At 63.7% G+C, this 55,686-nt stretch carries 58 protein-coding genes and 6 pseudogenes; 31 read left to right on the plus strand and 33 right to left on the minus strand.

Features of this window, described 5'->3' with window-relative positions; genetic code table 11:
- The 3 genes and pseudogenes from J7E82_RS13730 to J7E82_RS13740 form a co-directional block, all read right to left on the minus strand.
- Window positions 1-237 (minus strand): annotated as a pseudogene (locus J7E82_RS13730) (IS1380 family transposase); the annotation flags it as partial.
- 102 nt (window positions 238-339) lie between these two features.
- Complete coding sequence (locus tag J7E82_RS13735; RefSeq protein ID WP_214863577.1) at window positions 340-624, minus strand: hypothetical protein; 285 nt, start codon at window positions 622-624, stop codon at window positions 340-342.
- Window positions 625-644: 20 nt separating this feature from the next.
- A complete protein-coding gene (locus J7E82_RS13740) occupies window positions 645-1,052 on the minus strand; it encodes an MFS transporter (protein ID WP_214863579.1) in 408 nt (135 codons plus the stop codon).
- A gap of 314 nt (window positions 1,053-1,366) precedes the next feature.
- On the opposite strand from J7E82_RS13740, the gene J7E82_RS13745 reads away from it, so the two are divergent.
- Entirely contained in the window at window positions 1,367-2,188 is an 822-nt protein-coding gene (locus tag J7E82_RS13745; protein ID WP_214863581.1) for an alpha/beta fold hydrolase, read from the plus strand.
- 883 nt (window positions 2,189-3,071) lie between these two features.
- Here the strand turns inward: J7E82_RS13745 and J7E82_RS13750 are convergent.
- The 4 genes from J7E82_RS13750 to J7E82_RS21220 all read right to left on the minus strand — a co-directional run bounded on the left by J7E82_RS13750 (window position 3,072) and on the right by J7E82_RS21220 (window position 7,185).
- Window positions 3,072-3,704: a hypothetical protein gene (locus tag J7E82_RS13750; protein ID WP_214863583.1), complete on the minus strand. Its 633-nt coding sequence runs from the start codon at window positions 3,702-3,704 to the stop codon at window positions 3,072-3,074.
- A gap of 553 nt (window positions 3,705-4,257) precedes the next feature.
- Window positions 4,258-4,806 (minus strand): hypothetical protein, encoded by a 549-nt coding sequence (locus tag J7E82_RS13755; RefSeq protein ID WP_214863585.1) that lies wholly within the window; start codon window positions 4,804-4,806, stop codon window positions 4,258-4,260.
- A gap of 327 nt (window positions 4,807-5,133) precedes the next feature.
- A complete protein-coding gene (gene fdhA, locus J7E82_RS13760; RefSeq protein WP_214863587.1) occupies window positions 5,134-6,345 on the minus strand; it encodes a formaldehyde dehydrogenase, glutathione-independent in 1,212 nt (403 codons plus the stop codon).
- A 195-nt stretch (window positions 6,346-6,540) separates the two neighbouring features.
- The gene (locus J7E82_RS21220; protein WP_214863588.1) at window positions 6,541-7,185 is read right to left on the minus strand and encodes a hypothetical protein; all 645 of its coding nucleotides are present in this window, start codon (window positions 7,183-7,185) and stop codon (window positions 6,541-6,543) included.
- 631 nt (window positions 7,186-7,816) lie between these two features.
- On the opposite strand from J7E82_RS21220, the gene J7E82_RS13770 reads away from it, so the two are divergent.
- On the plus strand, window positions 7,817-8,101 hold the full coding sequence (locus J7E82_RS13770) for a hypothetical protein (protein WP_214863590.1): 285 nt from the start codon (window positions 7,817-7,819) through the stop codon (window positions 8,099-8,101).
- Between the two features lie 943 nt (window positions 8,102-9,044).
- Window positions 9,045-9,230, plus strand: a complete 186-nt coding sequence (locus tag J7E82_RS13775) for an SDR family oxidoreductase (protein ID WP_308113827.1) — start codon at window positions 9,045-9,047, stop codon at window positions 9,228-9,230.
- Between the two features lie 72 nt (window positions 9,231-9,302).
- Here the strand turns inward: J7E82_RS13775 and J7E82_RS21315 are convergent, their stop codons facing one another.
- The 5 genes and pseudogenes from J7E82_RS21315 to J7E82_RS20730 all read right to left on the minus strand — a co-directional run.
- Window positions 9,303-9,683, minus strand: coding sequence for a CHAD domain-containing protein (locus tag J7E82_RS21315; RefSeq protein ID WP_214863700.1), 381 nt, complete (start codon window positions 9,681-9,683; stop codon window positions 9,303-9,305).
- Between the two features lie 152 nt (window positions 9,684-9,835).
- Window positions 9,836-10,198, minus strand: a complete 363-nt coding sequence (locus tag J7E82_RS13785) for a hypothetical protein (protein ID WP_214863592.1) — start codon at window positions 10,196-10,198, stop codon at window positions 9,836-9,838.
- Between the two features lie 43 nt (window positions 10,199-10,241).
- On the minus strand, window positions 10,242-10,403 hold the full coding sequence (locus J7E82_RS13790; protein WP_214863594.1) for a hypothetical protein: 162 nt from the start codon (window positions 10,401-10,403) through the stop codon (window positions 10,242-10,244).
- A 132-nt stretch (window positions 10,404-10,535) separates the two neighbouring features.
- Entirely contained in the window at window positions 10,536-10,982 is a 447-nt protein-coding gene (locus tag J7E82_RS21225) for a Clp protease N-terminal domain-containing protein (protein WP_374223619.1), read from the minus strand.
- Between the two features lie 175 nt (window positions 10,983-11,157).
- Window positions 11,158-11,349: pseudogene (locus J7E82_RS20730) on the minus strand (IS1380 family transposase); the annotation flags it as partial.
- Window positions 11,350-11,609: 260 nt separating this feature from the next.
- On the opposite strand from J7E82_RS20730, the gene J7E82_RS13800 reads away from it, so the two are divergent.
- The 4 genes from J7E82_RS13800 to J7E82_RS13815 all read left to right on the plus strand — a co-directional run bounded on the left by J7E82_RS13800 (window position 11,610) and on the right by J7E82_RS13815 (window position 16,407).
- Window positions 11,610-14,345 (plus strand): LuxR C-terminal-related transcriptional regulator, encoded by a 2,736-nt coding sequence (locus J7E82_RS13800; protein ID WP_214863598.1) that lies wholly within the window; start codon window positions 11,610-11,612, stop codon window positions 14,343-14,345.
- Between the two features lie 179 nt (window positions 14,346-14,524).
- Window positions 14,525-14,833 carry a hypothetical protein gene (locus J7E82_RS13805; RefSeq protein ID WP_214863600.1) on the plus strand — a complete coding sequence of 103 codons (309 nt, stop codon included), beginning with the start codon at window positions 14,525-14,527 and terminating at the stop codon, window positions 14,831-14,833.
- The gene (locus J7E82_RS13810) at window positions 14,830-15,582 is read left to right on the plus strand and encodes a DUF4386 domain-containing protein (protein ID WP_214863602.1); all 753 of its coding nucleotides are present in this window, start codon (window positions 14,830-14,832) and stop codon (window positions 15,580-15,582) included. Before J7E82_RS13805 ends, J7E82_RS13810 begins: the two co-directional genes overlap by 4 nt.
- Window positions 15,583-15,951: 369 nt before the next feature.
- Entirely contained in the window at window positions 15,952-16,407 is a 456-nt protein-coding gene (locus tag J7E82_RS13815; protein WP_214863604.1) for a hypothetical protein, read from the plus strand.
- Window positions 16,408-16,772: 365 nt separating this feature from the next.
- On the opposite strand, the gene J7E82_RS13820 is transcribed toward J7E82_RS13815, so the two are convergent.
- Window positions 16,773-16,982 carry a hypothetical protein gene (locus tag J7E82_RS13820; RefSeq protein ID WP_214863606.1) on the minus strand — a complete coding sequence of 70 codons (210 nt, stop codon included), beginning with the start codon at window positions 16,980-16,982 and terminating at the stop codon, window positions 16,773-16,775.
- A gap of 100 nt (window positions 16,983-17,082) precedes the next feature.
- Here J7E82_RS13820 and J7E82_RS13825 point away from each other — a divergent pair, with 100 nt between their 5' ends.
- Genes J7E82_RS13825 through J7E82_RS13840 form a run of 4 tightly spaced genes read left to right on the plus strand, consistent with a single transcriptional unit; the run spans window position 17,083 to window position 18,980 of the window.
- Window positions 17,083-17,409 (plus strand): helix-turn-helix transcriptional regulator, encoded by a 327-nt coding sequence (locus J7E82_RS13825; RefSeq protein ID WP_214863608.1) that lies wholly within the window; start codon window positions 17,083-17,085, stop codon window positions 17,407-17,409.
- Entirely contained in the window at window positions 17,406-18,314 is a 909-nt protein-coding gene (locus tag J7E82_RS13830) for a cation diffusion facilitator family transporter (protein ID WP_251041882.1), read from the plus strand. Before J7E82_RS13825 ends, J7E82_RS13830 begins: the two co-directional genes overlap by 4 nt.
- Complete coding sequence (locus tag J7E82_RS13835) at window positions 18,311-18,631, plus strand: hypothetical protein (RefSeq protein ID WP_214863610.1); 321 nt, start codon at window positions 18,311-18,313, stop codon at window positions 18,629-18,631. The genes J7E82_RS13830 and J7E82_RS13835 overlap by 4 nt, the downstream gene beginning before the upstream one ends.
- A gap of 7 nt (window positions 18,632-18,638) precedes the next feature.
- A complete protein-coding gene (locus J7E82_RS13840; protein ID WP_214863612.1) occupies window positions 18,639-18,980 on the plus strand; it encodes a YnfA family protein in 342 nt (113 codons plus the stop codon).
- Between the two features lie 130 nt (window positions 18,981-19,110).
- On the opposite strand, the gene J7E82_RS13845 is transcribed toward J7E82_RS13840, so the two are convergent.
- The 7 genes and pseudogenes from J7E82_RS13845 to J7E82_RS13870 all read right to left on the minus strand — a co-directional run bounded on the left by J7E82_RS13845 (window position 19,111) and on the right by J7E82_RS13870 (window position 22,566).
- Window positions 19,111-19,494, minus strand: coding sequence for an ester cyclase (locus tag J7E82_RS13845; protein ID WP_214863614.1), 384 nt, complete (start codon window positions 19,492-19,494; stop codon window positions 19,111-19,113).
- A 22-nt stretch (window positions 19,495-19,516) separates the two neighbouring features.
- Window positions 19,517-19,825 carry a hypothetical protein gene (locus J7E82_RS20735; protein ID WP_251041883.1) on the minus strand — a complete coding sequence of 103 codons (309 nt, stop codon included), beginning with the start codon at window positions 19,823-19,825 and terminating at the stop codon, window positions 19,517-19,519.
- Window positions 19,825-20,238, minus strand: a complete 414-nt coding sequence (locus J7E82_RS20740; protein WP_251041884.1) for an MFS transporter — start codon at window positions 20,236-20,238, stop codon at window positions 19,825-19,827. Before J7E82_RS20740 ends, J7E82_RS20735 begins: the two co-directional genes overlap by 1 nt.
- A 225-nt stretch (window positions 20,239-20,463) precedes the next feature.
- Window positions 20,464-20,954 (minus strand): annotated as a pseudogene (locus tag J7E82_RS13855) (N-acetyltransferase family protein).
- A gap of 56 nt (window positions 20,955-21,010) precedes the next feature.
- Entirely contained in the window at window positions 21,011-21,358 is a 348-nt protein-coding gene (locus J7E82_RS13860) for a metalloregulator ArsR/SmtB family transcription factor (protein WP_214863616.1), read from the minus strand.
- A 63-nt stretch (window positions 21,359-21,421) separates the two neighbouring features.
- Entirely contained in the window at window positions 21,422-21,814 is a 393-nt protein-coding gene (locus J7E82_RS13865; RefSeq protein WP_308113828.1) for a low molecular weight phosphatase family protein, read from the minus strand.
- Between the two features lie 11 nt (window positions 21,815-21,825).
- A complete protein-coding gene (locus J7E82_RS13870; protein WP_214863619.1) occupies window positions 21,826-22,566 on the minus strand; it encodes an MIP/aquaporin family protein in 741 nt (246 codons plus the stop codon).
- A 45-nt stretch (window positions 22,567-22,611) separates the two neighbouring features.
- Here J7E82_RS13870 and J7E82_RS13875 point away from each other — a divergent pair, with 45 nt between their 5' ends.
- From J7E82_RS13875 to J7E82_RS13900, 6 genes are all read left to right on the plus strand, one after another.
- Complete coding sequence (locus J7E82_RS13875) at window positions 22,612-23,283, plus strand: ArsR family transcriptional regulator (protein ID WP_214863621.1); 672 nt, start codon at window positions 22,612-22,614, stop codon at window positions 23,281-23,283.
- Window positions 23,284-23,459: 176 nt separating this feature from the next.
- Entirely contained in the window at window positions 23,460-23,882 is a 423-nt protein-coding gene (locus J7E82_RS13880; protein ID WP_214863622.1) for an arsenate reductase ArsC, read from the plus strand.
- A 65-nt stretch (window positions 23,883-23,947) separates the two neighbouring features.
- The gene (trxB, locus tag J7E82_RS13885; RefSeq protein WP_214863702.1) at window positions 23,948-24,925 is read left to right on the plus strand and encodes a thioredoxin-disulfide reductase; all 978 of its coding nucleotides are present in this window, start codon (window positions 23,948-23,950) and stop codon (window positions 24,923-24,925) included.
- A gap of 185 nt (window positions 24,926-25,110) precedes the next feature.
- Entirely contained in the window at window positions 25,111-26,292 is a 1,182-nt protein-coding gene (locus tag J7E82_RS13890; protein WP_214863624.1) for an FAD-dependent oxidoreductase, read from the plus strand.
- A 36-nt stretch (window positions 26,293-26,328) separates the two neighbouring features.
- Window positions 26,329-27,003 carry an arsenate reductase ArsC gene (locus J7E82_RS13895; protein ID WP_214863626.1) on the plus strand — a complete coding sequence of 225 codons (675 nt, stop codon included), beginning with the start codon at window positions 26,329-26,331 and terminating at the stop codon, window positions 27,001-27,003.
- Window positions 27,000-27,452 (plus strand): low molecular weight phosphatase family protein, encoded by a 453-nt coding sequence (locus J7E82_RS13900; protein WP_214863628.1) that lies wholly within the window; start codon window positions 27,000-27,002, stop codon window positions 27,450-27,452. Before J7E82_RS13895 ends, J7E82_RS13900 begins: the two co-directional genes overlap by 4 nt.
- Before the next feature lie 129 nt (window positions 27,453-27,581).
- Here J7E82_RS13900 and J7E82_RS13905 read toward each other — a convergent pair.
- Window positions 27,582-27,861: pseudogene (locus J7E82_RS13905) on the minus strand (STAS domain-containing protein); the annotation flags it as partial.
- Between the two features lie 123 nt (window positions 27,862-27,984).
- Here J7E82_RS13905 and J7E82_RS13910 point away from each other — a divergent pair.
- Window positions 27,985-28,269: a MerR family transcriptional regulator gene (locus J7E82_RS13910; protein WP_308113829.1), complete on the plus strand. Its 285-nt coding sequence runs from the start codon at window positions 27,985-27,987 to the stop codon at window positions 28,267-28,269.
- A 322-nt stretch (window positions 28,270-28,591) separates the two neighbouring features.
- Window positions 28,592-28,708 (plus strand): annotated as a pseudogene (locus tag J7E82_RS20745) (formylglycine-generating enzyme family protein); the annotation flags it as partial.
- 271 nt (window positions 28,709-28,979) lie between these two features.
- On the opposite strand, the gene J7E82_RS13915 reads toward J7E82_RS20745, so the two are convergent.
- The 10 genes from J7E82_RS13915 to J7E82_RS13960 all read right to left on the minus strand — a co-directional run bounded on the left by J7E82_RS13915 (window position 28,980) and on the right by J7E82_RS13960 (window position 38,938).
- On the minus strand, window positions 28,980-29,171 hold the full coding sequence (locus J7E82_RS13915; RefSeq protein ID WP_214863630.1) for a hypothetical protein: 192 nt from the start codon (window positions 29,169-29,171) through the stop codon (window positions 28,980-28,982).
- 80 nt (window positions 29,172-29,251) lie between these two features.
- On the minus strand, window positions 29,252-29,995 hold the full coding sequence (locus J7E82_RS13920) for a sulfite exporter TauE/SafE family protein (protein ID WP_214863632.1): 744 nt from the start codon (window positions 29,993-29,995) through the stop codon (window positions 29,252-29,254).
- Window positions 29,996-31,435: an NAD-dependent succinate-semialdehyde dehydrogenase gene (locus J7E82_RS13925; RefSeq protein WP_214863634.1), complete on the minus strand. Its 1,440-nt coding sequence runs from the start codon at window positions 31,433-31,435 to the stop codon at window positions 29,996-29,998.
- Window positions 31,436-31,455: 20 nt separating this feature from the next.
- Entirely contained in the window at window positions 31,456-32,601 is a 1,146-nt protein-coding gene (locus J7E82_RS13930; protein ID WP_214863636.1) for a Xaa-Pro peptidase family protein, read from the minus strand.
- Window positions 32,598-33,413, minus strand: coding sequence for a carbohydrate ABC transporter permease (locus J7E82_RS13935; RefSeq protein ID WP_214863638.1), 816 nt, complete (start codon window positions 33,411-33,413; stop codon window positions 32,598-32,600). The genes J7E82_RS13930 and J7E82_RS13935 overlap by 4 nt, the downstream gene beginning before the upstream one ends.
- Window positions 33,414-33,417: 4 nt before the next feature.
- Window positions 33,418-34,380 (minus strand): carbohydrate ABC transporter permease, encoded by a 963-nt coding sequence (locus J7E82_RS13940; RefSeq protein WP_214863640.1) that lies wholly within the window; start codon window positions 34,378-34,380, stop codon window positions 33,418-33,420.
- Window positions 34,377-35,663, minus strand: a complete 1,287-nt coding sequence (locus tag J7E82_RS13945) for an extracellular solute-binding protein (RefSeq protein ID WP_214863642.1) — start codon at window positions 35,661-35,663, stop codon at window positions 34,377-34,379. Before J7E82_RS13945 ends, J7E82_RS13940 begins: the two co-directional genes overlap by 4 nt.
- A gap of 53 nt (window positions 35,664-35,716) precedes the next feature.
- Entirely contained in the window at window positions 35,717-37,141 is a 1,425-nt protein-coding gene (locus J7E82_RS13950) for a hypothetical protein (RefSeq protein WP_214863644.1), read from the minus strand.
- Window positions 37,138-38,022, minus strand: a complete 885-nt coding sequence (locus J7E82_RS13955; protein WP_214863646.1) for an aldolase — start codon at window positions 38,020-38,022, stop codon at window positions 37,138-37,140. The genes J7E82_RS13950 and J7E82_RS13955 overlap by 4 nt, the downstream gene beginning before the upstream one ends.
- A 16-nt stretch (window positions 38,023-38,038) precedes the next feature.
- Window positions 38,039-38,938 carry a PfkB family carbohydrate kinase gene (locus J7E82_RS13960; RefSeq protein WP_214863648.1) on the minus strand — a complete coding sequence of 300 codons (900 nt, stop codon included), beginning with the start codon at window positions 38,936-38,938 and terminating at the stop codon, window positions 38,039-38,041.
- Window positions 38,939-39,077: 139 nt separating this feature from the next.
- On the opposite strand from J7E82_RS13960, the gene J7E82_RS13965 reads away from it, so the two are divergent.
- The 3 genes from J7E82_RS13965 (at window position 39,078) to J7E82_RS13975 (ending at window position 42,007) form a co-directional block, all read left to right on the plus strand.
- The gene (locus J7E82_RS13965; protein ID WP_214863649.1) at window positions 39,078-40,220 is read left to right on the plus strand and encodes a Gfo/Idh/MocA family protein; all 1,143 of its coding nucleotides are present in this window, start codon (window positions 39,078-39,080) and stop codon (window positions 40,218-40,220) included.
- A 72-nt stretch (window positions 40,221-40,292) separates the two neighbouring features.
- On the plus strand, window positions 40,293-41,075 hold the full coding sequence (locus J7E82_RS13970) for a DeoR/GlpR family DNA-binding transcription regulator (protein WP_214863651.1): 783 nt from the start codon (window positions 40,293-40,295) through the stop codon (window positions 41,073-41,075).
- Window positions 41,072-42,007: a 2-hydroxyacid dehydrogenase gene (locus tag J7E82_RS13975; protein WP_214863653.1), complete on the plus strand. Its 936-nt coding sequence runs from the start codon at window positions 41,072-41,074 to the stop codon at window positions 42,005-42,007. The genes J7E82_RS13970 and J7E82_RS13975 overlap by 4 nt, the downstream gene beginning before the upstream one ends.
- An 89-nt stretch (window positions 42,008-42,096) precedes the next feature.
- Here J7E82_RS13975 and J7E82_RS13980 read toward each other — a convergent pair whose 3' ends face one another.
- Complete coding sequence (locus J7E82_RS13980; RefSeq protein WP_214863655.1) at window positions 42,097-43,491, minus strand: phosphomannomutase/phosphoglucomutase; 1,395 nt, start codon at window positions 43,489-43,491, stop codon at window positions 42,097-42,099.
- An 833-nt stretch (window positions 43,492-44,324) separates the two neighbouring features.
- Between J7E82_RS13980 and J7E82_RS13985 the strand changes: the two genes are divergently transcribed.
- From J7E82_RS13985 to J7E82_RS13995, 3 genes are all read left to right on the plus strand, one after another.
- Window positions 44,325-45,941 carry a sialidase family protein gene (locus tag J7E82_RS13985; RefSeq protein WP_214863656.1) on the plus strand — a complete coding sequence of 539 codons (1,617 nt, stop codon included), beginning with the start codon at window positions 44,325-44,327 and terminating at the stop codon, window positions 45,939-45,941.
- A 102-nt stretch (window positions 45,942-46,043) separates the two neighbouring features.
- On the plus strand, window positions 46,044-46,937 hold the full coding sequence (locus J7E82_RS13990; protein WP_251041885.1) for a PxKF domain-containing protein: 894 nt from the start codon (window positions 46,044-46,046) through the stop codon (window positions 46,935-46,937).
- Window positions 46,938-47,040: 103 nt separating this feature from the next.
- Window positions 47,041-47,643, plus strand: coding sequence for a DUF1349 domain-containing protein (locus J7E82_RS13995; protein ID WP_214863658.1), 603 nt, complete (start codon window positions 47,041-47,043; stop codon window positions 47,641-47,643).
- A 41-nt stretch (window positions 47,644-47,684) separates the two neighbouring features.
- On the opposite strand, the gene J7E82_RS14000 is transcribed toward J7E82_RS13995, so the two are convergent.
- Window positions 47,685-48,827, minus strand: a complete 1,143-nt coding sequence (locus J7E82_RS14000; protein ID WP_214863660.1) for a LacI family DNA-binding transcriptional regulator — start codon at window positions 48,825-48,827, stop codon at window positions 47,685-47,687.
- A gap of 112 nt (window positions 48,828-48,939) precedes the next feature.
- On the opposite strand from J7E82_RS14000, the gene J7E82_RS14005 reads away from it, so the two are divergent.
- From J7E82_RS14005 to J7E82_RS14025, 6 genes and pseudogenes are all read left to right on the plus strand, one after another.
- The gene (locus J7E82_RS14005) at window positions 48,940-51,045 is read left to right on the plus strand and encodes a beta-galactosidase (RefSeq protein WP_214863662.1); all 2,106 of its coding nucleotides are present in this window, start codon (window positions 48,940-48,942) and stop codon (window positions 51,043-51,045) included.
- 56 nt (window positions 51,046-51,101) lie between these two features.
- A complete protein-coding gene (locus tag J7E82_RS14010) occupies window positions 51,102-52,457 on the plus strand; it encodes an ABC transporter substrate-binding protein (protein ID WP_251041886.1) in 1,356 nt (451 codons plus the stop codon).
- 73 nt (window positions 52,458-52,530) lie between these two features.
- Window positions 52,531-53,484, plus strand: coding sequence for a carbohydrate ABC transporter permease (locus J7E82_RS14015; protein ID WP_214863664.1), 954 nt, complete (start codon window positions 52,531-52,533; stop codon window positions 53,482-53,484).
- Window positions 53,481-54,407 (plus strand): carbohydrate ABC transporter permease, encoded by a 927-nt coding sequence (locus tag J7E82_RS14020; protein ID WP_214863666.1) that lies wholly within the window; start codon window positions 53,481-53,483, stop codon window positions 54,405-54,407. The genes J7E82_RS14015 and J7E82_RS14020 overlap by 4 nt, the downstream gene beginning before the upstream one ends.
- A gap of 491 nt (window positions 54,408-54,898) precedes the next feature.
- Window positions 54,899-55,030: pseudogene (locus J7E82_RS21320) on the plus strand (nucleotidyltransferase domain-containing protein); the annotation flags it as partial.
- Entirely contained in the window at window positions 55,031-55,240 is a 210-nt protein-coding gene (locus J7E82_RS14025; protein WP_214863668.1) for a hypothetical protein, read from the plus strand.
- Window positions 55,241-55,686: the final 446 nt, after the last annotated feature.

Consider the following 55,686-nt stretch of genomic DNA (forward strand, 5'->3'; position numbering starts at 1 on the left):
CAGCACGGCCATATCGTCGATCGAATCGGCGCCGGCGATCATCCCGGCCACCAGCGACGCGACTTTTAGCCCCGCGTTTGCGCCCTTGTCCGTCGGGACCGAGAGCCAGTCATCGGCCAGTTCCTGCAGGCCGGCGTCACGGGCCAGCGTCATCACCGGGAGCAGCCCGGCAGCCGACACGAGGTTCGGCTCATCAAAGGAAACTGACACAGCGGACCGCTTATGCGAAACTTGCACCTACGAGATGCCTCTCTTTTCGGTTGTCAATGGGTTCTAGACAAACTCCATTTTCCTTGAAAAGACGGGCATTCTCGGTTTAACCCGCCGTCGGCGCCCCGATCAGCATCGGTGGATCAAGGCTAAGGAATGAACCTTTCGCGGCACGACGGCGCCAACGACCGCAAAGATCGCAGACATGTAGAAGTTCATTTGCCAGCCGAAAGCCAGGCTGGCTACCGCGCCGCCAATGATCGGGCCGCAGATCGCGCCGATCCTGCCGACGCCCAACGACCAGCTCAAAGCTGTTGCACTGGGTGACTGTGGTTGGGTTGCGCAGTAACCGCCCACCAGGATCTGGGTCCCCACCGAACCGAGGCCGGCGAAAGCAACGATGACCAGCAGCATGGCCAGAGGCAGCTGCAGGGTCAACATCGGATGGCTACGAATGCGAGGAGGAATGAGGCCGTGACCACCTTTTTGATGCCTATCCGGTCCGCAATCATCGAGGCGCTGATGGAACCTAAAATTGCGCCTGCATTGAGCACAAGAAGGAATGTCGGTGAGTCGCCCAGATTAAATCCCGCCTGTCGCATGATTTGCGGCAGCCACGTGTTCAGGCCGTACACGAGCAGCAAGCCGCAGAAGTTCGCCAAGGCGAAAAGGATGGTGGAAAGCAGGAATTTCCGCGTGAAGATGGTTCTAAGGCTGGAGTATCCGGCGGCGGGCGTCGCGCCCGTGTCCTCCGTGGAAACGATGTCCGAATAGATCAGGCCAAAACGTTCAGCCGTGGCCTCGGCTTCTGCAGGGCGTCCGGTACGGGCGAGATATGCCATAGGGAGGCTCCCACGCCGCCAACCGAGTATCCGCTGAAGATGAGGGCGCTAGCTATCTGACGCCTTTCCTTGCGGGCGTACTCGACGGTCAGGGCAATGCAGGTGGGGACCGGGTGCAGTTTAAATGGGCATAATGCTGCCGAGTGTTAGCGCCCATGAAAAACTGCCCATAGGCGGCCACGAAAATGCCCAGCAATACTTTCAGGGCATTGAGGCATTGAGGCATTGAGGCATTGAGGCATTGAGACATTGAGACCTTAACACCGCTAAGGTTAGGGTGGTCCTCTCCACCTTAGCGCTGATAAGGAGTGCCCGTGTTCACGGTCATATCGGCAGATGGCACCGAGGTTCAAGCGCAAGCGTGCGGAGCAGGGCCGACGATTCTGATTTTGCCGCCTGGCATGGATGACGGTGCTGGCTATCGAAAGGTTGCGGGTGCTCTCGCTGAGAGGCACAGAGTCATTGTTTTACACCGCCGCCAATATCGGTTGGATTTACCTGCCGGCTGCTCCTTCGCGGACGAAGTCGCGGATGTTAAGGCGGTCGTCGACTTGCTCGGTGAGAAAGTGCTGATCTTCGGGCACTCCTCCGGCGGGTACCTGGCTTCGGAGTGCTTAGCCGCCATGCCTTGGGCATTTCACGCGGGCGCAATTTATGAACCACCAGTACCATTGCACAGGCTCGTAGGCGGAGAGTTCCTTCCATCAGCGCAGCGCGCGGTGGCGGCTGGAAGGCCGGGCAGGGCCATGCAAATATTCACTCGCGACATGGTGGAGCTACCAGCGTGGCACGCCCGGCTGATCGGAGTGTTCGTGAGTCTCGTGCCCAAGATGAGGAAGATGGCTGCACGGCAGATAGCTGACGTTGCCGCCATGGACGCTCTTGGCTTTCGCCTGAGCAACTTCGACCGCGTGTCGGCGCCGGTTCTGCTGATCGGCGGAGATCGCAGCCCTGGACACCTGAATGCCCGATTGGACGCGCTCAGAAACGTTCTGCAGAAATCAGAGCAAGTCGTGCTGCGTGGCCAAGGCCACTCCGCGCAGATGAGGGCACCGCAGGAACTTGCGGCGCTGATCACCGAGTTCTACGCCCGCATCACTGCCGGCGTACCCCAGCAACGGAAGTTCCATGACTGACATCCCTCTCCCGAAGGCGACCCGGTATGCGTCTCGAATATGACCAATTCTGCTGCAAGAGAAGTGTCTTAACGCTCATCGACTCCAAGCTTGTGACACGCCCCTTCCGCCCTCCCTCGATGGCGGCCGTCATCGGCCACGCTGCAGCCCAGACTGCAGTGCCTGGTGATCTTGAGTGGAACGACAGTGTGCACAGTAATGATGCTATTGGCCTCGGACTGGGCCGTACGTCCGTCGGACTGGCCCGGATTAGGTATGTTTTCTGGAGTTCCCAGTATTCGCAAGGGCGGAGATCTGGTTCGAGTCCCACCTCGGGCACGCGTTTTCCCTTAGGCTGGGGGCCTTTTAAGGGCCTCTAGCCCTGTGTACACTGTACACACCCTGCTTGGAGATGCTGTGTCGGCCGATACCTCCACAACAACTGGTTCCACCAGAGTCAGGGTCACCGGGGATGCGTCTGTTTTGAAGCGGTCGAGAGTGGTTCCTTTGACCGTTGTCGGCCATGGGTGTCCTGACTCTGCGGGACGTAGCTGGGCAAGCCGGCCACAATGTCCCTGGGCCGGTCGATCGGGCCGATGACGGCCGCGCCCACGATGTCCACGGCCGATCTTCGTTTCAACTTGAGCCAGGCTCTTTTGCCCGATTCCTACGGTTGTTCTGAGCCTTTAGTCTTCCCTGTCAAGTTCAGCGTGTTGAACCACCTAATACTACAGTCGCATTTAATTCCGGTCCCGGGAGCTGAATTACAACGGCAGAGCCATCGACTCAATGTAGCGGCGAGTTTCTGGCGGAAACACCCCTGGGGAGGGCGGTTTCCTTTCACAGCGTCGCAACGTCTCACGCATTGCGTGAGGGTTCCGGGCCTTCGACCCACGCACGGTCGTCAAGCGCGAGCGTTTTCCAGCCCACATACGACAGTCCCAGGGCATAGGGCAGTGTGCCGATGACGCTGAATGCCAGCGTGGACGGCAGGATTATGGACGCGATGATGAATGCAGCTACGGCCACTGCCGGCACACCATGGGATAAAGCCGTTCCGCCAGAGCGCCAGCAGGAACAGTGGAAGTCCGAAGTAGACGCCGATGAGCCCCTGAATCTGCCATGCGGCCATATTTACCGGCGTCGCCGACCCCTCGAGGATCCCGACGGCTTCGTCAATGGGCAGCCCGGATTGGCCCAGGGCAAGGGCGAACCAGTCGACCAGGAGCATCCCGCTCAGGTTGACCAGGCCGACAAATGCTAGCAGCCCCGCGGCTCGGCCCCAGATGACTGCCCGGTGGCGAACCATCGTCAGCAGTCCCAGCACTGAGATCGACAGGAAGACCCAGCCGTAATGAAGGAACAGCGGCGCCACCTCGCCCTGAAGGGAATTGGCGCTGATCGTTTGGATGAAACTTGCAGATGTGTCTTCAGGCTCCCATGGTGTGAGAGCCATTCCGGCGAGCATACCCAAGGCGCCGACGAAGAGTCCTGCTGCCGTCGTTATGCGGCTGAACCGTGCTGTCTGAAGGATCATCGTGACCACTCGCCTCGGAGGACCATGGTATGTCCGGCCATTGTCCTCCTGCAGCCTGCGGCGGACAAGCAGAATGGGCTTGACAGCCGGACGCCATCAGCGTGTCTGTCCTGTCTCAGTGAATCTGAAGCATGAAGTGCTGAGTTTACGGGCGCTCCGGCGCTGGAAGCCGGCACCGGGGTCTGGAATCCCCGAGCCGCGAAGACCCGGTCGACGGGTTCCGCTGGTAACCCGGTGTTGGACCGGACACACGGAGGAGATCACGAGCGAGACTCCTGAATCAGCTGGACTGTTGGGCAGACTTTCCCGGCAACGAACCTAGTACTACAGCCCCGTTTAGGGGGTGTGTCCGCGGGTTTTGTAATGACAATATTGAGCGGCGGGTGTTGGTGTCTTCGCCAGATTGAGTGTTCCAAGACTTGTACCGGGCCGGTGGTAAGGTGCTTCATGGTGTGGGCCCGGTGGGAGTCACATGACCGGCGCTGCTTAGGCCACAGCTCGACGTAGCGATCTACGTCCTGTCGGAATGGGCTGATTCCAGCGCAGCCGCCAATCAGGCTGCAACATCGTGATGGTCAATCGTCATCTCTCTATCATCCCGGTCCGCCTTCGTAGGAATCCACGGGAGCCCGGAACTGATCGTTTCCGCGCCAGTGCCGGCGGAGGGCGTCGAGTTCGACGACACTGCTTCATTCAGACTCTGGCACTGAGCCCACAGCTTTTTTTGCAGAAGAATGGTCTGGTCGATGTGAGCCAGGCCGGCGTCGTACTTCCTGAGGGTGTCGTAGGTCTTCCTCACCTCGCTGCGATCCTTGATCAGACCCCGCTCGACTGTGCTGCTAAGAATCCACGCCGTGTCGATGACCTTGATCCCGAATTTACTGGCGAACTTCTGGCCCCTGTGCTCGTCGATGACGACGTATACGTCCTCGCCCCGGTCTTTGCGCACCATGGCATGGGCGATGACCATGACTTCACCGAGATCTCGGCTCTGTATGAGCCGTTCGGCAAGAGGAGTACCGGTGAGCTTTTTCACTGCAGCAGACAGCGCTTCAGCGTCTTCTGACGAAACCGACGAGTCGAAAAACTCCGATGCAGTCATGATCGCTCAGCCATTGCCAGTTGGGGGACCATCGTCGGCGGAAAATCCCGGCGGTTCGACCCGCGCTTTCCAACCTGATCGTCAACGACATCCGAACATGGAGTTGATTGGATCCCGCTGACTTCGATCAGCAGGCTCTGTTCAACCTCTGAGGCGAGGCTCTTATTTCCAAGGCCGGCCCTCGAGTGGAGCAAAAGTCGCGCTGGGAACAGCCCGGGGACAGCGCACGAAACCACGGTGAAGGCCGTGACACTTGCGGACAAGCCCAAGGTTCACGGTCTTCACTGTCACCTCCTGCTGTGCGGAGGCATTACGTCAGGCAGGGACTCAGCTGAGGTAACCGTTCGGGTCAAGAACGTATTTGGTGGCGGCACCGGCGTCAAACTCCGCATAGCCTTTGGGCGCCTCCTCCAAGGGGATGGCCTTGGCATTGACGTTCTTGGCAATGCTCACCTTGTCATGCAGGATGGCCATCATCAGCGGCCGGTTGTACCTCATCACCGGGCACTGCCCCGTGGTGAAGCTCAGGGACTTGGCCCAGCCCGTGCCCAGACTCAGGCTCAGGGACCCCTTCTTCGCGGCCTCATCCACGCCGCCGGGGTCGCCTGTGACATACAAGCCCGGAATGCCCAGCGCGCCGCCTGCCGCCGTGATGTCCATTAGCGAGTTCAGCACCGTCGCCGGCGCTTCCTTGGCATCAGGCCCGTGGCTGCGCGCTTCGAAGCCCACCGCATCAACACCGCAGTCCACCTCCGGTACGCCCAGGATCTGTTCAATCTGCTCCGCCGGCCCGCCTTGGGTGAGGTCCACCGTCTCGCACCCGAAGCTGCGTGCCTTCTCCAGCCGCTCCTTGTTGAGGTCGCCCACAATCACGACGGCGGCACCCAGCAGCTGGGCGCTGGTAGCCGCTGCCAGGCCAACAGGTCCGGCACCGGCAATGTATACAGTGGACCCCACGCCCACGCCTGCACTCACAGCGCCGTGAAAACCAGTGGGGAAGATGTCCGAGAGCATGGCCAGGTCCAGGATCTTTTCCATCGCCTGGTCCTTGTCCGGAAACTTCAGCAGGTTCCAGTCCGCGTACGGGACAAGCACATAGTTGGCCTGGCCTCCCACCCAGCCGCCCATGTCCACATAGCCATAGGCGCTGCCGGGGCGGTCCGGATTGACATTCTGGCAAATGCCCGTCTTGCGTTCCTTACAGTTCCGGCAACGGCCGCACGAAATGTTGAAGGGGACCGAGCACAGGTCTCCCACCTTGATGAATTCGACGCCGGGACCCACCTCCACAACTTCGCCGGTAATTTCGTGCCCCAGCACCAGGTTGGTTGGGGCCGTTGTGCGTCCGCGGACCATGTGCTGGTCCGAACCGCAGATGTTGGTAGCCACAGTTTTGAGGATGACCCCGTGGGGTACCTGACGCCCCACATTCGCCGGGTTGACGCCCGGTCCGTCCTTGAGTTCGAAGGTAGGGTAGTCGACGTCGATCACCTCGACCTTGCCTGGTTCTTTGTAAGCGACGGCTTTGTTCCCGGTCATTTCAATCTCCCTCTTGTCCTCATGGTCGTGCAGTGTGCCGCCATGATTTTCGAAATATCCGATGGACCTCAACTGGTGGGCATTTCCGGCGCAATCACTCGCCGGCGGCTTTCAGGAGTTGGGGGTTAAACCAGTTTAAGCAAGCCGGTTCCGTGCGGTCTACGGCCAGCGGTACGTGCTTTTGGCGAAAGCGTTTCACCCGCGAAAGCGTCCACTGGCCAGGCGGGGACTTACTCCGGAAAGCCTTGTAGTGTCGTGGGCACCGGGCGAGGTGGCCGCCACGCCCCGCTTCAGTGGATGCCGCCAACGAGGAATCATGGCTATGGACGATGACGAAGCACAGGTCTGGGGCAGTGCAGCAACCGGCTTGCGCAGGCTCTGCAGCTCCTGGACCTCGAAGTGGACCAGGAGCTGCTCCTCGATCTGGCCAGGAAATCCGCAGGCTCGGGGATCCACGCGGCCCCACCGGTCACCAGCCGAAGGGCAGCAACTTGGTTCCTCGAAGGGGCGCCTGCCTTCCCGGACACGATGACTTCCCTGGACCCGGAGGCGCCGTGCTGGAACCTTGGACCGCCCCCGCTTTAGGCTGGTTTCTGGCTTCGTCGCCAGGTACATGAACATGCCATCCACCTCGTTGACGCTCGTCAGGCATCTGGCCTGGCGGACCCAGTGTTCCCCGAGGATTTCCTGCTCGACGGCATTGACGAGGCCCTGGCATGTTCGCCCCGCGACAGCTTCGGCTGAAGAGAGAATGGCCGATCGAGGAAAGGCCGTTACCTTCCGCCTGCCCAACAGCTCCACCTGGGCTGTCGGCAGCGGGTGTGTTGCGGCATCGGGCACGGCACCGCCGCACGAAATGTACCTGGGCTTCTGGGGTCGTTTGCAGCCTTTCAGCCGCCGCAGCGCTTGACGGCGACGTCTACCTCGCATTGCGCGTCCTTCGTGGTCCGCTCACGCCGTGAAGTCCGCTGAAGTGCACGAGCTCCCTCTTAACGATGAGACCCGGCCGGGCAAACTTAAGAGGCATCCGCCACATGCCGGTGGACACGTTGGTCCGGCTACACGTCTTCGTATCGGGTAGTCGGACCATGCCGACTCGCTTGGCCGCGCTACCACACCCATCACCGAACGGCCTGAACGGCCGAATGAAAAAGGCTTCCCTTCTTCCAGCAGTGCACTGTCCAGTGCACCACTCCGAAGGGCAACCTCGTTGGCCACCCTCCAAGGTCAGCCGTCCAAAACGGGCCGGGCTACGGCCTGCGCGCTGGCATAGACTTCCGGGAGATCTTCAACCCTGATCCGTAAAGGATGGCCCAAGCCCGCTCTCGATCCCGAATACCTGACTCTCCGGTAGAGCTGCGAATATCGGGGGTTCCCCGGACCGGAGCACGACCCGTCCGACTTTCCGATGAAACTGGACCGTCTCGGTCAACGGGAGCGAGTGGGACGAGGAGGAAGGCGACGACGGCGAATGATGGAAGCAGGCATGGGTCTCGGCGGCGACCTGCTTGTCCTGTCCTCGATGACGGTTGAGCCCAAGCTCCGGGGCAACCACACCGGCCATGCCACCCTCAAAGCCATCCTGGGGACCGTGGCGCGCAACACTGCGCTGGTCATCCTGGAGGCGGCGCCGTTGCTGACCGACAATGCACCGGAAGAAAGGAGCACAGGAACATGCAGCCGCAAGGGAAGCGCTGCGCCGGCACTGGATGGCCTTTGGCTTCCGGGAGGCGGCTTGCGACTACCTCTTTCTTAGAGCCTGATTGGACGACTCAGCGGACCTGCCCCCATGCCGTCGCCGGCCGCCACTAGACTGCACGTCTACACCACTGTCTTCGCCGCACTCACGCCAGACTCAAATAACTCTCTCGATGCGGACGAAGACGATGTCGACCTGCCTAACGGCAATGAACCCGAACTCTTCCACCACGACCTGCTTCAATCGGAGCAGGAAGCCCTTCAGCCGCCGGCTAAAAGATCCCTCAAACCGTGCCCTCAAGCAGGCCTGCCCCCAACCCGCAATTCAAGCCAACGGGCTCGATCGCCAAGCTGCCACCGGGACAGCCTGCGCCGCTGGAGGGGTATAGCTTGTCCCATCGCGGAGCATGGACCAGAGGACATTGAAGCGGCGCCTGGCAAGGGAGAGCAGCGCCCGGATGTGAGTTTTCCCTTCCACGCGTTTTCGGTCGGACCCATATCGCTTGTCGTCACCATGCCGAACCGGACATCTGTCCCTCATGAGGTGCATGGGCGCTCAGGCCACTCCCCCACCCCGCCACAGCGGCCAGTTCCAGCGCCTCGAACGATCCTGTCCTCACATGCGTCCAGATGGCAGTCGTTCGTCGTTACAGGTGGCAGTGGAGGCATTGGGCGGATAATCGCAGAGCATCTAGCCACGATCGGACACGTGGTCACCCTCGACCCCACTCTCGCCGGTAGCAGCACGCCTCGCATCACCCCTTCCAGGGTGATGCCGGCGACGCAACTGCCGCGATCGCAGCCGCGCATCTCGCAGAGGAACACGGCCCGTTGACCGGCTGGGTGAACAATGCAGCAGTCTTCCGAGACGCGAGTCTCGCGACGGCAGCCGCCGATGAGATCACAGCACTGATAAACCTAAATCTCAACCTCGCCTAGTCGGCTGCCACACAGCCGTCCGGCACTTTCTCGACCACGATCGAGCTGGCTCGATCGTCAATGTGTCTTCGCATCAAGCTCAGCGCCCCGTCCGCGGAGCGCTGCCCTACGCAACCGCCAAGGCAGCCATCGAGGGCCTCACCCGTGCCGCCGCCGTCGACCACGGCCCGCACGGCATCCGTGTCAACGCTCTCACACTAGGCGGCACGTGCGGCTGTAGCCTTCGGCAGGTTGGAGTCCGCGGATAGGTTAGCGAGAAACTGACCGGCAATGACGCTGTCTTGATGGCCGCCCGGAATTACCTGAACCCGATGAGGTGACTAGTCCATCCGGCGGGCGAGCTTCCCGTGGATGGCGGTGACTGATTCGGCTGCGTGCGGGAGCCGTTTTGCGTCCGTGCGTACTTGGTGAAGGGTCGCGTCGTAGCTGGGGCGCTGTTTACTGCGGGCTGCGTCCTTCTGGGAACGCAGAAAGCGTTTGGCTGTTCTGTTGACCAGCTTGCGCGTTGGTTTACGGGCGGGGCGGGATGCCCGGGATTTGACGGGCGGGTGATCCCGGAATCCTTCGAGCTCATCCAGGAGCTGGTAGTAGCGGGCGCTGCCGAGCGTGTGAAGGACCTTCTGGTAGCCGGCGTTGTAGGCAGTGTTCAGTTCATGTTCGATCGGGCTAGGGACCGGGGCGGTGGAGTGCTCCCGTGCCAGCTACCACCAAACTTTCAGACCGGCACCGCAGCTGTTTCGGGATTTTCCACAACGGGCCCACGGCTATCGCCGGCCCACACACCGCACCACTTGACGGCGGCTCGGGTCGATGTTCGTTGGGACTATCGCCTTGTGGAGATACGGCAGAGGCTTCAGTCGATGGCAGCCAGAATGGTATTCAAGGCGTCATCCTTGGTGGATCCCGGGACGTCCGACAGCGAAGCGCTGAAGTAGTGATCGTCCGTGCAGAGTATTGCCTGCTGGGAAGTGTCGATTGTCGTAGTCCATCCGGACCAGCCGCGGGACTGCGCCCAGTCAGCATCGATTCTGGTGGCGGCCGGCCCGAGCTGGCTGTCGTCATCGCACGTTCGTTTGATGTTGGCGAGCTCGTCGCTGGCGCCGGACAAGTTCAGGGAGCTGAGAGTGGCAACGGGGACAGTAATGTCGCCGATGACTGCCGTGTAAGCACAGATGCTCGCCCCCCGCCCTTCGGGTGATCCCGCCGGGGGCTGCACCCGAGGCAGGCCAGCGAACTTTGCGAGGTACGTCTCGCCGGCGTCACAGAACTGAGCCGACGGCAGCCCTGTTGTCGGTATCCGCTGTCGCGGTGGGAGTGAGGGGCTTGCTGTAGCCGAGGCCGATGGGGAAGTTCCTGCCGAGGGTTGGTGATCTGCTGATGGGGCGCTGGATGTCTCCGCCTTCGGTTGTTGAGCCCCGCACCCTGTCAAGGCAAGTGTTGCGAGGGCCGCGGTGAGAACCTTGACCAAGGATTGCTGCATGATGTCCCCCCATAGATCAGCGATGGTTCACAGTACCAGCATGGCTGTCTGCGGTTCGGACCGGCTTGAGACTTCAGTCGGCGGTAAATCCCATTGGTTCAAGTGATGGCCGATTATCGATGATGGCGCCGACGATCACTTCTCGGAGCGCGGTCTTGCTGTGGGTGCTCAGCACGTTGGCAGTGACGCCCTCGTCCTGGCGCGCAAGAGCCAGCAGGAAGTGTTCGGCGCTGATCTGGAGATCCCGTCCCGGGACCACCGGGCTGTACATCGCGATCCAGGCGGTGCTATTTTGCCGGTGCTGCGTATGTTCCGATCGACGCCGAAGATCCAGAAGAGCGGGCACGGCTGGGCTTGGGGAAGCCAGCGCTGCCGGAGTGCTGACCGCAGGGCGTATTGCGGTATCCCGGGAGCGGTCCGTGCCTCTGCCGGCATGGACGGGGATGAGCCGCTTGGTTCCGGCGACAGGGTGCTGGCCGAGGCGACCGAGGTGAGTGCGGCACGGATGTACGGATCGCATCTTTTTGAGGGACGGGCTTCCGGCCGCTTTGGTCCCGATGCTCACGGTAGTCGATGTGCTTCCGGTGAAGACCAGCGGCAAGGTTGACCGGGCTGCGTTGCCGTGGCCCTTTCGGCCCGGCCCTCGGACCAACAGCCTGCGGCAGTTTTGGTTGAGGAAAAAGCCTCGATCGCGGAGCAGTCAGCGACGCCACCTTAAGTCCGGCGTTGGCGCCCTTGTCGGTCGGCACGCTCAGCCACTCGTCGGCCAGGTCACCGAGTCCGGCCGCGAGGGCCAGTCCCATGACCGGGACCAGGCCGGCGGCCGACACAAGGTTGGGCTCGTCGAAGGAAACTGACAAGGACGCGCCGGTATGGGAAAGTTGCATCTACGAGATGCCTCTCTTTTCAGTGAAAAGGTGTTCTAGACAAACCCCATTTTCCGCGAAAAGACAGGCATTCTCGGTTTAAACCGCCGACGGCACCCAGATCAGCATCGGTGGATCAAGGCTTAGGCCACAAACCCTGCTTGCGCCACAGGCCAGTAATTCGGTGGCACGGCGCGTTGGGTCCGGCGTTGACCAACCACCACGGGGTGCTGCAGATCTCAGTCGCGGCAGCCGTACACTGTCTGTGAGGGGAGATGGTTATGGCCGGTACACTTCTCGAGACCAAGCTCCGCGTCCCCAGGCTGCGACGCGGTTTGACAGCGCGTCCGAGGTTGAGCGAGCGCCTGAACCGTGGAGCGGAGTCGACATTGACGCTCGTGTCGGCTCCGGCCGGGTTCGGTAAGACGACGCTGATGACTGAGTGGCTGGCATCCGTTTGCGGTGATGGAAGGTCGGCGGCGTGGCTCTCGCTGGATAAGCGTGACAACGATCCTGCGCTGTTCTGGACATACTTCGTCACGGCGCTGAAAAGGGTGTCCGGCGGGGTTGGTGCCGCTGCGCTCTCGCTCCTGCAGTCGGCTCAGCCGCCCATCGATGCAGTACTGGCTACTTTGCTCAATGACCTCCACACCGTCTCGAATGATGTCGTTCTGGTTCTCGATGACTTCCACGTCATCGATGCACGTGAAATACAGGAGGGGATTGTCTTTCTGCTGGAGCATCTGCCACCGCAGGTTCATCTGGTGATTGCTTGCCGGGCTGACCCAATGTTGCCGCTGGCACGGTTGAGGGCACGGGGCGAGCTCGTCGAGATCCGCGCCGCCGATCTGCGATTCACTGCGGACGAGGCAGCGGATTACCTCAACGGCGTCATGGGAATGGCGTTGACGGCCGGGGATGTGGCAATCCTGGAGGGTCGCACCGAGGGATGGATCGCGGCGCTCCAGCTCGCGGCGCTTTCGATGCAGGGTCGGGAAGACGTCGCTGGGTTCATCGCGGGCTTTGCCGGACACGACCGATACATCGTTGACTATTTGGTCGAGGAGGTCCTGCAGCGCCAACCGGAGAATGTCCAACAGTTCTTGCTCCAAACTTCCGTCCTGGACCGGCTTACCGGCCCACTGTGCGATGCCGTCACGGGACAGGACAGCGGCAAGGTCAGTCTGGTGGCATTGGAGCGAGGGAACCTGTTTCTAGTCCCACTTGATGAACGCCGTCAGTGGTATCGCTATCACCAGCTCTTTGTCGACGTTCTGCAGGCGCGCCTGTTGGACGAGCACGGCGAAGAGGTCCAGGGTCTGCACCGGCGGGCAAGCGCGTGGTACGAACAGAATGGCGAGGGGCACGACGCAATTCGCCATGCCTTGGCTGCGAAGGATTTCGGGAGGGCGGCGGACCTCGTGGAGCTGGCGATTCCCGCGATTCGGAGGAACCGGCAGGAGGCTGTGCTGCGCTCCTGGTTGACGTTGCTCCCCGACGACGTCGTCCGTGTCAGGCCCGTCCTCGGGGTGGGGCTCGTTGGCGCGTTGGTTGTGAGCGGAGATGTCGAGGGAGTCGAGAGCCGGCTGCGGGAAGCCGAACGATGGCTGAAGTCGTCGACGGATGTGAGTGACATCCAGGCCGGATCAACGGAGATGGTCGTAGTTGACGACGAGGAATTTCGCCGTCTTCCCGAGACGATCGAAGTTTACCGGGCCGCGCTGGCGCTTGGCCGGGGCGACGGTCCCGGGACGGTTAGCCATGCCCGGCGTGCGCTTGATCTTGCACCTGAGGAGGACCACCTCAGCCGTGCCGCCGCATCCGGTTTGCTGGGGCTCGCCTACTGGGGTCGTGGGGAGCTCCAGGCAGCCCATCGGGCGTATGCCGAGTGTATGGCAGGTCTGCAACGGGCCGGGCATCTCGCGGACACTTTCGGATGCGCGATCGCATTAGGGGACATACGGATTGCGCAGGGGCATCTCAACGATGCCATGCGCACCTACGAACGTGCCCTGGGGCTGGTGCCCGGACAGCGCGGATCGGTTCTGCGGGGGACAGCGGACATGCATGTGGGGATGAGCGGGGTCTGCCGGGAGCGCGGCGACCTGCAGGGAGCTACCCGACTCCTGCTGCGCAGCCAGGAGTTGGGTCCCCTTAGCGAGCTGCCGCAAAACCTGTATCGCTGGCGGGTCGCCATGGCACGGATCCTTGAGGCGGAAGGTGACTTGGCCGGCGCACTCGATCTCCTGGCTGAGGCGGAGCGACTTTATGTGGGCGATTACTTCCCGAATATCCGTCCGGTGCCGGCTTTTAGGGCACGGATCCAGGTCGCGCAAGGGCGGTTGGGTGAAGCGCTCGGCTGGGTGCGGGAACGAGGCCTGTCGGCCGAAGATGACCTCAGCTACCTTCGGGAGTTCGAGCACATCACTCTTGCCAGGGTGCTTCTGGCCCGGTACACGAAAGAGCGCTCAGCGCCCTCCCTACAGGAGGCAATCCGGCTGCTGGGTCGACTGCTGCGAGCGGCGGAGGATGGAGGGAGAACGGGGAGTGCCATCGAGATCCTCGTGCTTCAGGCGCTTGCCGACCAGATGCGAGGGGACATCCCCGCGGCGCTTGTATCACTGCATCGAGCAGTAGCGATGTCGGAGCCGGAGGGCTACGTTCGCATTTTCGCTGAAGAGGGCGAACCGATGGTTTCCCTGCTGAAAGCGGCTGTAAAACAACGGGTAGCCCCAAGCTACCTCCGCCGGCTCATCGCGGACATGAACAACGCCGAAGACAGCGCACCCGTTAATCGGGGCATGATCGAGCCACTGAGTGAACGTGAACTGGACGTTCTCCGGCTGCTCGGAACGGACCTCGACGGCCCGGACATAGCTCGCGTGCTCATGGTGTCCCTGAACACGGTGCGCACTCACACCAGTCACATCTACGCGAAGCTCGGCGTGAACAACCGTCGGGCAGCGGTCCGTCAGGCCCAGGAACTCGATCTGTTCTCCCGTGCCAGCGACGGGTAGCCCGGCCGATGCCGCGGACAGCCGGGAAACGCTGCCAAGGCCGGTGAATGAATCACCACGCTAATCACCACATGTGATGAGGCGCGATCATTAGGTCTCCTTCTACTGTTCCATCAGGACAACGAACAGCGCAACGCCGGCTGAGGTTCATCCAGTCGGACAAAGTGAAGGACAGGCCAGTGAGCGAAATACCGATCGGCCATCACCACACCTCCGGATGGTACGAGATCCGCCTCGAAGGCCACCTGGATTCCCGGTGGGCTTCCTGGTTCAACGCACTGGGCCTGACGAACGAGAGCGACGGCACCACAGTCATCCAGAGTCAGGCGGCCGACCAGGCCGCTCTGCATGGTCTGCTCCAGAAAGTGCGCGATATCGGCCTGCCCCTGATATCTGTAACTCAGGTTGAACCCGATAAGCCCGAGTCCACCACAGAGCCCCGAAGCTCATCATCCACCAGCATCCCACGAAGGAGAACGACATCGTGACCAGCATCCGACCCGGAGCAGCAACGAAACGCATCCCGATGGACTCGCTAAGAAAGACCGCGCTGGCCGCGGGCGTGCTCTACCTGATCACCTTTATCTCAATCCCGACACTCGCTCTTTACGGTCCGGTGCGAACGGACCCCAACTACATCGCCGGCCCCGGCCCGGACACCGGCACGCTCTGGGGCGGCGCCCTGGAGATGATCGTAGCCCTTGCCTGCATCGGGACCGCGGTCGCACTGTACCCGGTAGTCAAGAGGCAGAACGAAGCGGTCGCGCTCGGTTTCGTCGGTTCACGCGTCCTGGAAGCGGCCGCAATTGTCACCGGCGTAGTTTGCCTGCTATCGGTCGTGACCCTGCGGCAGGCCGGAGCCGGAGCAAATGCGTTGCCCACCGGCCAGGCGCTGGTTGCCATGTACGACTGGACATTCCTCCTTGGACAGACCCTCATGCCGGCCGTGAACGCCCTGCTTTTGGGCTCCCTGCTGTACAGATCCCGTCTCGTGCCGCGAATTCTTCCGCTGCTGGGGCTCATCGGTGCCCCGCTGCTCCTCGCTTCCACCACCGCAACCTACTTCGGCATCAACGACAGGCTTTCTGTGTGGTCGGTGATCGCGACGGCCCCGATCGCGCTCTGGGAGTTTTCGCTGGGCATTTGGCTGGTCTCAAAAGGCTTCAGCCCCAGTCCCATCACAAAAGGAATGGCGGCCACGGTCATAGCGCCTGCCCGCAGTGACGTCCCCGCCTAGCGATCGAAACACCCGCATCCTCAACTGATCAGATCCAAAATATGTACTTGTGCATCCAATAAGGGACCTGACCTGCCCTGATAACGGATGCTCCGGGCCGTTCCGCCAGCCCTGATTCACACCAACCCGCTACACCTCACGAAAGCAGAAAGCCATGCCAACCACAGCCAACCCATCCCTGGAAAGACGCACCCTTATCCTATTTACGGTCCGTCTAGCCGCGGTTGCGGGCCTGGTCGCGGCCGTCGTCTTGTTCGTAAATGCTGCCAAGCGTGCCGGACTGATTCCCCTCAGCCCGGCAACGCAGCCGCCGCACCACTGGCACAGACACTCGCGATCATTCTGGTCATCGGCCTAGCCGCCGTTGCGATGCGCCAATCATCAAGATTCTCCTCCATTGCCCTCGCGCTGAACATTCTCGGGCTCGCCGCCGTGACTGGCGTGGAATGGGTGATCAACCTGGTTTTTGTCCGACTGGACCCCTCACAGATCGCTGACCTACGGACCGGTCCGCTCGGAACAGCCTTTGTGGCAGCCTCGATGATCTTCCTACTCGGATCTATCCTGTATTGCCTGGCACTGCTGCGGGACGGTAACGCACCCAGGACCCCGACAATCGCTTACGCCATCGCAACCATTCCAATCGCGCTGCGCAACTTCATCCCTGAACTGGCACTCGATCTGGCCCTTGCACTGCTAGGTGCCTCGGTCATATGGCTAGGCAAGTGGATGCTGCGAAGCCGTCCAGTTGCGGCACCTGACACGGCGCTGCCAAACGGTTCTCAGCCGCAGGCTATGTCGCCAGCAGGGAGGGAGTCCAATTAGATGTAACAGCTGCTCAAAGCAGGGACCGGTTCTGCCCGGATCCCTGCTTCGTTCGGTGTGGGCGGACTTCCTGGAAACCAGCCACCTGCGGGATCAGTCGGCCAGGGCTGACGATCCTGCATGTACAGCGACCTTCCCATGGCAAAGCTCCTCAATCGGGGAACGTTGCACTGACCATATGATTCCGCCAGTGTCTGTCCCAAAGGGGGATGATGCACTGCCGAAACCAACCACCTGGCGGAGACGGGCTTCAATGGCTTCCTCGCTTCGGGCGGGGTAGCCATACGCGGTGGGGAAACGCCGGTGCTTGAGATCCCTTGAGGGGATCCCAAGCGCCGGCGTCGATTGTGCCCCTGTGGAGGGGTTTACTGGATCTTGGCCAGGTCGCGGGTGCGGCCTTCTTTGGTGAGCAGGATCGCTGCTGCGGCGGCTACGAAGGCTAGGATCCACACAGAGCCGAGCAGGGTGCGACTGCCGCCGCCGAGGACCAGCAGGCCTGCGGCGATGGCGGGGGTGAAGCCTGCGCCGAACGTGGAGGCGCTCTGGTATGCCAGTGACGCGCCGGTGTAGCGCATGCGGGTTGGGAAGAGCTCGGCGGTAGAGGCCCTCTACATAGGCGGGAGATTGGAGTGTGTACATGATGCGTGAATACACCATGGAATGTAACGTCAGCGTATGGAAACTCTCACGCATGCTCCTGTGCTGGCGAGGTTCGGCTATGCAGTGTCGGACCCGCCGAGGGCCAAGATCCTGCTGGCATTATCCGAATCGCCTGCTTACCCGTCCGACCTTGCCGATTCCCTGGGAGTGTCTCGGCAGAGCATGTCTAATCATCTGACGTGCCTTCGCGGGTGCGGCCTCGTGGTGGCCGTCCCCGACGGCCGACGTACCCGCTATGAGCTCGCGGACGCGAAGCTGGGCCATGCCGTCAGGGATTTCATCGATGTCGTTCTCGCCGTGGATCCCGCCTGCTGCGCCCCGGACGGGCAGTGCATCGCATGACGGCTCTACAGCTTGGAATTAACGCTGCACGACGGGCCGTCCTGAGCCGTCGGGTCCGGTTGTTCGCTGCCGCGACCATCACCTACAACGTCGTCGAAGCCATCGTGGCGCTCTGGGCCGGTGCAGTCGCCGATTCCTCAGCGCTGATCGGATTCGGACTGGACTCCGTGATTGAGGTTGCCTCCGCTGTGGCCTTGTCCTGGCAGTTCTCGGTCAAGGACCCCGAACGGCGCGAACACCTGACCTTGCGGATCATCGCCGTGTCCTTTTTCGCGCTGGCCGTGTTCGTCGCATTGGACGCCATCCGGTCCCTGACCGGCGGCCGTGAAGCCCAGCACTCGGGCGCCGGCATTGTCATCGCGGCGCTGAGCCTGGTGATCATGCCGATACTGTCCTGGCAGCAGCGACGCGCCGGGCGGGAGCTGGGATCCAGGACGGCCGTGGCTGATTCCAAGCAGACGCTCCTGTGCACTTACCTATCTGCTGTGCTGCTGGCCGGCCTGACCCTGAACAGCACGTTGGGTTGGCGGTGGGCCGATGCAGGGGCTGCGCTGGTAATCGCGGTTATTGCCGTCCGTGAGGGCATCAACGCGTGGCGCGGTGACGTGTGCTGCACCGTGCCCCATACGGGGCAGGCCTCGGAGCAGGCAGAAGCAGATGGGTGCGGTGCTGCCCACAACACCAGAATGGTTGCTTATCACGCGGAAACTGATGGTTGCTGTACCAGACCGGCATTGGTCGCCCCGGCAGCCGTGGAAGGAAGCGGCGGGGCGTCCGGAATTGTGCTCTTGGCGTTGGGTGGCACAAAGAAACCCGGTGTCGCCGCTGATGTTTGCTGCGATGGCTGTGGCGCGGACGCAGGGCGGCAGGCCGCCGGGCCCTGTCGCAGGAAAGAGCAGGCGTGACGGAGTACGAACTGCGCATCATTCCTGACTGCCCAAACAGTGACGCGGCCATTCACTTGTTCCGCCAAAGCCTCGAAGCCGAAGGCGTACCCGCCGCACAGCTGGGCGTCCGGGTCGTCCGCACCGAGGACGAAGCAACAAAACTCGGCTTCCATGGCTCTCCATCGTTTGTGGTCGATGGCCAGGACCTCTTTCCCTCGGAGACTGCCCCGGCAATCACCTGCCGCGTCTACCGGTCTGCACAAGGACTGGCAGGACTCCCAGCCCCCGAGTCCCTGCGCACAGCCGTGCGAAACGCCCGCACCAGCCTGCGATGATTGCCCCGTGACGATTGCTAAGACTGTTGTGTTGTTTGTCCTGGCCGCAGTGGCTGAAATCGGCGGAGCGTGGCTCGTCTGGCAGTCGGTCCGGGAGGGCAAGGACTGGTGGTGGGCCGGTCTTGGTGTTCTGGCATTGGGCTTTTACGGGTTTGCCGCAACCTTGCAGCCGGACGCCCATTTCGGCCGGATTCTTGCCGCATACGGCGGGGTGTTCGTGGCCGGTTCCTTGGCATGGGGCATGATTTTTGATGGGTTCAGGCCAGACCGTTGGGATGTCATCGGGTCAGTGATCTGCCTCTTGGGAGTGGCCGTAATCATGTTCGCCCCACGCAGCCAGGGCGGCTAGGCCCTGGCCGACGACACAGAGGGCGGCTGGCTCAGGCGACGCGGCGAGTGCCGCCTGTGAAAATGGACTGTACTCGACAATTTTTTGGCCCGGGCGATCTAACCACGGTGGCCATATCTTTCCCTTTTACTCAGAGGAACGGATCGATCTGGAGCTGGCGGAAGCGTTCGAGGTTGTCTTCAAGGCCCCAGGCCTTGGCTATCAGGCCGTCTTCAAAGGTGAAGAAGTACACCTCATCGATATTCTCAAAGCGCAGCCCGGTAGGGGGATGCCCCAACCAAGGGCCTATATGTGTTCCTGAACAGCGGAATCTGACCGCGATTGCGTCCTGGCTGGCAACCACTTGCACGATCTGCATCCGGGCGTCGGGGAACGAGGCACGGAAAGGTTCGATCCATCGCCGGGCAACCGGAGCCATTCGTGGCACGTAGAGTTCGTCCACCACACCAAGGTCACCCCCGGCCAGGACTTCCTCGACGAGGCGGGTTATCACTGTGATCTGCGCCTGACTCATGTTGCCGCCTCCTAATGGCTTCTCAGTCCTTGGGAATATGCCCGTGCGTGGAGCTGGTGTACAACCGGCAGCGGATGCTGAAAAAGCTCCAACGCGTCACCGCCGCCCTGGGACGAGGACTAACCCGGGAATCAGAAGAGTCCCTATCCTTTGAAGATGGCCTTCCCTGACCGCTGGGATCCCTTCTTCCAGCCCGTGATGACCGTGGCGGAGGCTTACGCCTGAGGGCGGCCGCGGTGTAGTCGATGCCGCGGGCCAGCAGCAGGGCGATGATGTTGAACGTGACGGCGTAGAGCGTGAAGGCCGCGAGGGCCAGCGTGGCCTGGAGCATCAGGAACCGCCGGTCCCGAGTGACCGCGCGGATGCCTGCATGGCGCTGGTGATGTCCTTGCGCGGGGAGTGGGACCAGCGGGCGTTGAAGAAGAACCAGTGCAACGGGACTGTGACGGCGACCATGATCCCGGCGAGTACAAGGTAGGTCCCGCGCCAGCCGAGCGGTTCGTTGAGGTAGGCGGTCAGCGGCGCGAACACCGTGGAGGCGAAGCCTGCGACCAGGGTCAGGACGGTCAGCGGACGGACCCGCGCGGGGCCGTACCAGCCGGTGATCCCGGCGAAGGACGGCTGGTACAGCACGGCCGCCTGGGCGGTCCCGGCGACCAGGCAGGCCGCGATGAACCAGGGCAGGGCCGGTGCGGTGCCGACCAGGACGAGGGCCGCTGTGCCGAGCACGGCGCCGGCGGTCATGACTATGCGCGGCCGTGGCGGTCCAATCCAGCATCCGCCCGACCCGGATTCCGGGCAGGGCCGAGACGATTAGCCCGGCGGAAAACGCTGCCGTGATGGCGGTGTCGGACTAGCCGGTGTCTGCGGTGATCGGGCGGATGGAGACGGGAAGTGAGTAGTACAGCAGGCCCCAGCTGGTGGTCTGTGCGGTGCACAGGGCGGCCAGGCCGCCGGCGGGCGGGTCGCTCATTGGGTGCCGGTGAGCGTGCTGCGCCGTTCAAGGAGCAGTGTGTCCTGCCAGTGCCCGGCGTTCGGGCCGTGGCCCATGCGGGCGATCTTCTCCCGGATGCCGACGACGCGGAACCCCAGCCGCTCGTGCAAGGAGAGGCTGGCGGTGTTTCGGGAAAGATGCTGGACTGGATGGTCCAGATCCCGCCGGCCTCGGTCGAGTCAATCAGCGCCCCGAGCAGGATGCGCCCCACGCCGCGTCCGCGGGCCTGGGGTGCGATGTAGATGGAGTGCTCCACGACGCCCCGGTACACCTCCCGGGCGGAAACGGGGGAAACCGCGGCCCAGCCCAGAACCCGGGCCCGGTCGTCGGCGACGAGCCGGTGGCCGCAGAGCCGGCCGGCGTCAAAGGCCTCCCATGTTCGCGGTTCGCTTTCGAACGTCGCCTGCCCGGTGGCGATACCGGCAGCGTAGATGGAATGGACAGCCTCCCAGTCCGCGGCGCGCATCTGTCGGACAGCCACAGGGGTATCGGGTCCGGCTGCCCCTTGGAGGGCCGGGGTGGTCACAGGCCGGTGAGGAGCCCGGCGGTCCGCTCCAGCGCACCCGGGACCAGGGAATAGTAGGCCCAGGTGCCGCGCTTTTCGCGGTGCAGCAGACCGGCATCGACCAGGATCTTCAGATGGTGGGAGACGGTGGGCTGGCCAAGATCCAGCGGCGCCGTCAGGTCGCACACGCACGACTCGCCGGATTCATCCGCCTTGACGATGGAGAGCAGCCGCAAACGGTTCGGATCGGACAGTGCCTTGAAGACGAGGGCTTTCTGCCTCGCATCCTCCTCGCTCAACCCGGCAGCCGAAGGTGCGCAGCAGGAGGCATCGGCCGCCGGTGCAGCTGTTTGCAGAGAGCTCATGTCCCCATTATGCCTCCATATTGACATTCATCAATATTCAGGTGAGTGGGGCGGCGGGCTCCTTCAAAGTTCGCTGGCCAGTTCCTGGACTGCGGCATCGATCTGGTTCCGCAGCGGCCGGATGCCCTCAATGTCCCAGCCAAGGGGATCGGGGAAGGACCAGCCCACGAGCCTTCCGGCGGGCGGGGCGGGGAGTTTGAGGCCGGGCTTCATTGTGACCACAACGTCCGCTTCACGCAGATCCGCTTCGGTGACCCGCCGCGGGATGCGGCCGCTGATGTCGATGCCGAGTTCGCCCAGTGATGTGGCCACGGCTTCGCTGACGTGTTCGGACGGGTCGGTTCCCGCGGAGCGGACTTCGAACCGGTCTTTGGTCCGGTGTGCCATGAGGGCTGAGGCGAGCTGGGAGCGGCCCGCGTTGTGCTCGCATAGGAACAGGATGACTTGTTTGCTCACAGGCCCGCCCGTCATGAGCCGGACTTCTCGGCGTTGTGGGGGATGACAACATCGTCGGCGGATTGGCCCACAGACGGGAACAGGACAAGCAGCAGACCCATGCCGGCTGCCGCGCCGAGCAGCTGTGCGAGGACGAAGCCGGGAACGGAGCCAGGTGCGATGCCGGCGAAGGTGTCGCTGAACATGCGGCCGACCGTCACGGCCGGGTTCGCGAACGAGGTCGAGGACGTGAACCAGTAGGCGGCTCCGATATAGGCGCCGACAGCCGGGGCGGCGAGGACGCCGCGGGAGGTACGGGCCAGGGCGAAGATCAAAAGGATCAGCCCGGCGGTAGCGACGACCTCGCCGAGAAGATGCCCGCCGGTCACCCGCTCCTTGCTGGACATGGAGGTTCCCACGTCGAACATGGCGTTCGCGAGCACGCTTCCGCTGACCGCACCGACGGTCTGGGCGGCCACGTAGGTGCCCAGCTCCGGCAGGGTCAGCCCCGCACCGCTGCGCCGGCCGAGGATCCAGTCTGCCAGTGAGACCACGGGGTTGAAGTGGGCGCCGCTGACCGGCCCGAGCATCAGAATCAGCACGGTCAGGCCGAACACGGTGGCGGTGCTGTTTTCGAGCAGCTGCAGGCCGACGTCGCCCGGGGAGAGCTGTTCGGCTGCGATCCCGGAGCCGACGACGATGGTCACGAGAAGGCTGGTGCCGAGCAGTTCGGCGATGGCACGGCGCCACAGCGGCGGCTGGGAGAGATTCATGGCACCAGCTTGACCTAAAGAAGTACCTCAGTCAAACTTGAGACAATGAGTACTGAGCGAATTGACCTCGGGATGCGCGTCGCCAAACATGCTGCCCTGGCCGACGCAGCGCGCTTGCGCATCGTAGACCTCCTGACTCTGGGGGACCTGTCCCCGACGGAGCTTCAGGCCGAGCTGGGAATGGCTTCGAACCTGCTCTCCCACCATCTGCGCACTCTGGAAGACGCGCAGCTGGTGACCCGGCACCGCTCGGAGGCGGACAGGCGCCGAAGCTACATCCGGCTCGCCGCCGGCGCCCTGGACGGGCTTGCCCCGGGGGCTGAATATGGCACTCGCCGCATTGTTTTCGTCTGCACCCGAAACAGCGCCCGGTCGCAGCTGGCTGCCGCGCTCTGGCAGCAGGTCAGCGAAATCCCCTCCGCCTCCGCGGGAACACATCCCGCAGACCGGATCGCCCGGGGCGCCATCGACGTCGCCAGCCGCCACGGCCTCAACCTGCCGGACGCGGCTCCGCGCCGCCTCGACCAGGTCCTGGGGGAAGGGGACTTCATCGTGACCGTGTGCGACAACGCCCACGAGGAACTGACAGGCCTCGGGGGCGTGCATTGGTCCGTCCCCGATCCCGTTCGGCTGGGAACCTCCGAGGCGTTCGAGCGCGCCTACGAGGATATCTCCCGCCGCATCGATGACTTCGTGCCGCGCCTTACCGCGGCCTGACCTCCGTTCATCGCAGGCGAAGCGGCATGAAACCACATTGACATCCATCAATGTTCGCGGTGATACTCCATATATCGACCCTCATCAATATTTCCTATGGTCGACGGCGAGCACGGAGACATCAACGAGGCCAGCACTACCCGACCGTTATCAACATCAACACCAGGAGAATCCCCGTGAGTACCGAAACCGCCAAGAAGCCCTCCGTCCTGTTCGTCTGTGTCCACAACGCCGGCCGTTCCCAGATGGCCGCCGCGTTCCTGACCACCCTGGGCAAGGGCGAGATCGAGGTCCGCTCCGCGGGCTCCCAGCCCGCTGACAAGATCAACCCCGCAGCGGTCGAGGCCATGGCAGAGCTGGGCATCGACATGTCTGCCGAGGTCCCCAAGGTCCTCACCACCGAAGCCGTTAAGGAATCCGACGTCGTGATCACCATGGGCTGCGGCGACGAATGCCCGTACTTCCCCGGCAAGCGCTACGAGGACTGGGTCCTGGAGGATCCCGCGGGCAAGGGCGTTCAGTCCGTCCGACCGATCCGCGACGAGATCAAGACCCGCATCCAGGACCTGATTGCCTCCCTGGCCCCCGCCGCCAAGTAAACGACCCTCCCAACTTCCAGGAGCACCACGTGAGCACCAAAGACAGCGCCCAGAGCCCCAAGGCAGTGAACGCCGAACAGCTGATCATCATCGGCTCCGGCCCCGCCGGCTACACCGCGGCGGTCTACGCCGCCCGGGCCGGCCTGAAACCGCTGGTGCTGGCCGGCTCGGTCACTGCCGGCGGCGCGCTGATGAACACCACCGAGGTGGAGAACTTCCCCGGTTTCCCGGGCGGCGTTCAGGGCCCGGAGCTGATGGACGGCCTGCAGCAGCAGGCCGAGAAGTTCGGCGCCCAGGTGGTGTTCGACGACGCCATCGAGGTCCAGCTGAAGGGTCACCTCAAGCGCGTTGTCACCGGCGGCGGCGAGACCTACGAGGCCCCGGCCGTCATTCTGGCCACCGGCTCCGCGTACAAGGAACTCGGCCTGGCCGAGGAAAAGAAGTTCAGCGGCCACGGGGTCTCCTGGTGCGCCACCTGCGACGGGTTCTTCTTCCGCGACCAGGACATCATCGTGGTGGGCGGCGGTGATTCCGCGATGGAAGAAGCCACCTTCCTGACCAGGTTCGGCAAGACGGTGACCGTCGTCGTGCGCAAGGACGAGCTGCGCGCCTCCCGCATCATGGCCCAGCGGGCCAAGGACAACCCGAAGATCAGCTTCGCCTGGAATTCTGCCGTCACGGCGATTCACGGCGATGGCAAGGTCAGCGGCGTCACCCTGACGGACACCCGCACCGGCGACACCCGGCAGCAGCCCGCCACCGGGCTGTTCGTGGCGATCGGGCACGTGCCGCGGACCGAGCTGGTGGCGGGGCAGGTGGAGCTGGACGCCGAGGGCTACATCAAGGTGGATTCGCCCACCACGTGCACCAACCTCTCCGGCGTGTTCGCGTGCGGGGACGCAGTGGACCACCGCTACCGCCAGGCCATCACCGCCGCCGGCACCGGCTGCGCTGCTGCCCTTGACGCCGAGCGCTACCTCGCAGCGTTAGAGGACGCGGACAGCATCGCTACGGCGCTGGTCGAGGAACCCACCCACGCCTGAATCCCTGAGCAGGGGAGGGGGTGAGCTGAATGAACAGAGGATGCTGCGGCGACTCAGGCTGCTGCGACGAGGATCAGAACTGCTGCTGCTAGGCACCACCCCCGAGGCCTGCCGGCCCCGCTCCACCACGAACAGGGCCGGCAGGCCCGGCCCCACACACCACTGACCGATAAGAGAGGAACACCATGGATGGACAGACCAGCCTTCCCGTCGCCATCATCGGCGCCGGCCCCGTCGGGCTCGCCGCCGCCGCGCACCTGCTCGAACGCGGCCTGGAACCGCTCATCCTGGAAGCCGGCCCCACCGCCGGTGCGGCCATCGAACAATGGCGCCACATCCGCCTCTTCTCCCCGTGGCGATACAACCTCGACGCCGCCACCGTCCGCCTCCTCGAGGCCTCCGGCTGGGAAACACCGCGCCTGACTGCGCTGCCCTACGGCGGCGAGCTGGTCGACGACTACCTGGCACCGCTGGCAGCGCTGCCCGCGCTCAGCTGCCGGCTGCAGACCGGCGCCCGGGTCGTCTCCGTGACACGGCAGGGCATTGACAAGACCCACTCCCGCAACCGAGAGAACACCCCCTTCACCGTCCGCGTCCAAGACACCGATGGCGCCGTCCGGGAGATCACCGCAGCGGGGGTCATCGACGCCTCCGGCACTTGGTCCACACGCAACCCGCTGGGCACCTCCGGCCTCCCGGCCAAAGGTGAGAGTGCCGCCGACGGGCGGATCTCTTCACCGCTTCCCGACGTCCTTGGCCGGGACCGGGACTCCTTCGCCGGATGCCGCGTGCTCGTCGTCGGCGCCGGCCACTCCGCGGCCAACACCCTGATCAACCTCGCCGACCTGACCAAAGCCGAACCCGGCACCACCATCCTGTGGGCCATCCGGGGCGCCTCCGCCGCGAAGGTCTACGGCGGCGGCGACCTTGACGGGCTGCCCGCCCGCGGCCAGCTCGGCTCCCGGCTCCGCCGCCTCGTCGAAGCCGGCACTATCGAACTGCACACCGGATTCGGCATCAGCTCCTTCAAATCCCTCGACTCCCACGTCACCATCGAGGCCGTCGACGGCCGCACCCTGGACGCGGACATCATCGTCCCCTGCACCGGGTTCCGGCCTGACCTGGACATCCTGCGCGAACTCCGGCTCGAACTGGACCCGGCCGTGGAAGCACCCCGGGAACTCGGCCCGAACCTCGGGCTCCCAGAGACCGGGGTGTGCTCCACCGACGCCGGCAGCAGCTGCGACGTCCCCGCCGCCGCCACCGCCAGCGCAGGCTCCGAAGCCGACGGGTGCTGCACAGTCCCGGAACCCGTGCTCATCGGATTCCAGACCGGCCTGGCTCACGGCCGCTCCGGCAACAACTGACACCCTCCGTCGGCCCAAGTAGAACGGACACATGCGATGACTGAACAGCCCAACACGCTGGGCCTGAAGGACAACACCGTGCTCCTGCACCGGATCAGTGACCGCCTCGCTGAACGGTTCTCGGGCATCTTCACCGCCGAAACCGTCGAACGCTACGTCTTCGAGTCCTACACCGCCCTGGCCCGAACCGCGAAAATCAGCACCTACCTGCCGGCCACCACCGAACACTTCGCCAACGACCGCCTCAACGCCCTGGCCGAACCCAAAGGCGCCTTCGCCTCCGAGGTCCCCGAAGTGCTCTTCGTCTGCGTCCAGAACGCCGGCCGCTCCCAGATGGCCGCGGCCCTGCTGAAGGTCGAAGCCAAAGGCCGCATCAGGGTCCGGTCCGCGGGATCCCTGCCAGCTGCAGAACTGGACCCCGCGGTGGTGACGGCCATGGCCGAAAAGGGGCTGGATCTCTCCAGGGATTACCCGAAACCCCTCACCGACGATGTCGTGCGCGCCTCTGACATCGTGATCACCATGGGCTGCGGCGACTCCTGCCCGATCTACCCCGGCAAACGCTACGAAGACTGGGACCTTACCGACACGGCCAACCAGTCCCTGGACACCGTCAGGGACGTCCGCGACAAAATCCACGACCGCGTTAAGGCGCTGGTCGCCTCGCTGTTGAGAAACTCCGACCTGCGCAAGGGAGAAGCCCCCTCATGACCGATTCCGCAACCGCGACGTCCGAAACCGGAAAGAAGCCGGCAGTCCTGTTCGTCTGCAGCAAGAACGGCGGCAAGTCCCAGCTCGCCGCAGGCCTCATGCGGCAACTGGCGGCCGGCAGCGTCGACGTGTACTCCGCCGGCACCAGACCCGGCAAAGACCTCAACCCCCTCGCCGTCGAATCCCTCACCGAACTCGGCATCGACGTCGGCGGGGAACACCCCAAACCCGTTAGCGACGAGGTCATCGACGCCGTTGACGTCGTAGTCGTGCTCGGAACCGAAGCCAGGCTCGACCCGCGCGAAGACACCAGGTTCGAACTCTGGGAAACCGACGAACCCTCAGAACGCGGCATCGAAGGCATGGAACGCATGCGGCTCGTCCGCGACGACATCAAAAACCGCGTCCAACAGCTCTACGCCACCCTCACCGGCACGCATGGGGCATAGAAACCGCAGCACCAGAGAAAACGGCCCGCGCTGAGGGTGCATCTGATGGTTCCGCTGGCCAGCGGGACGGGTACGGATCAGGCCCCTTCCCTGGCTTACCGGACAGGGGCCTGATCGGGATGGCGTGCGTCAGTGACCGGCGCTAAGCTTTCCCGCGAGCCGTTCGCGCATGAGGACGCTGGCGTCGTTCAGCCCGATAATTTTCACGTTCTTGCCGTGGTGGTGGTACTTCTCGGTGATCGCATCGAGGGCCGCGATGGTGGAGGCGTCCCAGAGGTGGGAGGCGTGCCTGTCGATTACCACGTGCTCCGGGTCCCAAGGCGTACTCGAACTGCGTGTAGAGGTCGTTGGACGAGGCGAAGAAGAGCTCACCGTCCACAACGTACGTGGCCGTTTCGTGCCCGTTGATCACCTTCACGCTGCGGGAGGAGGCCCTTGATGACAGCAAGAACAAGCAACTCCACCATGCATATAGGTGAGCTGGCGGGAACGGACGGGCTTGTCGCTGAGGACTATCCGGCACTATGACGAGGTGGGCCTGCTCCCGGCCTCTGCCCGCACCGACGGCGGCTTTCGTGTGTATTCAGAGAAGGACTTTGAACGACTCACGGTTATCAAGCAGATGAAGCCCCTTGGATTCTCGCTGGAGGAAATGGCGGAGATCCTCGGTATCTTGTCTTCGAGCGACGGTGGGTCGGACGAGGAGGCGGGGCGCCTTGCCGAGTTCCTGGAGAAGGCAGTCCATCAGCGGGCCAAGATGGCACGGAACCTGGCCCAGGCAGACGATTTCATTCAAAGGCTCGGCGGCCAAGCTTAATCAATCGTGGGTGCCCTGGCCGTGAATGGGTTAGGGGTGGCCCGCGCGCAGCGCTCCGTGCGTGCGTGCCAGCCGCTCCCGCAGGCGCGTGTTTTCTTCGGTGAGCTTCCTAATGCGTTGGTGGGCAAGTTCAAGCCGCCGATGCATGATGCTTCCGACGCCCGAACAGATGATCCAGTGGGTGAAGTCTTGCTCGGCTGGCTCCGCTGCTGCTGCTGTTCCAGCAGGTCCGGTTGCATGTAAAGCAAGGAACGTGAGACCTCGGCCGTTCTGGCCAGCCCGCTGACGGTCGCGGCTTGGCTGGTCTGATCCAGCTGCGCCAGCGTACTTGTGCCACGAGTCCTACTGCAACCGGTACCGCGTCGCGGCCCGTACCTCCAACACACCGGATTCCTCCAGCGGCAACTCTGGTTTTCGCACTATCGCCCTAGGCAACTAAGCGGCATTGAACGTTTTCGCGAGAGCTTGGTAGGAACGGTCGGAATCACAGTGCTCGCGAGACAAAGCTGCCGCACCCCCGCAGGGCGCTCATTGACCGCCATGGCTCTGAGCTTCATCCAGTCTTGGGGAAAGGAGCCGAATTCCGTGTTTGCTCTGTGGAGAGCTTGTCGAACCAAGTCTTGAGCCTCGTCGTGAGGTGCGCCTTCGACCTTGTCGGGCCGCGCCGTGGTGGACGATGACGAACTGCTGCGGTCAGGTGAACGCATGCTTCAGGCGGAAGGAAAGTGGTCCCGGTCCGTGTAGGAGCCGGGTCGGGTTGCTGCACCGGCCTCGCATGTGCAGTTGCTGTCCACTTCCAACTGGAGAGTCACGGATCCACCGCCTTCAAACTGGAGGACGACGGGCTCGCGATCGGTGGTTGAAACGCGAAGGACGGTTCCTTTGGGGGAGATTGCAGACATGGCTGTCCTTTCGTGAGCTTCTTGGGCTCAATAGGGTGGGGTTTGTTACTGGGTGGGATCTGTTGGAGTGGGTTCAAGGCTCAGGTCAGGGAGTCCAGCACTCCACGCACAATCGTGGCTGCGGCACCGAGGTAAGCGAGGACGATCAGCAGGATCTGAGCCGCCCTGGTGGGAACGTATTTTGCAGCGATGTCACCGAGCACTAGTCCGGCGAGGCAGGCCACGGCAACGGCGAGCCACATGGTCCAGGGGAGCACCGGAAATGTATTCGGGGCTGAAACTGCCTTGGAAGCCAGGGAGAAGGTTCCGATAGTAAGAAAGTACGGCTGCATCGTGGCGGCGAAGGACTTGTGGTGCCACCGGGTGGCGATGGAATATATGCTGACCGCTGGTCCCCCCACACCGGCCGCCGTATTCATGAAGCCGCTCAAGCCGCCGGCAGTGAAGAGGTAGCGGCGGCGTGCAGGCAGCGTGGCGGACTTCAGGACGAGCAGGACGGTCAGCCCCGCTGCGAGGATGACGCCGATGGAGATTTCCAGCACCGCCGGCGGGACCAGCCTGATGAGGATCGCGGCTGGGATGATCCCTAGCAAGGCCGAGGCTGCCAGGGCTGCGTACCGTTTCCAGTCGATGTCCCGCACCACCCGGAAAATGATGGCCCCGGCCGTGACGGCGCCGCACAGGTTGACCAGGACCACCCCTTCGACCGGGCCCAGGAGCAGGACCAGGAAGGGTGCGGCCACCAGGGCGAAGCCCATTCCGGTGATGCGCTGCATCCCGGCACCCATGACGACGGCGGCCAGCACCAGCCCGGTGGTCAGCATTTACGGCCTCCAGGCCACGTACTGGACCTCCTCGAATTCCTCCAGTCCCAGGCTGGATCCCTCGCGGCCGAGGCCGGACTGCTTGGCGCCGCCCATGGGGGCGAAGGCCACGGAGGGAAGGGGATCGTTGACGCCGACGATGCCGGCTTCGAGGCGTTCGGGGACGTCCCAGCCGCGCCTGGGGCTGCCGCTCCAGATGTAGGCGGCGAGGCCCATTTCCGTGGCATTCGCCTTCCTGACCGCGTCCTCCTCGGAGGAGAACGTGACCACGCCGGCCGCCGGGCCGAACACCTCCTCAGTCACCAGCGGCGCATCGTCTGGAACATCCATCAGGAGTGTCGGGGCCAGAAACGTGCCCCGCCCGGGAACGTCGGTCCGCTGCGTGACGCGGCGGGCGCCGCGGTTCAGGGCGTCATCCACGAGTTTCTGCACGGCGGACACACGCTCGGCGTCGATTACGGGACCAAGGTCCGGCATCGGTGCGTCGCCGTCGGGAACGCCGTGGCCGATGCTCATCGCGTCGAAGCGCGCGCCCAGCTTCCGGGCGAACTCTTCGGCGATGCTGTCCTGGACCAGGAAGCGGTTGGCGGCTACGCAGGACTGGCCGGTGTTGCGGAGCCGCCCCAGGACCGCGCCCTCGACGGCAGCGCCCAGGTCGGCGTCCTCGAAGACGATGAAGGGCGCGTTGCCGCCGAGTTCAAGCAGGGGGCGGACCACGCGTTCCGAAGCGGCGGCCATGATCTGGCGGCCCACGCCGGTGGAGCCGGTGAAGCTGACGGCCCGCACGGCCCGGTGCCGGAGCAGAGCGGCGGTGATGTTCCGGGAGGGGCCGTGTACCAGGTTGACGACGCCGGCGGGGAACCCGGCGTCGTGCAGGACCTCGAACAGGCCGGTGGCGGCGAGCGGCGCCTTTTCGGAAACCCGGCCCACCACGGTGCAGCCGGCTGCCAGCATGGCGGCGAGCTTGCGCGCCTGGATGGATACCGGGAAGTTCCACGGGGTGAGGCTGAGCGTGACGCCTATGGGTTTGCGGAGGCTGAGGTGGCGGCGGCCCTGCAGTTCGGGTGGGCTGATAGTGCCGGTGGCGCGGCGCGCTTCCTCGGCGAACCAGCGGAAGTACTCCACCGAGAAGTCCACTTCGCCCTGGGCTTCGGGGAGCCGCTTTCCGGCTTCCAGCGCCAGGGTGTGAGCCAGCTCGTCGCGGCGTTCGGCCAGCAGGTCGGCCGCATTATGGAGCAGGTCGGCCCGGCTGCGGGCGGTCGTCCGGGACCAGGTGCTGAAGGCTTCGGCAGCAGCATCAGCGGCCCTTGTCGCATCCTCCGCAGTTCCCCATGCCACCTCACCCACGGTGCTACCGTTTCCGGGATCCGTAACGTCCTTGGACGTTCCGGCGGAGTGCCAGGTGCCGTTCACCAGGTGTCGGGCTGATTTCAGGTTCACGTTGTGTTGCCTTTCGTTGGCTAGGAGAAATCCATCACTGCGGGGCGGGCGCGGCCGCCCACGCTCAGCATGGGCCAGTCAGGATCGGTTGTCAGGATGCGCGGGCCGTTGTCGGTGACCAGGAGGGTGTCTTCCACCTTGAATCCGGCCCCGGACGGGTTCCAGCCCAGCGCCATGGCGGCGGAGAGTTCAACGTCGGTGCCGGGGTTTGCGATCAGCTCGCGGGGGTTGAAACCGGTCAGGCCGCCTTGGTGGTGCCGCCGCCACTCCTGGGGGTCGAAACCGTTCAGGCCGTATGCTTCCGCGCCGCGGCGGAAGACCTCGCCTAGGACGGCGCCTGGCTTGCTGGCGTCCAGGAATTCCTGTTCCACCCGCAACAGCGCCTGGTACTCTTGTGCGTCTCCGCCCAGCGGACGGAAGGACGCCATCCGGGTGATGGTCCCCACCATGCCGTTGCGGCGGCCGCAGCATGCCACCATCACCCTGTCCGTGACGGGCAGGGCGGTGGCCAACGGGTGGCGGTGGGCGCCGATCCGCTCGTCGCCGCCTACGAAGAGGGCCACCGTTTCGATGCCCTCGTCCAGCAGCGCCGCCACCAGGGAACCGGCGATGTGCTGTTCGGCGTCGCCGGGGCGGATGGCAGAAACCACGCGGCCGGTGATCCGAGCCAGGTCCGTGCAGACCTCGGCGAGGGCTTCCTGCTGGCCGGCAGTCAGCACCCGGCGGATGGCGGCAAGCTCGGCCGCGGCGTCGGTGCTGTCGGACAGACCCGGCAGATCGGTCAGGACGCCAGCTCCGGAAGGGAGCCGGGCGGACCGGTCCTCCATCCAATCGACTGCGTCGAAATCCACCACCCGCCCGGCGAACTCGACGTCCCGCAGCCGCGGCGCCTCAATTACGTTCGTGATGATCCGCACGTCACCTCCCGAACCGGAACCGGGCCCGCCCCCTGGCACATTGGGGCCAAGGCCCGAGACTACGACATCAAAACAGGACATGTTGAGAGTCTGCGGCACGTGCCACCTGGCTCCGGTAAACCATGAGAGGTTCAACGGGTCCCGCAAAACCACGGTGTGGGCGTCGTGCCTCGCTGCCAGCTGACGAAGGGAATCAAGCTGGGCTTCCCAGCCGCTGCGGACACTGTCGTCCGTCGTGCTTGTGCTCATCCCTTGCTGGCTCCGGCGGTGATCCCGGCAACGAAGTAGCGCTGGAGGAAGACGTAGGCCACCACCACGGGCAGGGAGGCCAGGATGACGCCGGCGAACAGCAGCGGGTAATTGGTCTGGAACTCGCCTTGGAAGCTCAGCAGCGCCAGCGGCAGGGTCCGGTTGCCCGGGGACTGGATGAACAGCAGCGGGTACAGCAGTTCGTTCCAGTGGATCACGAACAGGAAGATCGCGGCTGCCGCTACGGACGGTGCAGACAATGGCAGGGCGATGGATGTATACGTCCGCCAGGGTCCGGTGCCGTCGATGGAGGATGCTTCATAGAGTTCCTTGGGCAGGGTCCGCATGAAGCCGCCCAGGATGAACACGGCGATGGGCAGGGTGGACACCACATTCGCCACCACCAGGCCAGCCAGGTTGTCCAACAGACCCAGCCGCCCGAACAGAACATACAGCGGCACCATATTGGCCTGGGCCGGGATGGCCATGCCCAGGACCAGGAAGCCAAAGATGGCCCAGGATATGAAGCCTTTGAGCCGGGACACGGCGTAACCGGCGAGGCTGGCCAGGAACAGGGTGAGCGGCACGGAGATGGCGGTGACGATGACGCTGTTCATGAACGACGAACCAAGGTTCTGGCCGGCGATCACCTCCGCATAGTTGGCGGGGGAGAGGGACTGCGGCAGGCTGAACGGTCCGGCGAAGAGTTCCTGGGTGGACTTGAAGCTGCCGAACCCGACAACGGTCAGCGGAACGATGATGATGACCGCGTAGATCCCAAGAATCGCGCGGCGGCTTACGGAGGCAAGCATGCTGTCATTCCCCCTTCGGGGTCAGCCGGAGCAACCGGCGCTGGAGCCAGGTCACCAAGGCGATCATCCCCATGAAAATGATCGACTGGGCAGCGGCGTAGCCGAACTCCGAGTTGGCAAAGGTGCTGTAGATACGGGTGGAGAGAATGTCCAGGGAACCCTTGGGCGGGTTGCCCGCGATGCCTAGGATCAGGTCAAAGGCCTTGAACGACTGGACCGTGGTGTAGGCCACCACGATCGACGTCGCCGGGGCCACGAACGGCCAGGTGATGGACTTGAACTGCTGCCACCTGTTGGCGCCGTCCATCTCCGCAGCTTCATAGAGTTCCCGCGGGATGGATTGCAGGCCCGCGATGTACACCACCATCATCTGCCCGGCGTGGAACCATACTTGGGTCACGGCTACCCAATACAGGGCCTGGGCGTTGTTGCCGAGGTAGGAACCCTGGAGGGATTCCAGGCCTACAGCGCCCAGGACCGAGTTGGCCAGGCCGAAGTTGGGATCGTAGATGAACTTCCAGATGAAGGCCACGGACACGGAGGACAGGATGGTGGGGAAGAAGAACAGGGCACGGAGCAGGATGCTGCCGCGGGAGTTCTTCGTCAGGAGCAGGGCGAGCACCAGGGAGAACGCCGTCTGTGCGATCACCACCAGCAGCACAAACTTCAAGTTGTTCGTCAGTGCGTTGGTGAACAGCGAGTCCCCGGTGAAGGCGCGGATGAAATTGTCCAGCCCCACATAATTGAAGGCCGCGGAGAAGCCGTTCCAGTCCGTGATGGCGTACTGGAAGGCCTGCAAGGTGGGCATCAGCAGGAAGAAGGCAATGACGGCGACCGCGGGGAGCGGGAAGAGGTACAGCGCGGGATTCACCCGAGTGGGTGAGCGGCGGCGCACCTTGGTGGCGCTCGGTTCTGGATGGCTGTGCGGCGCCTTCCGCTTCGCAGCCGTCCCGATGTGGGTGCTCATATCCGTTCGTCAACAATCTTCTGGGCGGCTTCGGCTGCCTGCTCCGGGCTGGCGCCGGAGATGACGGCGGTGGCGCTGGCCTCGACGGCGTTGCGGACGTCCAGGTTCAGGAACTGGAACCTCGCCGCGAGTGCGGTCTTCTTCTCCAGCCAGGGGCTCAGGCGCTTCAGGTCCGTGTTGGTGTACTCCACGTTGTTAACGGACACATGCTGCGCCGTCTGGTTGGCGTAGTAACCGGCGTTCTCGGGCTCGGAGAGGAAATCGATCCACGCTGCCGCGGCGGCCTGGTTCTTGCTGGCGGAGTTGACGCCCAGGATAAACGTGGCGTTGTAGACGCCCTCGTACTTGGCGTTGCCGTCCGAGGTGTTGGGGAACACCAGCTCCATGGGGAACTGGGCGCCCAGGCCCCGGACTGCGGCGATGTGGTACGAGCCGGTGGCCAGCATGGCCGCCTTGCCCTGCGAGAACAGGTTCTGCGCCGGCTCCACCGCCGTGCCGGTGGCGTTGGGCTGCAGGTACGGGACAAGGTCCTTGTACTGTCCGAGCATCTTCAGGAACCAGTCGTCCGTAACCTTCAGTTTGCCCTGTTCGATCTGGGCGCACATGTCGTCCACCGGAGCGTTGTTGGCGATCATGCAGTTAAACAGCTGGCCGCCGTTTCCAACGTCGCCGCCTGGCCAGGAGATGGGGACGACGCCGGAGGCCGCCAGCTTTTCACACATGCCCAGGAAGGCGTCCCAGTTTTTGGGCGCGATCTCGGCTCCGGCCTTGTCGAAGAGGTCCACGTTGGCCAGGGGCATGGGGAACACCACCTGGTAGGGCAGGCCCAGCTGGCTCTCGCCGGACTGCCCCGCGGAAAGCAGACCCGGCTGGTAGTTGGCCACGGCCTTGCTGTCCTTGAGTTCGGTGTAGATCCCCGCCTCGGTGAAGTTCTTGAACTGGGCGCCGCGGAAGGTGGCAAACGCGTCGCCGATGGAGCCCCCGCGCAGCTTCTGCAGGGCTTGGGCGTTGTAGTCGTTGGAGGTGGAGATGTCCTGGGCCACCTCAACGCCGTCGTGCAGTGCCTCGAAACGCTTGATGAGCTCGTCGAACACCGCCTTGTCCTCACCGCGCCAGTGCGCGAAGGACACCTTGCCGGTGATGTTGCCGGTGGCGGGAGCGGCCGGCCCGGTGGCGCCGCCAGGTGCCGTGGAACCGCCGGGTCCAGCGCACGCTGCCGCGGTGGCGCCGAAGCCCAGGGCTCCGAGAAGGGCAATGGCCTGCCTGCGTGAAATCTGACTCACAATAATCTCCTCGTTGAGTGTTTGCTTTGCCTATGTGCCGGCTGCGCAGGGCGTCACCACTCGGTGACGGGAATCCCCAGGAGGTCGGCCGCGGTGCGGAGCTGGGGACGGATGTCCTTCCAGGCCAGCACCGTGTGATGGGGGAACCCGCCGACTACCAGCGAGTTCACGAATGCGCTTGCATCCACGTCCAGCTGCACCTCTGCAGTGTTGCCCTGAAAGTGGTTGGGCGCGGGGATCGATTCGCCAGCGCCAAGAAGGAGCCGGAGTCCGCCACCGCCGTCGTTGTTCTCGGTGAGGCGGGCCATAACCACGGGGCCGGTCTTGAGCGGGAAGTTCCCTGCCACGCCGATCTTGCGGTTGCAGTGGGTGAACTGGGTGGCGTCACCCGGGTCGGCGGCCAAAGCTGTGGCTGCCGAGCCGCAGTGCCAGAGCCGCACGCTGTTGTTGTCCGTGTTCAGGTCCACAGTGTCCACCAGGTAGGTGGGTCCGGAGCCCAGCGACTGCATCAGCAGCATGGTCACGGCGCCGTAGACGTCGCGCTCGCAGGCGGTGGGCGTGCCTTCGTCAGCGATGCGGGACAGGGAGGAACAGGGGCACACGCCGCGCTGGGTGGGGAATTCGGGCCAGCAGCGGACGGCGATGGCGGAAAGGTCCTCGGCGGATCCCCATTCGCGCATGGCCACTGTAGTGGCTGCGGAGCGTGTAACCTCCTCGGCGTTCACCGAGTTGAGGCTGGGCTGCGCGGCGCGGGCGGCCTTTTCCTCGGCGTCGCACTGGGACGGGGAAACGTCGTCGATCTTGCTGAACATCTCGTCGATGCTCAACTGTTCCACCTGCAGGCCGAAGAGCTTCTCCAGTAGTTCGGGATCGAACTGGCTGGGGGTGAAGCCGGGGGGTGCTTCGGACACAAGGCCCAGGCGCTGGCCCTTCATGCCTAGCAGCGATGCTCCCACGGCTTCCTTGTCCTTGGCCCGTTCACGCTGGACCGGTTCCAACGTGGTGCCCGAGGGTAGGGTGCCGCTCAGGGCGTCGCGCAGCACAGCGGCCACGTTGTCCTCGTCGGGGTTGCCGTACATTAGCCGGACGGTGCCGCCAGCGCGGACCAGGGCGTGGGCGTAGAGGTTGGAGCCGCACAGCGAGTTGAGCCAGAGCCTGTCACCCACGGGGCCCGGTTCGCGGAAGGACCACAAGAGGACGGGCCCGTTCAGGTCCGCGTAGAGTGCAAGGGCGGGGGAGGCGTCGGAGAAACTGGCGCAGACGTTGACCACCAAGTCGAACTCCTCCTGCAGGTACGGCAGGGCCGCCTCGATGTCTTCGGGGGTCATCACCAGCTCGCGGGGGCCGATGACTTCGGCTCCCAGTTCTTCTATCAGGGTGCGGGCGGCTTCGGCGTAGCGGCGGGCGACGTCCACTACAAAGGTGGGCCGCGCCGTCGCGATCATCAGGACGCGTTTGGGCGCGCCGGTGGTGCTCATGCATGGGTCCTTTGGGTGGAGACGACGTCGTCCACCACGGCGCAGAGGCGCTGCAGCCGCCGGACGGCGTCGGTGGAAAGGGATTCGACGACGTCGGGGGTACCGATGCAGGACGCCCAGACGGCGCGTCCGGAGAGGAAGCCGCTGGCGCCTTCCATGCAGGCCCACCGCACGGCCTCGGGGAAGACGTCCTCGGGGACACCGGAGGAGAGGACAACCCAGGGCCCGTCGATAGCCCGGGTGAGTTCGGCGCAGGCTGCCCGGACGTCAGCTTCGGGGGCCCGGCCATGGAAGGGGACCTCGGCCTTGTACAGGTCCGCGCCCAGGCTGCCGAGTTCCTTGGCGGCTGCCAGGATGCCGGCGTTCCAGTCGAAGTCGCCGCCTGCCAGGGGCTTGCGGGAGACGGGTTCGATGATGCTGATGAGCCCTGCGGACTGACACCGCTCAACGAATTCGCGGACCATCTCCACCCGGCCCTCGGCGGGCTCATCCGGGCGGTACAGCACTAGCAGCTTGAGGGCCTTCACGCCCAGGGCCGCGTACTTGTGCGGATCTACCAGCCGGTCGATGGTTACCTCACCCACCAGTTCGCCGTGGGCGGATTCAAAGTGGTCGGCGGAAGCGATGAGTCCACAGCCGGGGTCCACCACGCCGGCCTCGATGGCCTGGTCCAGGGCGAACTGGCGGTCGATGAGGATGCCGGAGGCGTATGGGGTAAGGATCTGGGCGGCCTTGAGCTTGAATTCGCGCAGATCCTCGTCGGTGACGGGCTGGTCCGTGTGCTCGGCAAACATGTTGCGCATGGCTTCGCGCTGGTCCACGGCGAGCATGGCGAAGGCACCGGACGGGCGTTGTAGCGGGGAAAGGTCGGTGGGGCTCATGGGCTGCTTCTTTCAGTCAGGCGGGGTTGTTTGAGGCAAGGACAGGGGTAATGGTCTGGTGCGGGATCATGGAGCGGCCGTCCAGTCCCGCGCAGGAGGCTGCGGCGGTGCGGCCGGCGAAGGCCGCGGCTTCTCCAAGGGGGAGTCCGGCCGCCACGGCTGCGAGGAGGGCGCCGTGGTACACGTCGCCGGCGCCTAAGGTGGACACGATGTTGGCCGGCGTTGCTGGCACGTGGACCGCCTCACCGTCGTCGGCCAGAACCCAGGCACCTTCGGACCCGGCGGTGGCGACGACGGCGGAGGCACCGTCGTCGACCGCTTTCCGGAGGAGGGCCTCGACGGCGAGGTCCTCGCCGTATTCCGCCCGGAGCCGTTCGACGGTGGGGACGTACAGCGTTACACCGCGGGGACTGAAGGAGGGGATGGGGTTGCCTGCATCGACGCTGAGGGTGAGGCCGGGGACGCCGGCCACCGCGTTCCAGCCCAGATGGTCCGCGTGGACCCAGGCCGCAGTGTCCAGCAGTTCGTGAAAGCGGCTGCCGGAAGGGAAACTGACCGGCGGCACCGGGCGTGTGACGATGGCCCGGCTTTCGGTTGCCTTGCTGACCACAATAACGCTGGCGCCGGTTTTGACGCTCGCGTCGCGGATAACTGCTGAGGTGTCTACGCCTTCTGCTTCCAGTCCGCTGATGATGCGGTCGCCTTCCTCGTCCGTGCCCAGGACTCCGGCGAAGGCCGTCCGGGCACCGGCGCGGGCTGCTGCTACAGCAGCGGTTGCGGCAGGGCCGCCTCCCGCCGTCACGAAGTCTGCAGCAACGGTGCGGCTGTCCGCAGCCGGGTAATCCTGGACCAGGGCAATGGAGTCAAAAGTGGCACAGCCTACGAAGAGCAGGGTTCCTGTTGACGGTTGGGGCACGATCCACCTCGTTGTAGTTGCGGCTGGTACTGAAGAAATATACACACGCTATGTTGGAATAACAACACTTTCTGTATAGTTCTGTTTGGGATGCAACGCCGCGGTCCCCAGAACTCAACGTAGAGAAACGGAGCAGCTCATGTCATTGCCTACTGCGGAAACCGTCCGAACCATTCGTTACGGCCTCATCGGGGCCGGACACATGGCCCGCGAACACGTACGGAACCTCGCCCTGATCCCAGGGAGCCAAATCAGCGCAGTCTCCGATCCCCAGCCGTCCTCCCTTGAGCAAACCGTGGCCGAGATCGGCTATGAGGTGCAGACATTTCCCTCACACCAGGAACTGCTGGCCTCGGGCATTGTGGACGCCCTGGTGATCGCGAGCCCCAACGACACGCACCTTGGCATCCTCAAAGACATCTTCGCCAGCGGCACCAACCTCCCCATACTTGTGGAGAAGCCGGTGTGCACCACGGCGGAACAGGCGGACGAACTCGAGACGCTCGCGGCAGACTACCCGGCGCCGGTATGGGTGGCCATGGAGTACCGCTACATGCCGCCAGTGCAGGAGGTCATCCAGGCCGCGCACAACGGCAAGCTAGGCAATATTTACATGCTCTCCATCGTGGAGCACCGGTTCCCCTTCCTGCATAAGGTGGACGCCTGGAACCGCTTTGCTGAGCGGACCGGCGGAACCCTGGTGGAGAAGTGCTGCCACTTCTTTGACCTGATGCGGCTGATCCTTCAGGACGAGCCCACCCGCATCTACGCCAGCGGCGGACACGACGTGAACCACATGGACGAGGTTTACGACGGAAGGATTTCGGACATGATCGACAACGCCTACGTGCTGGTGGACTTCAAGGGCGGCCGCCGCGCCATGCTGGAGCTGTCGATGTTCGCCGAAGGGTCCAAGTTCCAGGAGCGGATCTCCATTGTTGGAGATGCCGCCAAGATCGAGACCCTCATCCCGGTGGCGGCCAACCACTGGATCGAGGGCGACGAGGCGGAGGCACTGGTGGAGTTCAGCCCACGCTCACCGCTGGGTCCGGAAACGCATGAGGTTCCCGTTGATGAGGCCGTCCTTGCCGCCGGTGCGCACCACGGCTCCACGTACTATGAGCACCTTGGCTACCGCCGAGCAATCCTGGGGGAAGGGCCCGTGGAAGTCACCGTTGCCGATGGCCTGCAGTCTGTGCGGATGGGCCTGGCCGCGGAGCGTTCAATTATCGAAGGACGCCCCGTGGACCTTGCCAATGCGGGTGCCGGGGTGCGTCACTAAGTACATTTATGTTGGAATTGCAACACCCCGCCCGGCGCTAACGTCCGGTAAGGGAAGCAGGGAGAAGGGGATATGAGCATCTCACAGGACGAGGCGCCGCTTACGCCCCGACAGCGCACAATACTGGACGAGCTGGAGCGTCGGGGGTTCATCTCCACCGCTGACCTGGCCGAAACGTTTGCAGTCTCGGATATGACGGTTCGGCGCGATACCCGATTGCTGTCCCAACGGGGCCTTGTCCGCGTGGTTCACGGCGGCGTGAGCGCCGTCAATGCGGGCGGCCAGAACGCGGACTTCGCGGCCAGAGTTCGTGAGGACTCCGACGCCAAGCTAAGGGTGGCACGGGCATGTATCTCCCTGATCAAGGAGCGCGATGCGATCATCCTGGACGCCGGCACCACCACATACCAGATAGCGCACGAGCTGCCCACCTCTTTCACGGGGACGATCATCACCCACTCGGCCCCCGCCATCCAGCGGTGCCTGCAGCTGACGGCCGCGCGCACCATCTGCCTCGGGGGTGAATTACTGCTGGACAGCCAGGCCTTTAATGGGCCCATGACGGTCTCGGCCGTCGCCGGGCTTCGTGCCAAGACGGCTTTCATCGGCGTGAGCGGGATCCATGACGAGGCGTTCTACATTGAGCGTGATGTGGAGCGTGCCACCAAGATCGCACTGATGAATTCGGCTGAGCAGGTGGTGGTGGTCGCAACGCATCAGAAAATGCTGAGGTATGCATTGGCGCGGCTTGCAGCTTTTGAGGCGGTCGACATCCTGGTCACGGATGCGCCGCCCCCGCGAGAGATCGAATCCGCGCTGCGTGCAGCTAACGTCAAACTGATTGTGGCACGGTGACTGCCCGGCTTCGGGTGAGCCTGCCAGACCAAAAGCTGCTGCAGGCTATGGAGCCGTCATCCGATGTCGACTTCCTGCTCTGGGACCTGGCCGGACCTGCGCCGGCGGAGCAGTTCGATATTGTGGTTCCGCCCTATATGGGCAAGCCGGACGCACTGGCAGCGCTGAGTGGACTGGCGGTCGGGCTGGTCCAGAGCCAGTCCATTGGGTACGACGGCGTGGCGACAGTTCTACCCGCCGGTTGCCTTTTCGCCAACGCAGCCGGTGTGCACGAGGCTTCTACAGCTGAGCTTGCATTGGGGATGATGATAGCCAGCCAGCGGGGAATTCCGGAGTTTGTCCGGAACCAGGCTACGGGAACCTGGCATAACAGCCAGCGCCCCAGCCTGGCAGACCGCCGGGTGCTCCTGGTGGGCTATGGGGGAGTGGGGAAGGCTATCGAAGCCAGGCTTCTGCCGTTTGAAGCGCAGGTGACACGGATGGCCAGCCGTGACCGCGACGATGAGCAGGGCCGGATCCATGGGATTGATTCGCTGCACGAGCAGTTGCCGCTGCATGACATCGTGGTGGTCAGTGTTCCGCTAAACGAGTGCACCCGTCGACTGGTGGATCAACGGTTCCTGGCGGCAATGCCTGATGGAGCGCTTCTTGTAAACGTGGCCCGGGGACCGGTGGCGGATACCGATGCGTTGCTGCGCGAGACGGCGTCCGGAAGGTTGCGGGCCGCACTTGACGTGACCGACCCCGAACCGCTGCCCAGCGACCATCCCTTGTGGAATATCCCCGGTGTATTGATCACACCGCACGTCGGCGGCGCGAGTTCGGCCATGTTTCCGCGCATGGTCCGGCTGATCCGCAAACAGGTCGCGCTGTTGCTGGAAGGCAAGAATCCTGTGAATGTGGTTCTGGGTGTGCCTGCTGCTAGCAATTAGTGATTGGTGGATTGGGGCTCGGGCCGTTGCGGTGCAGATGCAGCCGCAACGGCCTTGTCAGTCTCGCGGTATTTGGCAGGGCTGGCGCCTTAGCGGCGGATCCGGTCCAGGACGCCGTCACGGACACGCCGCATTGTTTCCGCATCCTTGGCTTCGACGTTCAGGCGAAGCAGCTCCTCCGTGTTGGAGGCGCGCAGGTTGAACCACCAATCTCCCGTATCATCAGTGATGCTCAGGCCGTCAAGGTCCTCTACGGTGACACCGCTGAGGCTTTCGAAGGCGGCGCGTACCCGGGCTACAGTGCTTGAAACGCCATCGACGGAGGTATTGATTTCCCCGCTGGCGCTGTACGGCTCGAACTCGCGGACCAGCTCAGACAGCGGTAGCCGCTGCCCCCCAAGTGCGGCGACAACGTGCATGGCCGCCAGCATCCCGGTATCAGCGTTGTAGAAGTCGCGGAAATAGTAGTGGGCCGAGTGCTCCCCTCCGAACACCGCTCCTTCTTCTGCCATCCGGGCTTTGATGAAGGAGTGCCCCACCCGGGTGCGGACAGGCCGCCCACCTGCCGCGGCCACGAATTCAGGTACCGCCTTGGACGTGATCAGGTTGTGGATGATTGCGGGTTCCGACTCTCCGGCGGCCTTGGCGCGGAGGATCTCGCGGACGGCGATCAACGAGGTTATGGCCGACGGGGTCACGAGCTGACCCTTTTCGTCCACCACAAAGCAGCGGTCAGCATCGCCGTCGAACGCCAGTCCGAGGTCAGCTCCATGGGCGATGACCGCGGACTGGAGGTCGCGAAGGTTGGCCGATTCCAGCGGGTTGGCGGGGTGGTTAGGGAACGTCCCGTCCAGTTCGAAGTACAGGGGCACAATCGTCAGCGGCAAAGCCGGCAGCAGCCGGTCTCCGAGGACGGCAGGGACCGTCAGGCCCGCCATGCCATTGCCTGCGTCTACCACTACCTTGAGTGGACGTATGGTGTTCAGATCCACGAGGGAGCGCAGTCTTTCCGCGTACCCGGGCAACACGTCCAGTTCCGCCACGGCTCCTCGTCTCTGAGCCCCAGGGATCCCCTCATTGAGGTAGTGCTGGGCGAGGTCCCTGATCTCATTCAGTCCGGAGTCAGAGGAGACGGAAAGGGCGCCCGCCTTAGCCATCTTGATGCCATTGTATTCGGCCGGGTTGTGGCTTGCGGTGAAAATCACCCCCGCCGCATCAAGGGCGCCGCAAGCGTAATAGAGCTCGTCCGTGGAGATGAGGCCCAGGTCCTTCACAAGGGCCCCGCGCTTGCCGGCGCCCTTCGAGAACGCCCTGGTAAAGATAGGAGACGACGGCCTCATGTCCCCACCGCAGAAGATCGTCTGTCCGGAAAGCCCCAGCACGTCCACAAAGGCGGCTCCAACGGCCTCTACGTTCTCAGCGGTAATGGTCACGCCGACGATGCCCCGCACGTCGTACGCCTTGAATGACGCTGATAGGTCCATGGTGCCCCCAAAGGGTTGATTGCTGGCGAACAACTTCTGTTGGAAATTCAACATCAGCATATCCGGAGCGGACGTAATGGGACGAATTGAGTGCACGCTCGGGTGAGATGGAATGGTGTCGGGCTGGTAGGCCCTAACAAGGCAGTAGCAACCCCAAGTTGCACTCCTTGCCCCCAGTCAACCCGCGGGCGGACTCCCTGTGTTCTCTGTACACACCCTTTTCGGGTGTCCTTTTGACGGCGTGTTACGCCACTGGATGTTTCCGGTAACAGAAACATAGAAGAATCCTCTTGTTACCGGAAACAAGTTAGGCTAGCGTTCATTTCCGGCAGGGTCATTCCTTTACAAAGGAGGTGCTTGCCTCACCGGTTTGTGCTGCACCCTCAATGTCATGCCGTGCTTCTGCCAATCCAACATGGCCAGACCGTTCCTTGTCTGGTTGGAGGGAGAGGCCGACTGCCTCGCCGCTTCCCTGAACAGCCTTCCCACACTGTCGAAGCCGCGGACGGCAGCTCCATGATCACGCACCGTTTCGAGACCCCGTCGCAGAGCATTCAAAGGCAATGCACCGCTGATTGTCGCTTCACACTCGCAGCACCATGATCAGGCGCGCCTACCGACAGGAGGCTGTCGTCCCGAAGTGATAGACCGCGCCCAGCCGGCAAGGATCACAGATCCGGGTGCTTGCCTGCAGTCAGATTCACCAGCGCTTTCTTTGCGCACTTGCCCCCATCGCAATCTCACTACAATCCCCAAAGGAAGGGCCATGAACAAATCAAGGACATGGAGAACGCTCGGAGCCGTCGTCGCCGCGGCTGCAATGCTTGCAGGAGTTGCAGCTCAGGCCTAGGCCGCAAGGCTCGATCCTGTACGAGCTGCCGAACAACGAACAATGCCTCAAGGGTCGGGGCAACTGTGCGGTCTACCCAAAATCCGCCCAGCTGCCCAGCGGCCGTCTGGTGGCGGCCTTCGAAAAGTCCACGGTCGTGGCCTCATCCGGGGCAGCCACAGGCCAGACGTTGCCCATCTACAAGAGCGACGATGACGGAACGTCATGGCAGCCGCTTGCTGAAGTTAAGGCTCCCGCTTACCTCTCCAGCGACCCGCAATATGCCAAGTACACGAGCAACTGGACGAGCTCTTATCTCTACACGCTCCCGGAGAATGTGGGCAACTTGACCGCCGGCACGCTGCTGCTGGCAAGCGTCGTCTCCGGCGAGGACTACTACTACACGGAGCGTAAGGCCGCCGACCCGAACTGGGTCCCCACGAACGACGGGGACCGGAAGGACATGGCAATTGCCCTTTACTCCAGCACTGACGAAGGCACCACATGGAAGGTCGTCAACGTCATTGCGACCGGTGGCTGGCAGGGCGGCAGTGCCGGCGCTACCGGGGTGAATGTCGCCAAAGCCAACACCTACCGGCAGGTGGATCCCGTATGGGAGCCGTACCTGATGGTCCATGACGGAAAGCTCGTTGCCTACTACTCGGATGAAAACGAATACATCGGCTACGACCCGGCGACCGGTGTGGCTGTCCTGGACCCAAACAACGACACGGCTGCGGACCCCCAGACGCAGATCCTCGCCCACAAGACGTGGGACGGAACCGGTACGGCATGGAGCGCTCCCGTCGTCGACATCGCCGGTAAGAATGTGACCTCCGGCGGCAAGACCTATATTGGCGGCGGGCGTCCGGGGATGACGAATGCTGTTCCCACGACCGATGGCAAGTGGTTCATCACCTATGAGTATTGGGGCGGCGGCGCTAACGTCAGGTTCAAGATGGCCGCTGATCCGCTGAAATTCTACGCCGACGGCGATGCTGACGGCGAAGAGATCAGCCGGGCAGACGGCAAGCAGGGCCTCCTGCCCTTCGCGAGTGGTTCAGGCGGACTGTCCTGGGGCGGCAGTCCAGTCGTCATCAATCTCCCCGACGGACGCTTGGTGTACAACGCCGCCGGAAGCGGAGCCGTATGGGTGAACGAGAGCGGACGCAGCGACGGCGTCTGGACGAAGTACCAGACCTCGCTGGGAAGCGGCTACAGCCGCACCCTGCAGTATGTCGCTGGCACCGGGCGAGTCCATATCCTGCAGGGAACCTGGGACGGAGCCACCGCCACAGCCATCATCCGCCACGCCGACGTCGACCTCGGACATACCGAAGGCGTGTACTACCGGTTGGTAAACCGCAAGAACGGCCAGGTCATCGGCACGGGCGGGAATACCACCGACGCAAACATCGGCAACGCCGACGTACCCGATGTTAAGCTCGAAGACCTTGGGGCAACGTCCAAGCCTGACACCCAGTACTGGCACCTGGTTACCAAGGCTGATGGAAAGTCGACCCTGCTGAACAAGGCCGGCGGCCGCGAAGCGGCTATCTGGACTGGGAACGCCACCATCGGCCAGCGAATCGGGCAGTGGGTCGACCACTTGGCCGGCTGACTTTGGAATGTCACTCAAACATCGGACGGCTACTACACCTTCCAGGCTGCAAAGAACCCGAACGCGTACCTGACAGGCCCATCAGCCGGTGCGCCGCTCACGTTGCAGAACGCGACCACGGACGGCTCCCAGGAATGGCAGCTCGTCAAAGACCCTGCAACGGCTCCCGAGCCAAAAGTGTCGTTGACGGTTTCCGGTGCTGATCCGAACGCTGCAGGTTGGCGCCCCGGGCCGGCGAGCGTCGCGCTGGCGTTGAATGAGGGTGTGCAGGCCGATATCGAGTACCGTCTTGGTGTGGGAGAGTGGCAGCCCTACAGCGCACCCGTCCAGGTGTCCGGCGACGGCGAGACGGTCCTGTCCTACCGCGCAGTGGTTAACGGGGTCCCCGTGGAGAACTCCGGCGGTGCAGAAACTATCCGCATCGACGCGACCGCCCCGACGGTGGCCTTGGTCGGGGGCCCGACCGGTGACTACACCTTTGGCCATGACGCGGCAGCACCGACCTGCGAAACCGCGGACGCGGTCTCGGGCCTGGCCTCGTGCACTGTCACCGGGGGAGGGGCCACGGTAGGGGGACACACCTACACCGCAACGGCCACTGACAACGCCGGTAACGTCAGCACCGCTGAGCTGAAGTACACCGTTCTGCCTTGGACCGTTAGTGGTTTCATGGCACCGGTGGACATGGCAGGGGCCTGGAACACGGTCAAGGGCGGAAGCACTGTTCCGTTCAGGTTTGAGTTGTTCGACGGCGCGACCGAGCTCACCGACTTAAGCAAGGTCAAGTCCTTCAGCACCGCGAGCGTGGCCTGCCCCGGCCCGGGAGCGGTGACCGATGAGATCGAAACCGTCACGACCGACGTGACGGGCCTGGTGTACCAGGACGGGCACTTCCAGCAGAACTGGAAGACGCCCAAGAAGGCAGGATCTTGCCTCCAGGTGACCATGACCGCTCAGGATGAAACCAAGCTCACCGCAAACTTCATCATCAAATAATCAACCACACATCCGGCGAGAGGGCCAGAACGGCGAAAACGCATCTGGCCCTCTCGCTGCATCAGCATTGACAACAGCTGAAAACCGAACAAGGAGTATGGCCATGACCCCCGAAGCAGCAGGACTCCCACCTCTGACGTGGACGGCAACCGAAAGCGAAGCGGAATACAACCACGCCGATTCCACTCTGACCCTGACAGCCGCGCCAGGAGTTGATTGGAGTAACGATTCCCTCGGCGGAGAGCAGCAGCACCGTGCATCGGCACTTGGCTTCACCGCGCCGACATCCTTTTCGCTGTCTGCCAGGGTCAGGGTTGAGTCGCCTCGGACGACCTTCGACGCCGGGGAGCTGAGTCTGTGGGCGGATCAGGATCACTGGGCCAAGCTCTGTTTCGAATACTCTGCCCACGGCGAGGCCATGGTGGTCAGCGTGGTGACCAACGACTACTCGAACGACTGCAACTCGGCTGTTGTTGCAGATCCATGGGCCTACCTGCGTGTATGCCGCGTGGGCCCTGCATGGGCCTTCCATTCGTCTTTTGACGGCAAGAAATGGAGCTTCGTCCGCCTGTTCCGGTTGGATACGCACAATCCAGTCCACGTCGGTTTCCTGTCGCAAGCGCCGTTGGGTGAGAGCTGCGTGGCGAGGTTCGACGAGATCCATTTCACGAGCAAAACACCCTCCGATGTGCGAGACGGTAGCTAGCGCCGCGACTCTTACTCCTGTCAGTGCTGACGTGAAGGGAGCTACTTGTGCCCCGCGGTGCCTGGTGCCGGGCCAGTGGACCTGCGCGTGATGAGCTGCGATGTCAACCCCGTTGACGATGGCGGGGTGAAGCCCTCGATCTGCCCCAGCAGTTGTTGGACCGCGTTCCTGCCCTGCGCGGCGAAGTTCACCCGTAAGGTGGTGAGCGGCGGCGAGAAGTACCCGGCCTCGGGGATATCGTCGATGCCGGCGACACTGATGTCTTCGGGGATGCGGTAGCCCTGCTCGGTCAAGGCCAGCATGGCGCCCAGGGCCATCTGGTCGTTGGCAGCGACGACGGCGGTTGCCTCCAGTTTTCCGCGAAGGCCCGTTATTGCCTCGTAACCGGATCTGGCCGACCAGTCACCGTACACCACACCTTGGGAGTGAAGGGAAAGATCGGCGACGGCGGCTTCATAGGCCCTCCTCCGGTTCCGCGCTGCGGAATACGTGGTGGAACCCGCGATGTGGAGCAGGGTGCGGTGCCCGAGCCCGGCGAGGTGAGCGATGAGTGCCGGCAGGCCCACACTGGTCAGCTCGGAGCGGCGGTTGCTGAAGGCATCGTCCTCCTCGGCGGCAATATAGGCCGGCACCCGGAAATCGGCCGCTTCGAAGGCCTGGGTCATTTCATCCGTTGAGGCCAAAGCCAGCACCCCGGCCAGGTCGTGCTGCATGATTAGTTCCAGCGCGTCGTTGATGGCGTCCGCGTTGCTCATGTCCAGCGTCACGATGTCCAGCAGGTAGCCGGCCTGGCGTGCCGCGACGCTCGCTCCCTGCGCGATCTTGCTGGGTCCCACCTGGTCAATCTCATGTGTCAGTGCACCAATGCGCTGCGAGCGCCCGGTGGTCAGCGACCTCGCCGCCAGGTTGGGGCGGTAGCCGAGCTCCTGCAGGGCATCCATCACCCGGGTCTTGGTTTGGGGGCGGATGCCCTCGTAACCCCTCAGCAACCGGCTCACCGTCTGATGGGACACGCCTGCTACGCGGGCAACGTCATAGATAGTGGGGGGCTTGGCAGGAGCGCCCTCGGCAGCAGGATCGGTGGATCCGGCCTTGGCTGTCTCTCCCGGCGTCTCCCGAACCATCCGGCCTCCCCTCGGCGCATCCTGCAGTGTCATCCGACGCAGGCAGTGGATCCCTTCCACTGCAGCGAGTTTACCGGAAACATTTCTTCTTGGCATCTATTGTTTCCGGTAACATCCTGCCGTAACGTATCTCACACAACACTTTCGAGCACGACGACGGAGTACACGTTCCATGACTCTTTCCCAGCCCTTGCACCATCCCAGCGGACTCCTATTTGGTGTGGCGTACTACCCCGAATACCACCTGACCCACCGCCTTACCGAAGATCTGGACCTGATGCACAGTGCCGGGATCAATGTGATCCGGGTGGGGGAATCCGTATGGTCCACCTGGGAGCCCCGGGACGGGGAATTTGATCTCGCCTGGCTGGCTCCCGTCCTGGATGCTGCCCATGAGCGGGGCATCCAGGTGATCCTCGGTACGCCAACCTACGCCATCCCGCCTTGGCTGCAGACGGCGCATCCGGAGATCGCTGCTGAGCGGCGTCCCGGTGAAAAAATCCCGTGGGGCGCACGCCAGGAAGTGGACTACACGAATCCGGCTTTCCTGTTCCACGCCGAGCGGGTCATCCGAGCCGTGCTGGGCCGCTATGCCGGGCATCCGGCAATCATCGGCTACCAGGTGGACAACGAGCCAGGCCTTGAACTGTTCCACAACCATGGTGTTTTTGTGCGCTTTGTCCGGTCCCTGAAGGCGCAGTACGGCGACGTCGAAACGCTGAACCGCGAATGGGGCCTTACCTACTGGTCACACCGCATCGGCGACTGGTCCGAGCTGTGGCGCCCCCACGGCAACACGTTTCCCCAATATGACCTGGCCTGGCGGCGCTTTCAGGCCGAACTGACCACGAACTTCATTTCTTGGCAGGCAGGACTCGTGGCCGAGTACAGCAGGCCGGACCAGTTCGTCACCACCTGCCTGCAGTACCCACGGCGGGCCCTGGATGACCAGAAACTGTTTGAGAACCTCAACATCGGAGCCGGCAACCCGTACTACGGGATGCAGGAGCATCTCAACGCAGCCCGGAAGCTTGACCAGCCCAACTACTGGACCACCACAGGCGTCGCACGACTGTTCCGGCAGGCGGACCGGATGTATTCCTCCAAGCAGTCCCGCTACCTGGTCACCGAAACCAACGCCCAGTCCATCGGTACGGGTGACCAGAACTTCCCGCCGTATCCGGGCCAGCTCAAGCAGTCCGCCTACGCGCTGGTCTCACGCGGTGCCGCGATGATCGAGTACTGGCACTGGCACACCCTCCCCTACGGAGCTGAAACCTACTGGGGCGGTGTGCTGCCGCACAGCCTGAAACCAGGAAGGGTGTACGCCGAAGTGGCAGACATCGGAGCCGAATTCAAGCAGCTGGGGAAGACGCTGGACGGGTACGAACCGGATGCTGACGTGGCAATCCTGTGGTCCAATCCCAGCCGGTTCGCCATGCAGTTCATGCCGCCGCTGCACAGCAAAGGAAAGGGCGACGACGAATCATACGAACGCATCGTGGACGCCTTCCATCGCGGGGTCATCGGCGGGGGAGGCCAGGCGCGGATCCTCCACGTCAGCCAGGCGCACGAATCCGGCGCGGCGGAGCTGGCCCGGGCGTTTCCCATCCTGGTGGGCGCCGGCCTCTACATCACCTCGGACCAGGACCTCCAGCTCCTGCGGGACTACGTCCGGCTGGGCGGGCACCTCATCGTCGGACCGCGCACGGCCTATGCCGACGACGAAGCCCGGGCCAGGGTGGCCGTCGCCCCGGACACCCTGAGCGGACTGGCCGGCAGCTGGTACGAGGAGTATTCCAACCTTGAAGCCCCCGTGCGGGTCATCAGTGCACCCGGCGGGCTGGACCTGGACGAGACAGCCTACGCGGAAGCCTGGATCGACGGACTCCAGCTGGACGGCGCAGACGTCCTGGCCCAGTACGACCACCCCCGGTTCGGGGACTTTCCCGCCGTCACCACCCAACAGCATGGCCACGGCCGGATAACCATGGTGGGCTGCGTCCCCACCACCGGACTGGCCCGCGGAATCTTCAGGTGGGCGGCCCCGACCGCCGTCGCTGAAGAACTGGCCGGGGACCTCCACCTGCCGCTGTATGCGTCCTCGGGACAGGTATCCGACGGCCGGCGCGCCTGGTTCATCTTCAACTGGGGATGGGACAAGCAGGAAATCACCCTTTCGCTCCCCGTCCTCGACGCAGTCTCCGGCACCAGCTACGAGGCAGGAACCAATCTCTCACTGGGCGCGTGGTCAACGCGTACATTCCTCAGCCGGTGAGCACTACCGGATCGACTGATCCAACTTCACACAAAAAAAGCACAGAAAGAGCCACGATGAAGAAGGCCTCAACAACAGCGGCGGCCATGGCCGTCCTCGCCGGCATCACCGGATATATGATCACCGGCTGCTCGCCCGCGGGCAGCACCACGCCGGCCAAGGACGCCGCACCGGTGGCCAGGGAAGAATTCGACAAGGCCATGCAGACGCCCACCAAGCTTACGTTCTGGACCTGGCTCCCGGACGTGGACCAGGAAGTGGCCCTGTTTGAGAAGAAGTACCCGCAGATCGACGTCACCGTTGAGAACGTAGGCCAGGGCGGGGAGCACTACCAGAAGGTCCGCACCGCCCTTAAGTCCGGCGAGGGCGCCCCGGACGTCATCCAGGTGGAGTACCAGTACATCTCCTCGTTCAACCTCACGGATTCACTGCTGGACCTCCGCAGGTATGGCGCGGATGACATCAAGGATGACTACGTGGGCTGGGCCTGGAACCAGGTGTCGGACGACAAGGGCGTCTGGGCCATCCCGCAGGACGTGGGACCCATGGGCAACCTGTACCGCAAGGACCTCATGGAGAAAGCCGGCCTCACCAAGGCCCCCGCAACGTACCAGGAGTACGCTGACGCGGCCAAGGCCGTGAAGGAAAAGACCGGCGCGTACATCTCCAACCTGCCCACCAATGATCCCGCCCAGGTGGTGGGGCTGTTGTGGCAGGCCGGCGTGAAGCCCTTCGGGTACGACGGCGACAAGACCGTCAGCATCGACGTCAACAGTGCGAAAGCCAAGGAAGTCCTGGGTTACTGGCAGGACCTCATCCAGAAGGACCTGGTGTCCGTGGACGCCGACTTCAACGACCAGTACTACCAGGGCCTGGCCAGCGACAAATACGCCGGCTGGCTCACGGCAGCCTGGGCGCCCATCTTCCTCCAAGGCACCGCGGCGGACACCGCCGGCAAATGGAATGCAGCCCCGCTGCCGCAGTGGGAAGCAGGCCAGAACGTCTCCGGCAACTGGGGCGGTTCCTCGGACGCCGTCCTGAAGACCACCAAGAACCCCATCGCCGCTGCTGAACTGGCCAAGTTCATCAACCACGACGACGAGTCCACCGCCATGTTCGCCAACAAGCAGTTCCTCTTCCCGGCCGCCAAGAGCGTCCTGGAAGACCCGGCGTTCACCGGCAAGAAGGTGGACTTCTTCGGCGGCCAGGAGGTCAATAAGCTCTTCGCCGGCATCGCCGACACCGTGGACACCGACTTCCAGTGGCTGCCGTTCACCGACTTCGCCTACTCCTCCTTCAACGAAAAAGTGGGCACTGTGATCGGTGCCAAGGGCGATCTGGGCGCGGCCCTGGACGCCTGGCAGGCGGACCTTGAGGGTTACGCCAAGGACCAGGGCTTCACCGTCAAGTAGCCCGCACCCGGCGGGAGGCAGCACCCACGCCAGCCTCCCGCCGTCGGGCCTTTTCAAACCTAAGGAATTACCAGTGGCCAGCAACACCCTTCCGGCGGCCAAAGCCGCCGGCCCCCGCAGGCGGCGCGCCTCAGCGTCGCGCCGCACCCAAACCAGGGCGGCATACCTTTTTGTACTCCCGTTCTTCCTCGTCTTCGCCGCGATGCTCATCGTCCCCCTGGGCTACGCCGGCTACCTCAGCCTCTTCAAGAGCCAGCTCATCGGAGGCCTCTCCTTCGCCGGCCTCGCCAACTACGCCGAAGCCCTCAGCGATCCCGATTTCCTGGGCGGGGTGGGCCGGATGAGCCTCTTCCTGCTGGTCCAGGTCCCCATAATGCTGGGCGTTGCCCTGTTCCTGGCCCTCGCACTGGACAGCGGCAGAGTCCGCGGCGGCAAGGCCCTGCGCCTGCTGTACTTCATGCCGTACGCCGTGCCCGGCGTCGTGGCCACGCTCATGTGGGGCTACCTCTACGGCCGGGATTTCGGGCCCTTCGCCCAGATCTTCCAGTCGCTGGGCATGGGCGCGCCGGACTTCCTCAGCCCGCAATCCGTCCTGGGCTCCATGATGAACATCGTCACGTGGGAGTTCGTGGGCTACAACATGATCATCATGTACGCGGCGCTGCGCGGCATCCCCAGCGAGCTCTACGAAGCAGCGGAGATCGACGGCGCCAGCCAGTTCCGGATCGCCTGGAACATCAAGATCCCCGCCATCCGCCCAGCGATCATCCTCACGGTCATCTTCTCCATCATCGGCACGTTCCAGCTCTTCAACGAGCCCAGCCTCCTGGATTCGATTGCCCCCGACGCCATCACCAACGGCTTCACGCCCAACTTCTACGCCTACAACCTCGCGTTCGTGAACCAGGACGTCAACTATGCGGCGGCCATCGCGTTCCTGCTGGGCGGCGTCATCGCCGTGATCTCCTACGTGGTGCAGCTGCAGACCCAGCGCGCCGAACGCAAGCAGCGAAAGAGCATGCCATGACAACCAGCACCGCACCCCTCGCGGCCCCCACGGCCGTTCCCGGCACAGAGAAGCCACGCACCTCGAAGCGCCAGCGCGGGATGGAACGCAGCACGCTGCTGACGGTCCTGCTTTGGCTGTGCGCCGGATACTTCGTCCTCCCGCTGTTCTGGCTGCTGATCGCCAGCACCAAGGACAACGCGGACCTGTTCTCCACGTTCGGCCTGTGGTTCGGGAACCGGTTTGCCCTGTGGGAGAACCTGGTGTCCGTGTTCACGGTCCGCAACGGATTGTTCCTTCAGTGGGTGCTGAACACCGTGCTTTATGCTGGCCTCAGCGCTGTGGGGGCCTCGGTACTGGCCACCACCGCCGGGTACGCCTTCGCCAAGTACAGGTTCCCCGGCGACAAGCTCCTGTTCAGCATCAACCTCGGCGCCATCATGATCCCCCTGACCGCCCTGGCCCTGCCCACGTATCTCCTCTTCAACAGTGCAGGCCTGACCAATACCCCCTGGGCGGTGATCCTGCCCTCCCTGGTCAGCCCGTTCGGCGTGTACCTGATGCGCGTCTACGCAGCAGACGCGATCTCAGATTCACTCATCCAAGCCGCCCGGGTGGACGGCGCTGGTGAATTCCGGATCTTCTGGCAGGTGGGATTCAGACTCCTGGGCCCCGGCGTCGTAACTGTTTTCCTCTTCGCACTCGTGGCCACGTGGAACAACTATTTCCTGCCACTCATCATGCTGAACAGCTCGTCCCTGTATCCGCTCACGGTGGGACTGGCCCAGCAGCAGGCGGCCAGCGCGGCCGGAGGCGGCGCGCAGGCCCTGTTTTCCACCGTCATCACAGGCTCCCTGGTGAGTATCGTTCCGCTGATCATCGCCTTCCTGGTGCTGCAGCGGTACTGGCAGGCCGGGCTAACCACTGGTGGCGTCAAGGAATAGCAGCACCCGCAGGAAGCCAGGGAGAGGCGTCGAAGGGGCCTCGGCCGGATTCTTTCCAGAAAGGGGTGGCATATTCAAAAATCGCCAAGGCGGGACAGGTAGGTTGCGCAAGTTGCCCCCTGTCCCGCCAGGTAGCATCCGCCATGGTGTGCCATCTACGACCGTTACTACGACGGCATAGCCGCACGCAACGCACTTAAGGATTCAGCTGACATCTGCCGTACGCTGACAGCAACGAGGCCCTGATCGGTGTCACTAGCTTCCTTGGTTGTGAGTGGGAGCCAAACTTTCAAGGACCGCTTGCCATTATCAGAGTTAGTCATCGAATCGGTCAGCCTAATGGTTCGCCCGTTGTCTCATCTACATTGTCAGTGTCAGCCGGCGGTGCCTCGTAGTGTCGCTTTCAACAATGGTCTGGAAGGCAGGTGCTCTCGTGAATGATCCCTCGTTCGTTAACTACGTAGCCACTCAGCTGGCTGCTCTTCCCGGGGGTGCTTGCGGTGTCGCTGGGAGGATCTCGAGCATCCGGCACACATGGGCCCGCAAGTGACTGGGACTTCGCACTCTGCTACCGGGAGGGTTTCGAGCCTGCTGATCTGCGGGCGCTCGGCTGGGAAGGAAGCGTGTCGGAAATCGGCGGTTGGGGCGGCGCCGTCTTCAACGGCGGCGCCTGGCTGGAAATCGAAGACCGGCGCGCAGATGTCCACTACCGAGACTTGAACGTCGTCGAACATGAGCTGGCCGAAGCGCGGCATGGCCGCATCCGGAATACCCGCAGCTTCGGCGCGAAGCTGCACCGCCTGTTTGGCGCGATCGGGCCGACCTCACCTTGACGTAAGCGCGCACCGCCTACGCCGACGCCGGGAAGCTTACGGAGCTGGCAGGTGCGCTGCCACATCAGCGGTGATGACCGCCCACGCTGTGATGGCCGCCCGCGGTGAGTGCTCACCAAGAGAAACGGCTCCTCGAACGCGCGGGGTTATGCGACTTAGACGACCTCATCACGGGCCTGCGGGCCGACCCCTCCGTTCCCACGGACAACAGCATCGAGCAGGTTCCCAATGTTGTGCGAGTATTTGCGGAGTTTGGGGAACTTTCGGCTGGCCACGTACCGTTGCAGGCGATAGCCAGCTTGCACAGGCGCTCCAGGCCGGACGAGTATGGGCAGCAGGGACCTGAACTACGCACTTCACGTCGGGATGTACTCGTATGCTCCGATGAGGTCCTTTCTCTGCGCGACCACTGGCGCGGGGGATGTGCTATCGACGCCCGGTTCAGG

Source organism: Arthrobacter sp. ISL-30, assembly GCF_018613855.1.
Classification (GTDB): domain Bacteria; phylum Actinomycetota; class Actinomycetes; order Actinomycetales; family Micrococcaceae; genus Arthrobacter.

What these genes read in the sequence shown, in the direction of transcription:
- J7E82_RS13735 (WP_214863577.1), bottom strand. Translation starts at nt 624, where the DNA reads ATGCTGCTGGTCATCGTTGCTTTCGCCGGCCTCGGTTCGGTGGGGACC.
- J7E82_RS13740 (WP_214863579.1), bottom strand. Translation starts at nt 1,052, where the DNA reads ATGGCATATCTCGCCCGTACCGGACGCCCTGCAGAAGCCGAGGCCACG.
- J7E82_RS13750 (WP_214863583.1), bottom strand. Translation starts at nt 3,704, where the DNA reads ATGATCCTTCAGACAGCACGGTTCAGCCGCATAACGACGGCAGCAGGA.
- J7E82_RS13755 (WP_214863585.1), bottom strand. Translation starts at nt 4,806, where the DNA reads ATGACTGCATCGGAGTTTTTCGACTCGTCGGTTTCGTCAGAAGACGCT.
- fdhA (WP_214863587.1), bottom strand. Translation starts at nt 6,345, where the DNA reads ATGACCGGGAACAAAGCCGTCGCTTACAAAGAACCAGGCAAGGTCGAG.
- J7E82_RS13770 (WP_214863590.1), top strand. Translation starts at nt 7,817, where the DNA reads ATGATGGAAGCAGGCATGGGTCTCGGCGGCGACCTGCTTGTCCTGTCC.
- J7E82_RS21225 (WP_374223619.1), bottom strand. Translation starts at nt 10,982, where the DNA reads ATGCGATCCGTACATCCGTGCCGCACTCACCTCGGTCGCCTCGGCCAG.
- J7E82_RS13800 (WP_214863598.1), top strand. Translation starts at nt 11,610, where the DNA reads ATGGCCGGTACACTTCTCGAGACCAAGCTCCGCGTCCCCAGGCTGCGA.
- J7E82_RS13815 (WP_214863604.1), top strand. Translation starts at nt 15,952, where the DNA reads ATGCGCCAATCATCAAGATTCTCCTCCATTGCCCTCGCGCTGAACATT.
- J7E82_RS13820 (WP_214863606.1), bottom strand. Translation starts at nt 16,982, where the DNA reads ATGCGCTACACCGGCGCGTCACTGGCATACCAGAGCGCCTCCACGTTC.
- J7E82_RS13825 (WP_214863608.1), top strand. Translation starts at nt 17,083, where the DNA reads ATGGAAACTCTCACGCATGCTCCTGTGCTGGCGAGGTTCGGCTATGCA.
- J7E82_RS13830 (WP_251041882.1), top strand. Translation starts at nt 17,406, where the DNA reads ATGACGGCTCTACAGCTTGGAATTAACGCTGCACGACGGGCCGTCCTG.
- J7E82_RS13845 (WP_214863614.1), bottom strand. Translation starts at nt 19,494, where the DNA reads ATGAGTCAGGCGCAGATCACAGTGATAACCCGCCTCGTCGAGGAAGTC.
- J7E82_RS20735 (WP_251041883.1), bottom strand. Translation starts at nt 19,825, where the DNA reads ATGCTCCAGGCCACGCTGGCCCTCGCGGCCTTCACGCTCTACGCCGTC.
- J7E82_RS20740 (WP_251041884.1), bottom strand. Translation starts at nt 20,238, where the DNA reads ATGACCGCCGGCGCCGTGCTCGGCACAGCGGCCCTCGTCCTGGTCGGC.
- J7E82_RS13860 (WP_214863616.1), bottom strand. Translation starts at nt 21,358, where the DNA reads ATGAGCTCTCTGCAAACAGCTGCACCGGCGGCCGATGCCTCCTGCTGC.
- J7E82_RS13870 (WP_214863619.1), bottom strand. Translation starts at nt 22,566, where the DNA reads ATGAATCTCTCCCAGCCGCCGCTGTGGCGCCGTGCCATCGCCGAACTG.
- J7E82_RS13875 (WP_214863621.1), top strand. Translation starts at nt 22,612, where the DNA reads ATGAGTACTGAGCGAATTGACCTCGGGATGCGCGTCGCCAAACATGCT.
- J7E82_RS13890 (WP_214863624.1), top strand. Translation starts at nt 25,111, where the DNA reads ATGGATGGACAGACCAGCCTTCCCGTCGCCATCATCGGCGCCGGCCCC.
- J7E82_RS13895 (WP_214863626.1), top strand. Translation starts at nt 26,329, where the DNA reads ATGACTGAACAGCCCAACACGCTGGGCCTGAAGGACAACACCGTGCTC.
- J7E82_RS13900 (WP_214863628.1), top strand. Translation starts at nt 27,000, where the DNA reads ATGACCGATTCCGCAACCGCGACGTCCGAAACCGGAAAGAAGCCGGCA.
- J7E82_RS13915 (WP_214863630.1), bottom strand. Translation starts at nt 29,171, where the DNA reads ATGTCTGCAATCTCCCCCAAAGGAACCGTCCTTCGCGTTTCAACCACC.
- J7E82_RS13920 (WP_214863632.1), bottom strand. Translation starts at nt 29,995, where the DNA reads ATGCTGACCACCGGGCTGGTGCTGGCCGCCGTCGTCATGGGTGCCGGG.
- J7E82_RS13930 (WP_214863636.1), bottom strand. Translation starts at nt 32,601, where the DNA reads ATGAGCACAAGCACGACGGACGACAGTGTCCGCAGCGGCTGGGAAGCC.
- J7E82_RS13935 (WP_214863638.1), bottom strand. Translation starts at nt 33,413, where the DNA reads ATGCTTGCCTCCGTAAGCCGCCGCGCGATTCTTGGGATCTACGCGGTC.
- J7E82_RS13940 (WP_214863640.1), bottom strand. Translation starts at nt 34,380, where the DNA reads ATGAGCACCCACATCGGGACGGCTGCGAAGCGGAAGGCGCCGCACAGC.
- J7E82_RS13950 (WP_214863644.1), bottom strand. Translation starts at nt 37,141, where the DNA reads ATGAGCACCACCGGCGCGCCCAAACGCGTCCTGATGATCGCGACGGCG.
- J7E82_RS13955 (WP_214863646.1), bottom strand. Translation starts at nt 38,022, where the DNA reads ATGAGCCCCACCGACCTTTCCCCGCTACAACGCCCGTCCGGTGCCTTC.
- J7E82_RS13965 (WP_214863649.1), top strand. Translation starts at nt 39,078, where the DNA reads ATGTCATTGCCTACTGCGGAAACCGTCCGAACCATTCGTTACGGCCTC.
- J7E82_RS13970 (WP_214863651.1), top strand. Translation starts at nt 40,293, where the DNA reads ATGAGCATCTCACAGGACGAGGCGCCGCTTACGCCCCGACAGCGCACA.
- J7E82_RS13980 (WP_214863655.1), bottom strand. Translation starts at nt 43,491, where the DNA reads ATGGACCTATCAGCGTCATTCAAGGCGTACGACGTGCGGGGCATCGTC.
- J7E82_RS13995 (WP_214863658.1), top strand. Translation starts at nt 47,041, where the DNA reads ATGACCCCCGAAGCAGCAGGACTCCCACCTCTGACGTGGACGGCAACC.
- J7E82_RS14005 (WP_214863662.1), top strand. Translation starts at nt 48,940, where the DNA reads ATGACTCTTTCCCAGCCCTTGCACCATCCCAGCGGACTCCTATTTGGT.
- J7E82_RS14010 (WP_251041886.1), top strand. Translation starts at nt 51,102, where the DNA reads ATGAAGAAGGCCTCAACAACAGCGGCGGCCATGGCCGTCCTCGCCGGC.
- J7E82_RS14020 (WP_214863666.1), top strand. Translation starts at nt 53,481, where the DNA reads ATGACAACCAGCACCGCACCCCTCGCGGCCCCCACGGCCGTTCCCGGC.